General features: G+C 72.0%; 49 protein-coding genes and 1 riboswitch (1 of these 50 running past the window's edge). Of the genes, 28 read left to right on the top strand and 21 right to left on the bottom strand.

All coding sequences use genetic code 11. From position 1 onward, the window contains the following. A protein-coding gene (locus tag Q5425_RS25275; RefSeq protein WP_308674789.1) for a cation transporter crosses the window boundary here: on the top strand, positions 1-133 show its 3' portion. It extends 524 nt beyond the left edge of the window; the window shows 133 of its 657 coding nt (coding positions 525-657); its start codon lies off the left edge, out of view; the stop codon is at positions 131-133. A gap of 32 nt (positions 134-165) precedes the next feature. Here Q5425_RS25275 and Q5425_RS25270 read toward each other — a convergent pair whose 3' ends face one another. From Q5425_RS25270 to Q5425_RS25255, 4 genes are all read right to left on the bottom strand, one after another. Continuing rightward, positions 166-321 (bottom strand): hypothetical protein, encoded by a 156-nt coding sequence (locus tag Q5425_RS25270; protein ID WP_285996763.1) that lies wholly within the window; start codon positions 319-321, stop codon positions 166-168. A gap of 124 nt (positions 322-445) precedes the next feature. After that, positions 446-1,906: an adenosylhomocysteinase gene (ahcY, locus tag Q5425_RS25265; protein WP_308674788.1), complete on the bottom strand. Its 1,461-nt coding sequence runs from the start codon at positions 1,904-1,906 to the stop codon at positions 446-448. A gap of 81 nt (positions 1,907-1,987) precedes the next feature. Then, positions 1,988-2,066, bottom strand: a riboswitch (S-adenosyl-L-homocysteine riboswitch). Positions 2,067-2,097: 31 nt separating this feature from the next. Then, the gene (locus tag Q5425_RS25260) at positions 2,098-2,580 is read right to left on the bottom strand and encodes a GNAT family N-acetyltransferase (protein ID WP_308674787.1); all 483 of its coding nucleotides are present in this window, start codon (positions 2,578-2,580) and stop codon (positions 2,098-2,100) included. Positions 2,581-2,621: 41 nt separating this feature from the next. Then, the gene (locus tag Q5425_RS25255) at positions 2,622-3,512 is read right to left on the bottom strand and encodes a diiron oxygenase (RefSeq protein WP_308674786.1); all 891 of its coding nucleotides are present in this window, start codon (positions 3,510-3,512) and stop codon (positions 2,622-2,624) included. An 88-nt stretch (positions 3,513-3,600) separates the two neighbouring features. Between Q5425_RS25255 and Q5425_RS25250 the strand changes: the two genes are divergently transcribed. After that, positions 3,601-4,248, top strand: a complete 648-nt coding sequence (locus Q5425_RS25250; protein ID WP_308674785.1) for a TetR/AcrR family transcriptional regulator — start codon at positions 3,601-3,603, stop codon at positions 4,246-4,248. Here the strand turns inward: Q5425_RS25250 and Q5425_RS25245 are convergent. Both Q5425_RS25245 and Q5425_RS25240 read right to left on the bottom strand, forming a co-directional pair. Next, positions 4,245-5,270 (bottom strand): DNA polymerase IV, encoded by a 1,026-nt coding sequence (locus tag Q5425_RS25245; protein WP_308674784.1) that lies wholly within the window; start codon positions 5,268-5,270, stop codon positions 4,245-4,247. The genes Q5425_RS25250 and Q5425_RS25245 overlap by 4 nt on opposite strands. A 15-nt stretch (positions 5,271-5,285) precedes the next feature. Continuing rightward, positions 5,286-5,549, bottom strand: a complete 264-nt coding sequence (locus tag Q5425_RS25240; protein WP_308674783.1) for a DUF3040 domain-containing protein — start codon at positions 5,547-5,549, stop codon at positions 5,286-5,288. 265 nt (positions 5,550-5,814) lie between these two features. Between Q5425_RS25240 and Q5425_RS25235 the strand changes: the two genes are divergently transcribed. Next, positions 5,815-6,876, top strand: coding sequence for a cobalamin-independent methionine synthase II family protein (locus Q5425_RS25235; RefSeq protein ID WP_308674782.1), 1,062 nt, complete (start codon positions 5,815-5,817; stop codon positions 6,874-6,876). A 28-nt stretch (positions 6,877-6,904) separates the two neighbouring features. Here the strand turns inward: Q5425_RS25235 and Q5425_RS25230 are convergent, their stop codons facing one another. Next, positions 6,905-7,537, bottom strand: coding sequence for a LysE family translocator (locus tag Q5425_RS25230; RefSeq protein ID WP_308674781.1), 633 nt, complete (start codon positions 7,535-7,537; stop codon positions 6,905-6,907). A gap of 184 nt (positions 7,538-7,721) precedes the next feature. Between Q5425_RS25230 and Q5425_RS25225 the strand changes: the two genes are divergently transcribed. Further along, complete coding sequence (locus tag Q5425_RS25225) at positions 7,722-12,968, top strand: AAA domain-containing protein (protein ID WP_308674780.1); 5,247 nt, start codon at positions 7,722-7,724, stop codon at positions 12,966-12,968. 102 nt (positions 12,969-13,070) lie between these two features. Continuing rightward, positions 13,071-13,682 (top strand): GTP cyclohydrolase II, encoded by a 612-nt coding sequence (ribA, locus tag Q5425_RS25220; RefSeq protein WP_308674851.1) that lies wholly within the window; start codon positions 13,071-13,073, stop codon positions 13,680-13,682. On the opposite strand, the gene Q5425_RS25215 is transcribed toward ribA, so the two are convergent. Then, the gene (locus tag Q5425_RS25215) at positions 13,679-14,209 is read right to left on the bottom strand and encodes a MarR family transcriptional regulator (RefSeq protein ID WP_308674779.1); all 531 of its coding nucleotides are present in this window, start codon (positions 14,207-14,209) and stop codon (positions 13,679-13,681) included. The two genes, ribA and Q5425_RS25215, sit on opposite strands and share 4 nt — an antisense overlap. 100 nt (positions 14,210-14,309) lie before the next feature. Here Q5425_RS25215 and Q5425_RS25210 point away from each other — a divergent pair, with 100 nt between their 5' ends. Both Q5425_RS25210 and Q5425_RS25205 read left to right on the top strand, forming a co-directional pair. Next, a complete protein-coding gene (locus tag Q5425_RS25210; protein ID WP_308674778.1) occupies positions 14,310-15,272 on the top strand; it encodes an MBL fold metallo-hydrolase in 963 nt (320 codons plus the stop codon). Next, positions 15,269-16,768 (top strand): FAD-dependent monooxygenase, encoded by a 1,500-nt coding sequence (locus tag Q5425_RS25205; RefSeq protein WP_308674777.1) that lies wholly within the window; start codon positions 15,269-15,271, stop codon positions 16,766-16,768. Before Q5425_RS25210 ends, Q5425_RS25205 begins: the two co-directional genes overlap by 4 nt. A gap of 112 nt (positions 16,769-16,880) precedes the next feature. On the opposite strand, the gene Q5425_RS25200 is transcribed toward Q5425_RS25205, so the two are convergent. Next, a complete protein-coding gene (locus Q5425_RS25200; RefSeq protein WP_308674776.1) occupies positions 16,881-19,094 on the bottom strand; it encodes a discoidin domain-containing protein in 2,214 nt (737 codons plus the stop codon). A gap of 463 nt (positions 19,095-19,557) precedes the next feature. Between Q5425_RS25200 and Q5425_RS25195 the strand changes: the two genes are divergently transcribed. Beyond that, entirely contained in the window at positions 19,558-21,264 is a 1,707-nt protein-coding gene (locus Q5425_RS25195; protein ID WP_308674775.1) for a discoidin domain-containing protein, read from the top strand. On the opposite strand, the gene Q5425_RS25190 is transcribed toward Q5425_RS25195, so the two are convergent. After that, entirely contained in the window at positions 21,255-22,313 is a 1,059-nt protein-coding gene (locus Q5425_RS25190; protein WP_308674774.1) for a LacI family DNA-binding transcriptional regulator, read from the bottom strand. The two genes, Q5425_RS25195 and Q5425_RS25190, sit on opposite strands and share 10 nt — an antisense overlap. An 82-nt stretch (positions 22,314-22,395) precedes the next feature. Further along, on the bottom strand, positions 22,396-25,425 hold the full coding sequence (locus Q5425_RS25185) for a discoidin domain-containing protein (RefSeq protein WP_308674773.1): 3,030 nt from the start codon (positions 25,423-25,425) through the stop codon (positions 22,396-22,398). A 337-nt stretch (positions 25,426-25,762) separates the two neighbouring features. On the opposite strand from Q5425_RS25185, the gene Q5425_RS25180 reads away from it, so the two are divergent. The 14 genes from Q5425_RS25180 to Q5425_RS25115 all read left to right on the top strand — a co-directional run bounded on the left by Q5425_RS25180 (position 25,763) and on the right by Q5425_RS25115 (position 44,049). Next, positions 25,763-26,518: a sulfite exporter TauE/SafE family protein gene (locus tag Q5425_RS25180; protein ID WP_308674772.1), complete on the top strand. Its 756-nt coding sequence runs from the start codon at positions 25,763-25,765 to the stop codon at positions 26,516-26,518. A 30-nt stretch (positions 26,519-26,548) separates the two neighbouring features. Further along, positions 26,549-28,813, top strand: coding sequence for a xanthine dehydrogenase family protein molybdopterin-binding subunit (locus tag Q5425_RS25175; RefSeq protein ID WP_308674771.1), 2,265 nt, complete (start codon positions 26,549-26,551; stop codon positions 28,811-28,813). Beyond that, positions 28,810-29,280 (top strand): 2Fe-2S iron-sulfur cluster-binding protein, encoded by a 471-nt coding sequence (locus tag Q5425_RS25170; protein ID WP_308674770.1) that lies wholly within the window; start codon positions 28,810-28,812, stop codon positions 29,278-29,280. The genes Q5425_RS25175 and Q5425_RS25170 overlap by 4 nt, the downstream gene beginning before the upstream one ends. Continuing rightward, positions 29,277-30,092: a xanthine dehydrogenase family protein subunit M gene (locus Q5425_RS25165; RefSeq protein WP_308674769.1), complete on the top strand. Its 816-nt coding sequence runs from the start codon at positions 29,277-29,279 to the stop codon at positions 30,090-30,092. Before Q5425_RS25170 ends, Q5425_RS25165 begins: the two co-directional genes overlap by 4 nt. A gap of 151 nt (positions 30,093-30,243) precedes the next feature. Beyond that, on the top strand, positions 30,244-30,849 hold the full coding sequence (locus tag Q5425_RS25160) for a flavin reductase (RefSeq protein WP_308674850.1): 606 nt from the start codon (positions 30,244-30,246) through the stop codon (positions 30,847-30,849). Positions 30,850-30,944: 95 nt separating this feature from the next. Further along, on the top strand, positions 30,945-32,174 hold the full coding sequence (locus tag Q5425_RS25155) for a DUF222 domain-containing protein (RefSeq protein ID WP_308674768.1): 1,230 nt from the start codon (positions 30,945-30,947) through the stop codon (positions 32,172-32,174). A gap of 652 nt (positions 32,175-32,826) precedes the next feature. Then, the gene (locus tag Q5425_RS25150) at positions 32,827-33,669 is read left to right on the top strand and encodes an ESX secretion-associated protein EspG (protein ID WP_308674767.1); all 843 of its coding nucleotides are present in this window, start codon (positions 32,827-32,829) and stop codon (positions 33,667-33,669) included. 20 nt (positions 33,670-33,689) lie between these two features. Continuing rightward, positions 33,690-34,157, top strand: a complete 468-nt coding sequence (locus tag Q5425_RS25145) for a hypothetical protein (protein ID WP_308674766.1) — start codon at positions 33,690-33,692, stop codon at positions 34,155-34,157. Between the two features lie 8 nt (positions 34,158-34,165). Further along, positions 34,166-36,163, top strand: a complete 1,998-nt coding sequence (locus Q5425_RS25140) for a hypothetical protein (RefSeq protein ID WP_308674765.1) — start codon at positions 34,166-34,168, stop codon at positions 36,161-36,163. 4 nt (positions 36,164-36,167) lie between these two features. Beyond that, complete coding sequence (locus Q5425_RS25135) at positions 36,168-36,512, top strand: type VII secretion target (protein WP_308674764.1); 345 nt, start codon at positions 36,168-36,170, stop codon at positions 36,510-36,512. After that, positions 36,509-37,060, top strand: a complete 552-nt coding sequence (locus Q5425_RS25130) for a YbaB/EbfC family nucleoid-associated protein (RefSeq protein ID WP_308674763.1) — start codon at positions 36,509-36,511, stop codon at positions 37,058-37,060. Before Q5425_RS25135 ends, Q5425_RS25130 begins: the two co-directional genes overlap by 4 nt. Continuing rightward, positions 37,054-42,108 (top strand): RHS repeat-associated core domain-containing protein, encoded by a 5,055-nt coding sequence (locus Q5425_RS25125; protein ID WP_308674762.1) that lies wholly within the window; start codon positions 37,054-37,056, stop codon positions 42,106-42,108. The genes Q5425_RS25130 and Q5425_RS25125 overlap by 7 nt, the downstream gene beginning before the upstream one ends. 85 nt (positions 42,109-42,193) lie before the next feature. Further along, positions 42,194-42,745: a GNAT family protein gene (locus tag Q5425_RS25120; protein ID WP_308674761.1), complete on the top strand. Its 552-nt coding sequence runs from the start codon at positions 42,194-42,196 to the stop codon at positions 42,743-42,745. Beyond that, positions 42,742-44,049, top strand: coding sequence for an MFS transporter (locus tag Q5425_RS25115; RefSeq protein ID WP_308674760.1), 1,308 nt, complete (start codon positions 42,742-42,744; stop codon positions 44,047-44,049). Before Q5425_RS25120 ends, Q5425_RS25115 begins: the two co-directional genes overlap by 4 nt. On the opposite strand, the gene Q5425_RS25110 is transcribed toward Q5425_RS25115, so the two are convergent. Further along, the gene (locus Q5425_RS25110) at positions 44,007-45,242 is read right to left on the bottom strand and encodes an SGNH/GDSL hydrolase family protein (protein ID WP_308674759.1); all 1,236 of its coding nucleotides are present in this window, start codon (positions 45,240-45,242) and stop codon (positions 44,007-44,009) included. The genes Q5425_RS25115 and Q5425_RS25110 overlap by 43 nt on opposite strands. A gap of 337 nt (positions 45,243-45,579) precedes the next feature. Beyond that, entirely contained in the window at positions 45,580-45,846 is a 267-nt protein-coding gene (locus tag Q5425_RS25105; protein ID WP_308674758.1) for a hypothetical protein, read from the bottom strand. A gap of 238 nt (positions 45,847-46,084) precedes the next feature. On the opposite strand from Q5425_RS25105, the gene Q5425_RS25100 reads away from it, so the two are divergent. Then, entirely contained in the window at positions 46,085-48,433 is a 2,349-nt protein-coding gene (locus Q5425_RS25100; RefSeq protein ID WP_308674757.1) for an alpha-L-fucosidase, read from the top strand. Here the strand turns inward: Q5425_RS25100 and Q5425_RS25095 are convergent. From Q5425_RS25095 to Q5425_RS25085, 3 genes are read right to left on the bottom strand one after another with little or no spacing between them, the layout of a single operon-like run. Continuing rightward, on the bottom strand, positions 48,430-49,614 hold the full coding sequence (locus Q5425_RS25095) for a 4-hydroxybenzoate 3-monooxygenase (protein ID WP_308674756.1): 1,185 nt from the start codon (positions 49,612-49,614) through the stop codon (positions 48,430-48,432). The genes Q5425_RS25100 and Q5425_RS25095 overlap by 4 nt on opposite strands. 33 nt (positions 49,615-49,647) lie before the next feature. Then, positions 49,648-49,782: a hypothetical protein gene (locus tag Q5425_RS25090; protein WP_308674755.1), complete on the bottom strand. Its 135-nt coding sequence runs from the start codon at positions 49,780-49,782 to the stop codon at positions 49,648-49,650. A gap of 7 nt (positions 49,783-49,789) precedes the next feature. Further along, positions 49,790-51,118 (bottom strand): diaminopimelate decarboxylase, encoded by a 1,329-nt coding sequence (locus Q5425_RS25085; RefSeq protein WP_308674754.1) that lies wholly within the window; start codon positions 51,116-51,118, stop codon positions 49,790-49,792. 81 nt (positions 51,119-51,199) lie between these two features. Here Q5425_RS25085 and Q5425_RS25080 point away from each other — a divergent pair, with 81 nt between their 5' ends. Beyond that, complete coding sequence (locus Q5425_RS25080) at positions 51,200-52,078, top strand: LysR family transcriptional regulator (protein WP_308674753.1); 879 nt, start codon at positions 51,200-51,202, stop codon at positions 52,076-52,078. On the opposite strand, the gene Q5425_RS25075 is transcribed toward Q5425_RS25080, so the two are convergent. After that, entirely contained in the window at positions 52,075-52,629 is a 555-nt protein-coding gene (locus tag Q5425_RS25075) for a hypothetical protein (RefSeq protein ID WP_308674752.1), read from the bottom strand. The two genes, Q5425_RS25080 and Q5425_RS25075, sit on opposite strands and share 4 nt — an antisense overlap. Positions 52,630-52,640: 11 nt before the next feature. After that, entirely contained in the window at positions 52,641-53,930 is a 1,290-nt protein-coding gene (locus tag Q5425_RS25070) for an FAD-dependent oxidoreductase (RefSeq protein ID WP_308674751.1), read from the bottom strand. Positions 53,931-54,101: 171 nt separating this feature from the next. Between Q5425_RS25070 and Q5425_RS25065 the strand changes: the two genes are divergently transcribed. After that, positions 54,102-54,470: an STAS domain-containing protein gene (locus Q5425_RS25065; protein ID WP_308674750.1), complete on the top strand. Its 369-nt coding sequence runs from the start codon at positions 54,102-54,104 to the stop codon at positions 54,468-54,470. A 58-nt stretch (positions 54,471-54,528) separates the two neighbouring features. Here the strand turns inward: Q5425_RS25065 and Q5425_RS25060 are convergent, their stop codons facing one another. Genes Q5425_RS25060 through Q5425_RS25050 form a run of 3 tightly spaced genes read right to left on the bottom strand, consistent with a single transcriptional unit; the run spans position 54,529 to position 55,507 of the window. After that, entirely contained in the window at positions 54,529-54,795 is a 267-nt protein-coding gene (locus Q5425_RS25060) for a DUF4235 domain-containing protein (RefSeq protein WP_308674749.1), read from the bottom strand. Further along, positions 54,792-55,097, bottom strand: a complete 306-nt coding sequence (locus Q5425_RS25055) for a DUF3618 domain-containing protein (protein ID WP_308674748.1) — start codon at positions 55,095-55,097, stop codon at positions 54,792-54,794. Before Q5425_RS25055 ends, Q5425_RS25060 begins: the two co-directional genes overlap by 4 nt. Beyond that, complete coding sequence (locus Q5425_RS25050; RefSeq protein ID WP_308674747.1) at positions 55,094-55,507, bottom strand: phage holin family protein; 414 nt, start codon at positions 55,505-55,507, stop codon at positions 55,094-55,096. The genes Q5425_RS25055 and Q5425_RS25050 overlap by 4 nt, the downstream gene beginning before the upstream one ends. A 129-nt stretch (positions 55,508-55,636) precedes the next feature. On the opposite strand from Q5425_RS25050, the gene Q5425_RS25045 reads away from it, so the two are divergent. The 3 genes from Q5425_RS25045 to Q5425_RS25035 all read left to right on the top strand — a co-directional run bounded on the left by Q5425_RS25045 (position 55,637) and on the right by Q5425_RS25035 (position 57,572). Further along, the gene (locus Q5425_RS25045) at positions 55,637-56,098 is read left to right on the top strand and encodes an SRPBCC family protein (protein WP_308674746.1); all 462 of its coding nucleotides are present in this window, start codon (positions 55,637-55,639) and stop codon (positions 56,096-56,098) included. A gap of 97 nt (positions 56,099-56,195) precedes the next feature. Beyond that, positions 56,196-57,035 carry an aldo/keto reductase gene (locus Q5425_RS25040; RefSeq protein WP_308674745.1) on the top strand — a complete coding sequence of 280 codons (840 nt, stop codon included), beginning with the start codon at positions 56,196-56,198 and terminating at the stop codon, positions 57,033-57,035. 69 nt (positions 57,036-57,104) lie between these two features. Then, positions 57,105-57,572, top strand: a complete 468-nt coding sequence (locus Q5425_RS25035; protein WP_308674744.1) for a hypothetical protein — start codon at positions 57,105-57,107, stop codon at positions 57,570-57,572. The last annotated feature ends 99 nt before the right edge of the window (positions 57,573-57,671 follow it).

Raw genomic sequence — 57,671 nt, 5'->3', positions numbered from 1 at the left:
GGTGCTGCTGGCCGGATTGCTGCTCAACGCCCTGTTCGGCTGGTGGTGGGCCGACCCGGTCGTCGCGCTCGCGATCGCCGGGGTGGCGGTGCAGGAAGGCCGAACGGCCTGGCGCGGCCAGCATTGCTGCTGACGCGTGCCAGGCCGTTGGCGGGAGTTCCGGGATCAGTACCAGTGCGCCCGGCCACCGATCCGGCGGCCGGTGCCGCCCAGGATGGCCAGTGCCACACCGGCCACCGCGAGAATGATGCCGATGGTGTACAGCACCGGGATACCGACGATGAACCCGATGACCAGGAGAATCACACCGAGAACGATCACTTCACACACTCCTTCGCACGAGACCCGGCCCGGCTCCGTGCCGTCCGGGCGGATGCGCTTCTCTCGAGGGGAGGATGGCCAGTTTCGCGATAAACCAAACTACGGCGAATGGAGCAATCTTGGATCAGTACCGGTAGTGATCGAGCTTGTACGGCCCTTCGACGTCCACCCCGATGTACTCGGCCTGCTGCTTCGTCAGCTTGGTGAGTTTCACCCCGAGGGCGTCGAGGTGCAGGCGGGCCACCTTTTCGTCGAGGTGCTTCGGGAGCCGGTGGACGTCGGTGGTGTACTCGCCGGGCTTGGTGAACAGCTCGATCTGCGCGATCGCCTGGTTGGTGAACGAGTTCGACATCACGAAGGACGGGTGCCCGGTCGCGTTGCCCAGGTTCATCAGCCGGCCCTCGGACAGCACGATGACCGCGTGGCCGTCCGGGAACGTCCACTCGTGCACCTGCGGCTTGATCTCGTTCTTCACGACACCGGGGAGCTTCGCCAGCCCGGCCATGTCGATCTCGTTGTCGAAGTGGCCGACGTTGGCGACGATCGCGTTGTGCTTCATGCGGCTCATCTGGGCGGCGGAGACGATGCCGAAGTTCCCGGTGGTGGTGATGAAGATGTCGGCCTGCTCGACGACGTCGTCCAGTTCCACCACGTCGAGCCCGTCCATCGCCGCCTGCAGCGCGCAGATCGGGTCGATTTCGGTGACCGCGACGCGGGCGCCCTGGCCGCGCAGCGCTTCCACCGCGCCCTTGCCGACGTCGCCGTAGCCGCAGACGACCACGCGCTTGCCGCCGATCATGACGTCGGTGGCGCGGTTCAGGCCGTCCACAAGGGAGTGCCGGATGCCGTACTTGTTGTCGAACTTGGACTTGGTGACCGAGTCGTTGACGTTCATCGCGGGGAACAGCAGCTCGCCGTCCTTGGCCAGCTTGTAGAGCCGCTTGACACCGTTGGTGGTCTCCTCGGTGACGCCGCGGATCTCCTTGGCCATGCGGGTGAACCGGTCACAGTCGGCCGCCAGGCTCGCGCGGAGGGTCTCGAGGACGATCCGGTATTCCTCCGGGTCCTCTTCGGACGGCTGCGGCACCGCACCCGCCGCCTCGAACTCGACTCCCTTGTGGACGAGCAGGGTGGCGTCGCCGCCGTCGTCGAGGATCATGTTCGGCGCCTGCCCGCCGGGGAAGGCGAAGAGCCGGTCGGTGCACCACCAGTATTCGTCGAGCGTCTCGCCCTTCCACGCGAAGACCGAGGTGCCCGCCGGGGCCTCGACGGTGCCTTGCGCGCCGACGACGACCGCGGCGGCGGCTTCGTCCTGGGTGGAGAAGATGTTGCAGGACACCCAGCGCACCTGCGCGCCGAGTGCCACCAGGGTTTCGATGAGCACGGCGGTCTGCACCGTCATGTGCAGCGACCCGGCGATGCGCGCGCCCTTCAGCGGCTGCGTGGCGGCGTACTCGCGGCGGATCGCCATCAGGCCGGGCATCTCGTGCTCGGCCAGCCGCAGCTGGGTGCGGCCGGCGTCGGCCAGCGCGAGGTCGGCCACGGCGAAGTCGAGGCCATTGCGGGTCTGCAGTTTGTCACTCATGCTTCGGTGCACTCCGGAGTTCGTCGGGACGCTCGGGAGGCAGCGCGGAAGTCCTTGCGGACAAAGAAGAAGGCACCTCCCTCGCGGGAGGCGCCCTTGGAGTCGTGGTAACGGGCCGAGCGTGGCGGAAGGGATCTCCGTCGCAGCGCCTCTCGGCCCGCGACCAGGATGGCAAAGCCGCCGCGAGGCTGTCAAGCGAGCGAACGGGCCATGAGCACGTCGTCGACGTCGACGCCGTCGATGCGGAATTCGCCCCGCAGCACGCCTTCCACGACGAACCCGCACTGCTCGTAGATCCGGCGCGCGGCGGTGTTGTGACCCAGCACGCGCAGCGTCAGCTTGCGGGCGCCGCGCTTGCGCGCCACGGCCACCGCGGCGGCCACGAGCTGCCGCCCGATGCCGAGCCGCTGCCGGTCCGGGTCGACCGCGAGCCCGCCGATCACGAGCACGTGCCGGTGGGCGTCGATGTCGAACCCCGCGGTGAGGTGGACATACCCGGCGACCACGCCTTCGTGCTCCGCGACGAGGAAGTTCCCGGGCCGCGCGCCGTCGCCGAAGAAGGGCGTGCCGGGCGGCGGCGGGGGAGCGGGGGACACGGTGGAGGTCCAGGTCCGCCGGTCGATTTCGGCGAGCGCGGCTTCGTCGGCGGCGCGGGCCGTCCTGATCGTGATCACCGGGGCAATCCTGGCGGAATCCGGCACCCGGCGCGAAGGGTTTAGAGCAGGTGCGCCCGCCGCCAGATGCCTTCCGAGCGGCCGCCGATCAGCCCGGCCTCGCGCAGGAACGGCACGATCTTCTCCGCCATCCAGCGGCGTGTCTCCTGGAAGTGCAGGTTCGCCAGCGCCGCGGCGCGGCCTTCCCGCGGGGCGATCCCGACGCTGCGGTAGATCCGCGGGTCGACCATGCTGTCGATCACGCCGAACGCGACCAGTGCGGTCCGCAGCCGGTGGCGCTGCAGGGCCGCCTTCGACAGCTTCGGCGTCTCCCGCAGCACCTCTTCCTTGGCGAACCGGACGTGCCGGGCCTCCTCGACCACGTGGATGCGGTTGACCGAGCGGATCAGCGGCTGGATGCCGTCGTCGTCCATCATCGACCGCTGCAGCCGGTCGGTGGTCTCCTCGGCGACCAGCACGCTGGCGAACATCGACGGCCCGGCGGCGGTCGCGCCGAACACCTTGGCGGCGCGGTGCACGACCTTGGGGACGCCGTAGCGCGGGACGCCGAGCCGCTCGGCGGTGCGGGCGAACATCACCGAGTGCCGGGTCTCGTCGCCGATCTCGGTCATGGCGTACTGCGCGTGCTCGGTGCGCGCGTCCAGGTCGAAGACGTACCGGGCGAGCAGCTGCATCAGGACGATCTCGAACCACAGGCCGACGCTCATGATGCTGGCGATCTCGTGCTTGGACAGCTCGATCCGCTGCTCGGGCGTCAGCTTCGCCCAGAGGTCCGTGCCGTAGAGGGAGACGCGTTCGAGCGGCATGTACGCCTTGCCCTCGGCGAGCGGCGCGCCCCAGTCGATGTCGACATGCGGGTCGTAGGAGTTCTTCGCGGAGCTCTTGAGCAGGCGAGCCGCGGTGACGTCCCGGTCCTGGGCCTCGACGCCCATGGCGACCTCCGGAAAGTAGGGGGTACACGGTGTACTAGTTACTTCGGGGAGCGTACACCGCCCGGCGGTCCGTGAGTAGGCTTTTGCCGTGACCAAGGTCGACGGACGGGCAACGCGCTGGGCGGGCCAGCAGGAGCGGCGGCGCGCCGAGTTCGTCGACGCCGCGTTGGCCGCCATCGCCGAGTACGGCCCGGACGTCTCGACCGAGCAGATCGCCGAACGCGCCGGGGTCGCCCGCACCCGCCTGTACCGGCACTTCGACGGCGCGGCCGATCTCCGCCGGGCGATCGCGCAGCGGGCGGCCGAGCTGGTGACCGCCGATCTGGCCCCGCTCTGGCACCCCGAGGGCTCGCCGAACGAGATGATCTCCACGGTGATCTCGACGCACCTGCGCTGGCTGACCGAGCACGCCCACCTGCACCGCTACCTCGCCCGCGGCGTCCCCGACGGCCCCGACGTCCGCGGGGCGATCGCCCGCCACCTCAGCGGCCTGTTCACGGGCTACCTGACGGCGTTCGGGCTGGATCCCGCGCCGGCGGACACGATCGCGTTCGGCCTGGTGGGCTACGTCGAATCGGCGACGACCCGCTGGCTCGACCACCCGGGCACGCTCACCCTGCCCCAGCTGACCGGCCAGCTCACCGGCACGATCTGGGCGATGCTGGACCACACGCTGCGCGCCGGCGGCGTCGAACTCGACCCGGACCGCCCGCTACCGCTCCCGGAGGGGCTCTAGTCTTCGCGCGGGAATTCGGCCCGCACGCCCAGCAAGCGCACCGCCCGGGTCAGCTCGAACATCCCGAGCACCTCCTGGGCGGCGCGGTCGAGTTCGGCGGCGTCCGACGTCGGCTCCGGCAGCGTGATGCTGTGCGTGTGGGTCAGGAACGGGACGAACCGCACCTTGACCGCCACCCGCGCCGCCGGGCGGCCTTCCTCGAGGACGTCTTGGGCGACGCGCTTCGCCAGCGCCGAGACCTCCGCCGCCATCTCCGCCGGGTCCGTCAGATCGCGCTGGAACGTCGTCTCGCGGCTGCGCGAGCGGGCCACCCACGGCGTCGCGCTCACCTCGGCGTCGCTGATGCCGCCGCCGAGCAGCCGCAGCCACGGCCCGGTCTTCGGGCCGAACCGGGCCGCCAGCTCCGCCGGGTCGGCGCCGGCCAGGTCGAGGACCGTGTGGATGCCCAGCTCGGCGAGCTTCTTCGTCGTCTTGCCGCCGATGCCCCACAGCGCGTCGGTCGGGCGGGCCGCCATCACGTCCCACCAGTTCTCCTGCGTCAGCCGGTAGATCCCGCCCGGCTTGCCGAACCCGGTGGCCAGCTTGGCCCGCAGCTTGTTGTCCCCGATCCCGACCGCGCACGACAACCCCGTTTCGCGCGCGACCGCCTCCTTGATCGAGACGGCCAAGGCCTCCGGATCGGCGGTCTCCGCGCCGATGAAGGCCTCGTCCCAGCCCAGCACCTCGACCACCACCGGCAGCTCCCGCACCGCGGCCATCACACGCGCCGACACCTCGAGGTAAGCGTCGGGGTCACTGGGCAGGAAGACGGCGTCCGGGCAGCGCTTGGCGGCGATCCGCAGCGGCATGCCGGAGTGGACGCCGAACTCGCGGGCTTCGTACGACGCCGTCGCGACGACGGCGCGTTCGGCCGGGTCGCCGTGGCCGCCGACCACGACGGGCTTCCCGCGCAGCTCCGGGTGGCGGGCGATCTCGACCGCGGCGATGAACTGGTCGAGGTCGACGTGCAGGACCCACTTCACCCCGCCCAGTCTGCCTCAGATCCGGTGCCGCGCCACGTGGGTCCAGACGGTGGCGGTGAGCGCGAGGATCCCGCAGAGCGTCACCCCGGGGTCGGGCAGCACCAGGCCCAGGACCAGCAGCGTCACGGCGGTGATGTCGAAGACGATCAGGAGGGCGCCGCGGAGCGCGCGCGACTTCGGGCGCTTGCCGTCGCGAAGCGCCGCCGCCAGATCCGGGTCGCTGAGCTCGAGACTGCGCTCGATCTTCTCGAGCTCGGTGCGATCGTGGTGACTGAGCATCGGGCCTCCTTCGGCGCCGAACCCGCCGTATCGCCGTAGCGAATACCCAATCGTCCTCTTCGCTAACCGCCGAACGCCTTCCGATTTTGTGCTTTTCTCTGCTCCGACCGGGTGATCCGCGCTCCGTGACCGGGGACGGCCACGTTAAGTTGCCCCTTGAACGTGGCCGGTCACGGCCGGACGGCGGGTGGGGGCGGTCGGTGCGGCCACGTCCTGCCTTCGTGCCGGTGGCCGGTCAGTCGCCTTCCAGCAGCCGGAGGACTTGATGACCCTGCCCACCGAACCGATCGGCAGCATCCCGCGTCCCGCCTACCTCGTCGAAGGCCTCGGCGGGTTCGCGGCCGGCCGGATCGACGCCGCCGCGCTCGCCGAGCTGGAAAGCCGGGCGCTGGCCGACACGATCCGCCGGTTCGAGGAGACCGGCTCCCCGGTGCTGACCGACGGGGAACAGGGCAAGCCGAGCTTCGCGACGTACCCGCTGGCCGGGCTGGACGCACTGGCACCCGACGGCGTCGTCATCCCGTTCGCCGACGGGCACACCCGGCAGCTGCCGCGGCTCACCGCGGGCCCGTTCCGCTACGCGACCCACGCGGACTCGTACCTGACCCGTGCGAAAACGCTTACCGACCGGCCGGTCAAGCAGGCGGTGATCGCCGCGTCCGCGCTCTCGCTGATCTACCCGGGCGACGGCATCGAGGGCTACTCGCAGGAGCAGTTCGTCGCCGACTTGGTGAACGAGGCCGAGGCGGACATCCGGGGCAGTCTCGAGGCGGGCGCGGACAGCGTGCAAATCGACTTCACCGAGGGCCGCCTGTCGCTGAAGCTCGACCCCACCGGCGGGCTGCTGCGCCAGTTCGTCGAGCTGAACAACGCCGTGCTCGACCGGTTCACCGCCGAGGAGCGGGCGAAGATCGGCGTCCACACGTGCCCGGGCGGCGACCAGGACTCCGTGCACAGCCTCGACGTCGACTACGCGGGCCTGCTGCCGGCGTTGTTCGAGCTGAAGGCCGGCCGCTTCTTCGTCCAGCTGGCCAGCGAAGCCGACCCCGAGCGCGCGCTGCGGGTGATCGCCGACAACCTCCGGGCCGACCAGCGGATCTTCGTCGGCGTCATCGATCCGATCGACCCGCGGGTGGAGACCCCGGAAGAGGTGCGGGACCGGGTGCTCACCGCGGCGAAGTACGTACCGGCCGAGCGGCTCGGGACCTGCGACGACTGCGGGTTCTCCCCGTTCGCCGACGACACGTCGACTTCGCGCGACCTCGCGTTCGCGAAGATCAAGGCCCGCGTCGAGGGCACGCGGCTGGCGTCGGAGCAGCTCGGCTGAGCGGACGGCGTGAGCCCGCCCGGCGGGCTCACGCCGCTTCGGCGGCGACCTTCAGCCCCAGCGCGACGAGCACGGTACCCAGTACGGCGTCGAGGCCCCGGCGCACGCGGCCGGCGCTGAAGAACTTCTTCAGCGCCCCGACCACGACGGCGAGGGTGACGAACCACAAGACGGTGCCGGCGGTGGCGATGGCGGCCAGTTCGAGCGTCTGCAGGGTGGAGCCGTCCGCGGGGAGGAACTGGGGGAGCAGCGCCAGGAAGTAGACGGCCACCTTGGGGTTGAGCAGGTTGGTCACCAGCCCCTGGCGAAAGGCGGCCCCGGCCGCGAGCTGCCGGGGCCCGGCAGCGGCCGCGAGATCCCGGTACTCCCCACGGCGCACGGCGAGCCACGCCTTGACGCCGAGGACCACGAGGTAGGCCGCCCCGGCCAGCTTCACCACGGTGAACGCAACGGCGGACGCGGTGAGCACGGCGGCAACACCGAGCGCGATCGCGACCACCCAGGCGAACACCCCGAGCGCAATCCCGGCCCCGGCGGCCATCCCGGCCCGCCGCCCCCCGCTGAGCGCCGACCGCGTCACAACAACGAAGTCGGGCCCGGGCGACATCGCCCCGAGCACGACGACCAGCAGGAACGAGGCGGCGGTGGCACCGGGGATCATGGCCAGAGGATACGACCTGGGCGCCACCGGTTTTCCCGGCGATGCACGCCATCGCCATCGCCGGCGACGAATCCGCGGTTCACGATTTGGTAACTGTCGGTGACATTCCGACCGTGGCCGCGACTGTGCTCAAGCGTGGTGCTTTCGAATCCACGTACACGGCTTGGTGGACTGGGTAGGTGGAATGAGTACGTCGTTGGTGGACCGCGCGCGTCGGTTGTTCGAATTTCTCCGCGGGGCGCAGCAGCTGAAGGCCAACCCGGTCCGGTCGGTCGAGGTCTACCAGCGCGAAGGCGACGTGATCTGGCTGGCGGACCTTCCGGTCCACCCCGCCATCGCCCGGCTGCCGAGAGACGTCCCGGCCGGGGACGCGCCGCTGCTGTCGATCGCTCGGGTTCCGGTGGTCGCGCCGCCCGAAGCCGCCGCGGAACTCGGGCGATGGCTGACGGAACCGGTCGACGATCCCGAGCGGACGCCCGCGCTCCGGCAGCGGATCACCGAAGCGGCACCCGAGGCGGAGCCGGAGGCGACTGCCGACCGGACGCCCGTGTCCCTCACCTTGGATTGCTTCCCCGCGGTTCAGCGGCAGTACGACACGTGGCTGCCGCGTTGGCTCGAATGGGCGGAACAGGAACGGATCGATCGTCCTGCGCGAGACCTGTACGCGCGGCTCTACACGATCTACGTCTCGGCCACGGAAAGCCCCGAGGAGCTGGAGCTGGTCGCCGGAACCGGCTGCCTCGGCTGGCAACCCGTCAACGGGTATCGGATCAAGCGGCACCTGCTGACCAGCGCCGCATCGGTGGACTTCGACGATCGGACCGGCCGCCTGGTGGTGCGCGCCGTCGAGTCGGCCGAGCCGGTGCAGCTGGAACTCGACATGGTCGAGCCCGGGCTGGTCACCGCCCCGGACAAGCTCGACGAGATCCGAGCGGACGTCAAGGCGTACGAGGGGCCGGCTCTGGCTCCGGTCGTCACCGGTGACTTCGCACGCCGGCTCGTGCACAGCCTCGACTCCGATGGCGAGTACCGCGACCAGGACGAGCCCGCGGTGCCCGGCAAACACGCAGTAGTGGCCTTCGCGCCGGCCCTGATCCTGCGGAGGCGCAGCCAGCAGGGGCTGATCGAAATCTTCGACACGATCCTGCACCAGCTGGACGAAACCGGGGAAGTGCCGGACGGGCTGATCCCGTTGATCGATCCCGACCACGTGCCGGCAGCGCCGGCAGCAGCGGGTGACGGTGCGATCTTGCTGGTCGACGACGAGCCGTTCCTGCCCCTTCCGGTCAACGACCGCCAGCTCGACGTGATCAGGCGGGTCGACTCGGCGTCCCAGACCCTGGTGCAGGGCCCGCCGGGCACCGGCAAGACCCACACGGCCGCGGCGTTGATCTCGCACTTGCTCGCGCAGGGCAAGCGGGTTCTCGTCACCGCCCACACCGACCGGGCGTTGCGAGAGGTGCGGGACAAGCTCCCGGAGGAGATCAAACCTCTGGCGGTGGCGGTCGTCGGGTCTTCCCGGGAGGACATGGCCGACCTGAAACTGGCGGTCCAGGAGATCGCGGCTGCGGCGAGTGAACACGACGGCGAAGAGAACGCCCGGGCGATCCGGGAGCACTTCGAGACCGTCGACTGGCTCCGGCGCGAACGCTCAGCCGCACACAGCAAGCTCCTGCAGGCGCGTGAACGTGAGGTCCTGGAGTGGGAACACCGGGGCTATCGAGGCACCCTCTCGGGGATCGCCCGTCAGCTGACCGCCGAGCAGGGCCGGCTGGGGTGGCTGCTCGGCTCGGACGCGGTCGGCCCGGACCAGGAAGCGCCCCTGAGCAGTCGTGAGGCCCGGGAATGGCACGGCTACCTGCTCGACGAAAACCTGCGTGCCGATGAACCCCAATCCCGGCTGCGCCTGCCGGTGCTCTCCCAGCTGGTGGACGCCGATCGGTTCGCCCGGTTGGTCGCCGCCGAAAACGGGGCCACCGCGGCGGACCAGGAGAACGCGGTGCTCAAAGAGCACCCGGCCTTCTCCGCGGTCCGGCGGCTCGCGCCCGAACAGCGGAGCGAGCTCCAGAGCCGGTTGCACCGGCTCGCCGGTGAGGCGGACCACCTGCTCGGCCGCCGGGAGCAGTGGCTCGACGACGCGTTGCGGGATGTCCGGACCGGACGAGCCGGCCAGTGGCGGGCCCGGGGTGCAACCATCCACGGCCTGATCACCACGGGTACGGGCTGGGTGGGGCAACTCGGCCCGCTCACCGACGTCGTGGTGCGTGGCGGCGATCTCGGTGCGCTGGTTGCGCTCGCCGGCGAGCTCGTGCGGTTCCTCGCGGGAGGTGGCGTCGTCAAGACGATGGCCGACGGCAGTCCCAAGATCGGCGCCTTCGCTCCCAAGATCCTCAAACAGGCCCAGCCGCTGTTCGAGAACGTCCTGGTCGACGGCCTGGCGCCGACATCCGCGCCCCGGTTGCAGGCGTTCATCGCCTGGGCCGAGGGGAGCAAGGTACTGACCGCGCTCGACCGGGCTTGGCCGGAAAGCATGGTGATCCCGCCCGAGGACACCCTTCAGGAACGGCTTCAGTGGCACAGCACGGAACTCAGGCAACTGCACCGGGTCCTCGCCCTCGCCGATGAGCTGGCAGCGGAAGAGCAGCGCTTGCGCCGGCTCGAGCTGCCCTCCCCGGACTGGAACGACCTCGGGGGCGTCCGGCGGTACGCGAGCTTGACGGACGCCGCGGCGGCGGAAGAGGCGAAGGCGGCGGCGGCCGCGCCGCTGGTCGCGCTCGAGCGGTTCGTCGGGGAAACCGCCCAGTGGTCCGACTCCGCCCAGTGCGTCGCCGACCTGCTGGATGCCGTCAAGAACCGGGACAGCGAGCGCTTCGCCGTCGCTCGCCGGACGCTCACGCGTCTTTGGGAGGTACGCGGTCAGGCCGGTCGCCGTGATCAGCTCGGCGGCGTCCTCCGGGCCGCCGCGCCACGCCTGTACGAGGGAGTCGTTTCCGACCCGGGCCACCCGGACTGGGCCGAACGCCTCGCGACCTTCTCGGAAGCGTGGAACTGGAGCGCGGCTCGGGCGTGGATCACGCAGCAGGAGTCGATCGACGTGAACGACCTCCAGTCGGACATCACGAGGATCGAACAAGCCATCCGGCACGAAGCCGAAACGATCGCCGCGGGGCGTGCTTGGGATCATGCTGCGTCGCCGGAGCGCCTCAGTGGCGCCGCGCGCGCCGACCTGACCCAGTACGCCCAGCTCGTCCAGCGGGCGGGAAAGAACACCGGGATCTACCGCAACCAGCGCCGCGCCGAGATCCGCAAGGCGATGGACCGCTGCCGTCCGTCGGTGCCCGTGTGGATCATGCCGATTTACCGGATTGCCGAGCAGCTCCGCGTGCGGCCGGACATGTTCGACGTCGTCGTGGTGGACGAGGCCTCGCAGGCCGGGACGGAAGCGGTCTTCCTGCAGTACCTGGCCAAGAAGATCGTGGTCATCGGGGACGACCGGCAGGTTTCGCCCTCGGCGGTCGGCGTCGACCAGCAGCAGCTGCGGGACCTCGCGCGGCAGTACCTGGCGGGAGACCGGTACCGCGACACCTGGCACGATCCGCGTCGCAGTCTCTTCGACGAAGCCAAGATGCGGTACGGGAAGCTGATCACGTTGATCGAGCACCGTCGGTGCGTCCCGGAAATCATCGGGTTCTCCAACCGGATCGCCTACGAGCCGGACGGTATCCGGCTCGTCCCGGTCCGCCAGTACGGCGCCGACCGCCTCGAGCCGATCAAGGCGGTCTACCTGGAGGACGGTTACGAGCGGGGCGTCACGAACAAGAGCAACCCCGTCGAAGCCGAAGCGATCGTCGAGCAGATCGAGAAGTGCCTCGCCGACCCGGCCTACGACGGCAAGACCTTCGGTGTCGTCTCGCTCCTCGGTCCGACCCAGGCGAAGGAGATCCAGAACAAGCTCTTGGGGCGCATCTCGAAGGAGGACTGGACGAGCCGCGACTTCCGGTGCGGGGATGCCGCGGACTTCCAGGGCTCGGAGCGGGACGTGGTGTTCCTTTCCATGGTGGCGGCTCCGGCACCCGACAAGCGGATGGTGGCGCTGACGCAGGAGCAGTACGTCCAGCGCTACAACGTCGCGGTTTCGCGCGCGAAGGACCAGGTCTGGATCTTCCACTCGGTGCGCCCGGACGAGTTGCCGAACCGGGAGTGCATGCGGTTCCAGCTGCTCGATTACAGCTACGGGGTGATCGCGCGAGGCCGGAACGCCGAAGCCGGGGCATCCAGCGAAGCGGTGCCGGAGGACCGCCGGGTCGAGCCGTTCGACTCACTCTTCGAGCAGCGCGTGTACAACCGCATCGTCGACCGCGGGTACACCGTGCTTGCGCAGTACCCGTCGCTGGGCTATCGGATCGACCTCGTGGTGGTGGGTGCCCACGGACGTCTGGCGGTCGAGTGCGACGGCGACCAGTGGCACGGCCCCGAGGCGTACGAACGGGATCTCGCACGGCAACGTGACCTCGAACGGTGTGGCTGGCGTTTCTTCCGGATCGCCGGGTCGGCGTTCGACGTGGACCGGACGGAAGCGCTCGCCGGGCTGTGGGAGCTGCTCCAGGAGGAAGACATCCATCCCTCGGGCTGGTCACCTGCCGCCGAGGCGGCGGAATCGCCCGAAGCCGTCGAGCTGCTGCCGGCGGTGATCGAGGAGGTCGAGCCGGAGCCGGCGATCGCCTCGCCTGCGCCGGCCCCGCCGGCCGAACAAGACTGGGAGTGGCCGGCGGAAGACGCCGTCGACGAGGGTGCGGTGCCGGTGGAGCCGGCCGCCTCGTCCGGGGAGCGCTCGGCTGTCCGAACGCAGGTCGCCGGCGTCGAACAGCCGGCAGTTGACCGTGCGCAGCCGGCGCTGGAGGCCTACGGGGTCTTCTCCGGCCGGCTGACGCCGGCGTCCGACGCCACGCGCGACGAGCTGATCGAGGGTATCCAGGCCATCGTGGCCGCCGAGGGGCCCGTGTCGGGTGACCGGATCCACCGCCTCTATGTGCAGTCCTCCGGTGGGCTCAGGGTCGGCTCCCAGCTGGCACGGCTGTTGAACTCCGCGGTGAGTCTCGCGGTCCGCCGAGGCGTGCTTCTCGCCGACGATCCGCTCGGGCGGTCGGGCGTCCGGCCCCGCACCTACCGGCTGCCGGACCAGCCGCTGGTCCGGGTGCGTGAGCTGGGGCCTCGTGACCTGGGTGACGTTCCTCCGCGGGAGCTGGCCACAGTCATGCGGGAACTGGCCGATCGGCACGGCTGGGACGACGAAGAAGCGCTGTTCCGGGCCGTTCTCGCGCAGCTCGGGCTCAAGAAGCTGACGAAGAACGTGAGCCAGCTCCTCTCGACGGTCCTCGGGCTGGCGCGGACCCTCGAATCGGGCGGGCAACCCCCTCGAGCCGAGGCCTGAGCAGTGCCGGTCTTCGTGGGTGAGGGACCTGCGAAGACCAGCGATGTTCGAATTTGAACCTCGTGTAGGGTCGATCTTGTGGGCGACTCCAGGGGCAACGGCATGACGGCTGAGGTGCGGACACGGGTGCGGATCCCGCTGCGGCTCGACGGCGGAATTGCGGTCGACGCCGAAGCCGTCACCTTCCGGGGGCTGGGCGACGGGGGTGAGCACCTGGCGTTCGTCCTCGGCACTCCCGGCGAGGTGCCGCTGGTGCGGCCGCACTCGGAGTGCCTCACCGGGGACGTCTTCGGGTCGGCGCGCTGCGATTGCGGCCCGCAGCTGGCCGAGGCCGTCACGCGGATCTCCGAGGCCGGTGGGTACCTGCTCTACCTGCGGCAGGAAGGCCGGGGGATCGGGCTGTACAACAAGCTCGACGCCTACGCCCTGCAGGACGGCGGCCTCGACACCTACGCCGCGAACGCCGCGCTCGGGCTGCCCGAAGACGCCCGCGACTACACCGTCGCCGCGCAGATGCTGGGTGCGCTCGGCGTGGCGCGGGTCGACCTGCTGTCGAACAACCCGGACAAGGCGGCGCAGCTGCGGGCGGCCGGGATCGCCGTGCGCGACCAGGTGCCGACCGGGGTGTTCGCCACCGAGAACAACGTGCGGTACCTGCGGGCGAAGGCCGAGCAGACCGGGCACACGCTCAGCCTGCCCGGGATCGCCAGCTAGGCCAGGCGCTGGGCCGCCGCGGCCGCGGGGCCCGTGGTCAGTTTCTCCAGCAGGCCGATCAGGACCGTCCGTTCCGACGGCGTGAGCGACGCCGCCCAGGCCTGCTCGCGCGTGTTGTGCTCCTGGTAGGCGTCGGTCACCGCCGTGTGGCCCGCTTCGGTGAGGGCCAGCTGCACCGCGCGGCGGTCGCGGGGGACCGGGGTGCGCGTCACCAGCCCGTCCCGCTCCAGGGTCTTGACCAGCGCCGACACCGCCGCGCGGCTCATCCCGGCCAGCCGGGCCGTGTGGCGGGACTCCAGCGGGCCCGTCAGCCACAGGACGAACAGCACCCGGAAGCCGCCCCAGCTCCAGCCGCGCGGGCGGTGGACCGTCGACTCCCAGTCGTAGACCAGCGCGCCGGCCAGGCGGTGCAGTGTCAGGCCGAGGCGCATCGCCACCGGGTCGGTCGCGGGCAGCTCGGCCTGCGTCTTCCCGATCGCGTAGTCGACGAACGAGAGGTAGTCGAGGTCGGCCGGTCGGTCGGTCATGCGGCTCAGGCTAGGCGAGGCGAGGGTTCCCCGCGGTCGTCCGGCGGGCTAGCCTGACCCGGCAGATGGTCAATCCTTTGACGATCAAGGAGCGCTCGCGGTGACGAAGAAAGCCTTCGCCTCTTCGGCCGACCTGGCGGAGAAAGCGCAGACCCTCGAAGTGCTCGCGGAGGGCGTCTACGCGCTGACCGCCGAGGGCGACCCGAACATCGGCGCGATCGAAGGCGAGGACTTCCTCGTCTGCTTCGAAGCGCTGGCAACGCCCGTCGCGGCCGGCGAATGGCTCGCGAAACTGCGGGAGCACACCGACAAACCGGTGCGGTACCTGGTGCTGAGCCACTACCACGCCGTGCGCGTGCTCGGCGCGTCCGCGTTCGGCGCCGACGTGATCGTCGCGCACGAAAACACCCGCGCCCTGGTCGCCGAGCGCGGCAAGGAGGACTGGGCGAGCGAGTTCGGCCGGATGCCGCGGCTGGCCAAGGGCGCGGACTCGGTGCCCGGGCTGACCTGGCCGACGCTGACCTTCTCCGACCGGCTCACGATCGACCTCGGCGGTGACCGCGGCGACCTCGTCCTGCAGTACTGCGGGCGCGGCCACACCGAGGGCGACATCGTCGCCTGGCTGCCCCGCGAGAAGATCCTCTACGCCGGCGACCTCGTGGAAGCCGAAGCCGCGCTGTACACCGGTGACGCGTTCCACCGCGACTGGGCGTCGTCCACTTTGGACCGCGTCGCCGCCTTCGGGGCCGAAACCCTGATCGGCGGCCGTGGCGGGGTGAGCCGCGGGAGGAAAGCGGTCGACGCCGCCGTCGCGCAGACCCGGCACTTCCTGGACACGATGATCCGCGAGGTCGGCGCGGTCCGCGACGCCGGCGGCACGCTCAAGGAGGCCTTCGAGCGCACGCACGCCGCGCTGGACGACCAGTACGGGCACTGGCCGATCTTCGAGCACTGCCTGCCCTTCGACGTCTCGCGGCTGTGGGACGAGCTGTCCGGCATCGAGCGGCCGGTGGTCTGGACCGCCGAGCGCGACCGCGAAGTCTGGGACCAGCTCCAAGGATGACGGTCGCGGTCCTCGGCAGCGGCCCGGTCGGCCAGACGGCCGCGCTGCTGCTCGCGCGCCGGGGCGTGCCGGTGGTGCTCGTCGACGAGCACGAGCGGCGCGATCCCGTGGGGTCCAAGGCCATCTGCCACCAGCGGGACACCTTGGACGTCTGGGCGTCGCTCGGCGCCGGGTGCCTCGCCGAGGAGGGCCTGACCTGGACGACCGCCCGGACGTTCCACCGGGACCGGGAACTGTTCTCCTACCGGCTGCCCGGCGCGGGGTCCGCGCTGCCGCCGTTCGTCAACCTCTCGCAGGCCCGCGTCGAGGAGGTCTTGGACGAGCTGATCGCGCGGCAACCGCTGATCGACGTCCGCCGCGGCCACCGCGTCACCGGCCTGACCCAGCCGGGCTGCGTCGAGGTCCGCTGCGAAACCCGGGACGGGCCGCGCCGGATCGAAGCGGACTACGCGATCGCCTGCACCGGCGCGCGCGGCGACGCGGTGCGGCGCGGGGTGGGGGAGCAGCTGGCCGGCGTCTCGTTCGACGACCTCTTCCTCATCTGCGACATCCGCGCCGACCTCGCCGGCTGGGCGGCCGAGCGGCGGTTCTACTTCGACCCGCCGTGGAACCCCGGCCGTCAGGTGCTGATCCACCCGTGCCCCGGCTCGCGGTTCCGGATCGACTGGCAGGTGCCCGAGGACTACGACCTCGCCGCCGAGGAGACCGGCGGCGCCCTGGACCGCCGGATCCGCGCGATCATCGGCGACCGGCCGTACGAGGTCGCGTGGCGGTCGGTCTACCGCTTCCACACCCGGCTCGTCCGCCGGATGCGCGCCGGCCGCGTGCTGCTGGCCGGCGACTGCGCGCACCTGGTCGCGCCGTTCGGGGCGCGCGGGCTGAACTCCGGCGTCGCGGACGCGGAGAACGCCGCGTGGAAGCTCGCGTGCGTGCTGCGCGGCGAAGCCGGCGACGGCCTGCTGGACAGCTACCACGCCGAGCGGCACGCGGCGGCCGTCGAGAACGCCGAGGTGACCACGGCGACGATGGACTTCCTGGTCCCGCAGGACGACAAGCAGCGGCGGCACCGGGCCGAGGTGCTGGCCCGGGCCGCCCACGACCCGGCCGCCCACCCGGAGGTCGACTCGGGCCGGCTGGCCGAGCCGTTCTGGTACACCGGGTCCCCGCTGACCACCCCGGACCCGGACCGCCCGTTCGCCGGGCGGCCGCCGCGCGGGACGTTGCCGCCACCCGGCCCCGGGATCCTGCTGCCGGACGTCACCGTCGCGGGCCGGCGGCTGCGCGAGCAGGCCCGTCAGGGGTTCCTGCTGCTGACGACGCCGGGAGTGGTGGCGCCCGCCGGCGTGCGATCGGCGGAGATCCCGGTGGGCGGGGCACTGGGTGCGCGCCCGGGCGAAGCCTGGCTGGTCCGCCCGGACGCGTACGTCGCCGCCGTGCTCCGCAACCCGCCGGAGCTCGCCCCAGCCCTCCAGCGCGCACTTTCCCTACGAAAGTGACGTCCCGAGGCCCGAGCTTTCACGTGAAAGCTCGGGCCTGGAGCGCGTCACTTTCCCTACGAAAGTGATCCGGAGATGGTGACTCCGGATAGCTTTCACGTGAAAGCTGCGGTTACGGGTAGTTGAGGAGGGGGCTTACCTGGTGGGTTGTGTTGGCCGGGTCGCCTGTGTCGTTGACCACGTGGGCGATCGTGCCGACTCCGCCGAGCGACACCGAGACCAGGTTGTGGAGCCGGACGCCGCCGTTGTTCGGGACCTCGAACGAGTGACTGGCCACAATGGACGGATTCGTGTTGAAGAAGCAGTAGCTGCCCAGCCCCCAGCCTTCGTGGCTGGTCACCGAGTCGGCCACCTTGTACGCCGCCCAGCCCTGCCGTCCGCCGCCGCTGGACCAGGACGCCTGGTCCGGCGGGTCGTACGGCATTTCGTTCTGGAAGAAGTACGTCCGCCCGCCGTTGCCGTTCCACAGCACTTCGTACTGCTGGTAGTGCTCGACGAACAGGCCGTACATCGTCACGTTCGCGCCGTTGACGACGAGTCCGTTCGCCGCGGTGTTGACGTTCCAGCCGACCCCGTAGGAGTGGTCGCCGCGCCACAGCCACATGTGGTCGCCGATGACGTTGTTCGAGTTGACCACCAGCGTCTGGGTCGCCCGCCCGACCGCCGCGCCGCCGATCCGGAAGAACACGTCGTGCAGCGACGTCGGGTTACCGGCGTGGTTCGCGTTCGACCCCGGCTGGCCGACCTGCAGCAGCACCGGCGAGTTCACCGCGCCCGCGTCGATCAGCAGCCCGGCGATCTTCACACCGTCCACATCGGACGTCGTGATCGCCGCGGTCCCGTTGGTGGGCATCAGCGTCGCCAGGCCGAGCCCGAGCACCACGGTGTCCGGGCGCGTGATGTTCAGTGACTGGTCGAGGTGGTACACGCCCGGCGTGACCAGGAGGTTCTTGCCCGCGGCCAGTGCGGCGTTGAGCGTCGCGGCCGAGTCGGACGGCTTGGCGACGTAGAACTCGCTGAGCGAGATCGACTGCCCGGCCGGCGCTCCGTGGCCCCAGCTGGTGCCCGTGGAATTCTGCCGCAAGGCCGGGACGAACACGTTGTAGCTGCCGGAGCCGTCGACGTAGAGGAACGGCTTCTCGCGGATCACCGGGGTCTGGCCGACCACGGTCTCCGGCGGGTTCGGGAACGACGCCGGCGGGGTGCCGGTCGAGCCGACGAACACCATGTTCCACACGCCGCCCTGCCAGCCGCCGAGCTCGCTGTTGCGGGTGAGGAACTGCTGCTGCGAACCGGACACGGCGACGCCGTCGATCTTGCTGTCGGCGATCAGGCCGCCGCTGGCCCAGCCGTCGCCGCCGTTCCACAGCTGGATCTGGCTGCCGCGCAGGTGCATCCGGCGGTAGGGCGCGGCCTGCGCGACGGCCCACCGCTCGACCTGCCCGGCCGGCAGGGTCACCGAGAGGTTCTCGGCCGACCGCCAGAAGTTCTGCGTCGCGTTGCCCTTGTTGTTCGGGTTGTCGCCCTGCTGCAGCCAGTCCGCTTCGACGCGGACGTGGCCGTTGAGGTTGACGTCGTCGGGGGAGAGGCCGAGCCCGGCGACCTGCTCGTAGAAGCCGAGGTTGACGTCGGCGTTGTAGGTGCCCGGCTTGAACAGCACGGCGTAGCGCTCATTGCCGAACTGGTTGGTGTGCTGCTGGCCGGCGAGCTGCGTCAGCCGGTTCTGGATCGTCGCGGCCGGGGTCGAGGGGTCGAACACCGACACGTTCGGCCCGAGGTCCGGGTTGCGCGGGTCGGTCGGCGGGATGGTCGTCCCGCCGCCGGTGCCGTGCACGGCCACTTCCCAGAGCGAGTAGCCGTAGCCGGTCGCCCGCTGGGTGCCGTGGACCCGCAGGTAGCGCGCGGTGCCGGTGAGGGCCAGCGACTGTGTGCCGCCGGTGCCGGTGGTGGTCGAGTACGCCGTGCTCCAGCTGTTCGCGTCGGCGGACAGCTGCACGCTGAACGCCGTGGCGTACGCGGCTTCCCAGCTGAGCACCACGTCGCAGAGCTGCTGCGCGGAACCGAGGTCCACCTGCAGCCACTGCGGGTCGCCGAACGCGCTGGACCAGCGCGTCCCGGTGTTGCCGTCGACCGCGGCGGAGGCGGGTGTCCCGCCGTTTTCGGTCGACGACGCGGTCGCGGGACGGCCCTGCGCGAGGTTGGTGCTGCCGCACGCGGCGGCTTGGGCCGGTGCGGAGCCGACCACCGCCGCGGTGGTGACCGCGGTGACGAAGGTGGTGGCGATGACGAGGAGGCGGTGTACGGGGGAGAACGTCGTTGATCTCATCGGCCTGCCTGCTGCTCGAGGGGGAGGACGTGCAAAACGGACCGGGCGAGCCCCACAGCTCGCGCCGGCGTCGGGTGGTGCGGCGGGTTCGCGTCCGGGCACCCGCCCGGCGCCGTGAGCCGGAGGAGCGGTACCGGGTGGTGCGAGGAGCGCGAACCAGTCAGCCCGAAGGGTGTGTGTCGCGGCGGAACTGTCCCGGTGGCGGTCACGGAACCGGTTCCGTCGGTGAGATCGCAGTTAACAGTGCCGGGTTCGGCGGAGTCAAGGATCCGGCGCGGATTCTCCTCGCCCGGACCAGTCCGCGACCGTCCGGCGCAGGGCCGTTGACATTTTACGGCTCTTTATTTATATCCTGAAGTAAGAGCGTGCCGCCGGCCGGGACCCACACCCGCGCCGACGACCACGTGAGCCGATCAGCGCCGGGGCAAGGCCGCCCCGGTGCCGGTTCGCCGTGGAGGTGCCCATGCAACGCCGCATGCCGAGAACCCGGGTTCTCGCCGTCCTCGCCCTGACCCTGGCCGCCCTGCTCCCCGCACCGGTCGCCCAAGCCGCACCCGTCCTGCTCTCCCAAGGCCGCCCGGTGACGGCGTCCTCGGCCGAATCCGCCGCCTTCCCGGCGTCGGCGGCCGTCGACGGCGACGCCGGCACACGCTGGTCCAGCGCCTTCGGCGACCCCCAGACCCTGCAGGTGGACCTGGGCTCGGCCCAGCAGCTCTCGCAAGTCGTCCTGACCTGGGAAGCCGCCTACGCCAAGGCCTTCACGATCCAGGCGTCCGCGGACGGCGCCACGTGGAGCACGCTGTACTCGACCACCACCGCGACCGGCGGCACCCAGACGCTGAACGTCACCGGCAGCGGCCGGTACGTCCGGCTGACCGGCACCCAGCGCGCCACGCAGTACGGCTACTCGCTCTGGGAGTTCCAGGTCTACGGCGGGGGCGGCACGACCCAGCCCGGCGACGTCCTGCTTTCGTACGGCAAGCCCGGCACGGCGTCCTCCTCCCAGGACGACGGCGCCTGCCCCGGCTGCCTCCCGGCCAAGGCGTTCGACCATGACCCGGCCACGCGCTGGGCGACCAGCGCGACCACCGGCTGGGTCGACCCGGGCTGGCTCACCGTCGACCTCGGCGCGCCCGCCGCGGTCCACCGGGTCATCCTGCAGTGGGACCCGGCCTACGCCGTCGCCTACCAGCTCCAGGTGTCGAACGACAACACGAACTGGACGACGCTCTACTCGACCACCACGGGCAAGGGCTTCAAGGAGACGCTGACCGTCAACGGCTCGGGCCGGTACGTCCGGATGTACGGCACCGCCCGCTCCAACGGCTACGGCTACTCGCTGTGGGGCTTCGACGTCTACGGCACCGGCGGCAACCCGACGCCGCCGCCGCCCGCACCGCCGGCCCCGCACTTCCCGGGCACGCTGGTCTGGAGCGACGAGTTCAACGGCGCCGCGGGCGCCAACCCGGACGCGAGCAAGTGGACCGCCGAGACCGGTCCCGGCGTCAACAACGAGCTCGAGTACTACACGAACAACAACAACGCCAAGCAGGACGGCCGCGGCAACCTCGTCATCCAGGTCCGCCGCGAAGCGACCCCGGGCAGCGCGTGCCCGGTCGACCCGATCAGCGGCAGCGGCACCTGCCAGTACACCTCCGGCCGGATCAACACCGCGGGCAAGTTCAGCTTCACCTACGGCCACGTCGAGGCGAACATCAAGGTGTCCGGCACACAGGGGCTGTGGCCCGCGTTCTGGCTGCTGGGCGCCAACTTCTTCAGCGGCACGCCGTGGCCGAACTGCGGCGAGATCGACATCATGGAGCACGTCGGCAAGGCGCCGAACCTCGCCTACTCGACGCTCCACGCCCCGGCCTACAACGGTGCGGGCGGCGTCGGCGGCCCCTACGACCTCGGCCAGGACGTCTCCGCGGGCTTCCACCGCTTCGGCCTCGACTGGGACGCGAACCACATGACGTTCTCCGTGGACGGCACCGCGTTCCAGACGATCAACCGCGACACCGTCGAGAGCACGCGCGGGCCGTGGGTCTACGACCACCCGTTCTTCCTGATCCTCAACAACGCCATCGGCGGCGACTTCCCCGGTCCGCCGGGCGCGGGGACCGTCCTGCCGCAGGACATGGTGATCGACTACGTGCGGGTCTACCAGTGAGGCGGCGCCGTTGACGGCTCGCGCACCGTCCCGCTCTCGGGGGTGCTGACGGTGGCCTGAGTCGATTCCCGGACCACCAGCGCCGTCGGGACGATCAGCGGGCCCTCCGGGGACGGCGCGCCGGCCAGCCGGTCGAGCAGCAGCCCGGCCGCCGTCTCGCCCATCTGCCGCAGCGGCTGGCGGATCGTGGTGAGCGGCGGCTGGGTGTGCGCGGCCAGGGGGATGTCGTCGAAGCCGACCACGGCGACGTCCCCCGGCACCGCCCGGCCGGACTTGCGCAGCCCGGCCAGCACACCCGCCGCCGTCAGGTCGTTGTGCGCGAAGACCGCGTCGAACTCCGGACCGGTTTCGAGCAGCTGCAGGATCGCCGCTTCGCCGCTTTCGCTCGTGAAGTCGCCTTCGATGATCAGTCGCGGGTCGAGGGTCCGGCCCGCGTCGAGGACGACCTCGTTGAAGCCGTTGAGGCGGTCGGCGGTGCAGCCGAAGTCGCGGGGCCCGGTGACGGTGGCGAGCCGCGTGCGGCCGGTGTCCAGGAGGTGGCGGGCCGCGGCCGCGCCACCCTGCCGGTTGTCCGTGCCGACCGACGGGAACGCCGGACGGCGGCCGCGGTCGTCGATCACCACCACCGGCAGGCCCGAGTCGTGCAGCACGCGCAGGTGCCGCACCGCGTCCGGCGGTTCCACCAGCAGCAGGCCGTCGAACGCCTTCGCCGACACCTGCCGGGAGAACTCGCCGAGCGAATCGGCGCCGCGGTTGGCGGTGGACAGCAGCAGGCCGTACCCCTTCGACTCCACGACGTCGGCGACGCCCTGCAGCACCTCGCCCATCCACGGCCAGGTCAGCCCGGGCACCAGCATCCCGACCGTCCGCGTCACGCCGCGGGCCAGCCCGACCGCGCCGGCGCTGGGGATGTACCCGGTCGCGGCGATCACCTCGCGCACCCGGATCGCGGTCGCCGCATCAACGTCGGCCTTGTTGTTGAGCACCCTCGACACGGTCGTCTTGCTCACCCGCGCCCGGCGGGCGACCTCGGCGATCGTGACGCGCATCCGTCCTCCCGATCGGGGGGTGGCAAGCCCTGTGGTGCCAAGGTACTCGCCCGCGGGCCCGTCGTGGCCGGTGCGAGATCGATCAAGTGCGGACGGACAGTCGCGTGAGGCTCGCGTCACCGGGCCGCCAGTCCGTGCGGACGGCGACGTACCGGGCCGGCCCGGTGTCCGCCGTCGTGTAGGTGACGCCGTCGAGGCTGGTTTCGACGGTGGCGACGGGGACGCGTCCGCGGGTCCAGGCCAGTTCGACCGCGGAAACCTCGGTCACCGCGCCGAGATCGACGACCATCCGGCCGTCCGGGCCCGGCCGCCACGCCGTCGCCGGGTCGTCGTCGACGGCCGCGGCCGGGCTGGACATGCCCGGTGGCCGGGGCTCGGTGGGGAAAGTGGTTCCGCCGAGGGCGCGGTCGGTCAGCGGGTACGGGCGGAGTTCGCCGAAGACGACCGGTACGGTCCGCCGCGGCGGCAGCAGCACAGGCCGCGCGCGGCCACCGGTCGGCGTCACGGTGGCGAGCACCGGCAGCCACCCGGCCGGGGCGGTGAGCTCCACCCGGCTCGCGTCGCGGACGACGGCTTTCATCCCGGCCGGCCCCCGCACGGTGAACCGCGGCGGTTCGATGCGGCCTTCCGCCGGAGCCAGCGCGTAGGAGAGTTCCGTGCCGGTCCGGGTGACGATCTGCTCACCGCGGTACAGCCGGGTTTCTCCCGGCAGGGTCACGGTGCCGTGCACCGTGGCGTCGCTGAGGTTGACCAGCACCAGGAAGCCGTCGGTGACGCTCGCCTGCACCGCGGGCGCGGTGGTGGTGAGGCGCCCGGACGGCCGCGCGCCGGCCGGCCTGGGGTACAGCTCGGCGAGCAGCGGTGCGGCCGGGCCGTCCGAGAGTGTGACGCGGTCGCCGGCGACCGTGATCGGATTCGGCCCGGAGACGACGATCCCGGCGCGCCCGTCGACGTCCAGCCGGCCGCCGGTGGTCCGCAGGGCGGGCACCGGGTAGGTCGCCACCGGTGTCCAGGTCAGGCCGTCGGGCGAGGTTTCGATCCGGTACTTCCGGCCGGCGGCCGCCTCCCAGCTCAGCCGCACGCGGTCGAACGTCCTGGGCGCGCCGAGGTCGGCCGCCAGCCGGCTGTCCGCCCGGGTCCGGTCCGATGTGGACACTGCCCACCTGGTCGTCGCGTCGCCGTCGATGGCGTACTTCGCCTCCCTGCCCGGCGACGCCGAAGAAGCCGACGCGGTCCCGGCCCGCGCGAGGTCCGGTCCGTCGCCGTCGCGGACCTCGAACGCCCAGAGCGAGTAGCCGTACTGCGGGTCCGGCTCGACGCCGAGCATGCGGACGTGCCGCGCGGTGACCGGGGCGAAGGTCAGCTCGTCGGTCCGGGCGCCGGTCGGTGCGGTGCCCGCTTTCACCGTCACGGTCCCTTCGGCGGCGGTGTAGGTGCGGTCGCCGTCGAGGCCGGGCACGCCGGGCATCGTGAGGTTGTGGACGTTCAGCACGCCTTCGCCCGCGGCGACGCCGCTGCTCGCGTAGACAGCGGCACCGGTGGGCAGGGTGGCGAGCGCGGCGTAGCCGGTGTCGAAGCGCAGGACGCCGACCGTGCCGTCGAAGCCGTCGCGGACCTTCGTGCAGGTACTGGCGTGCCGTTCCAGCACCGCGAAGTTCGTGGTGGGGAGCAGCATCGGGTTGGCGCCGCCGAGCACGAAGAGCCAGTCGTCGTGCTGCGGCTGCCAGGCGAACTTGACGAAGCCGGGCTTGCTGACCGTGCCGGCCCAGGCGGCGGGGGAGCGGTGGGCGAGCAGGCCCGGGCCGGGGCCGAAGTCGGCGACCCCGGCGGCGTGGGCGTCGAACTCGCGCCCGGTCACCGGGACGACCGGGCCGCCGTGCGCGGCGCGCCACTCGTGCAGCAGGTAGCTGATGGCGAGTTCGGCGCGGGCCTCCGGCTCGTACTTCGGTTCGCCGGAGAACTTCGTGATCCGGTCGGCCGGCGCGTAGGCCTGGTAGGGCTCGAGGCGGGCGGCGAGGTCGGCCTCGGCGCGGGCGGCGTGGCGGTCGCCGAGCACCTGGGCGCGGAAGGCCAGCGGGATGACGTCGCGGCCGTAGAGGTGCTCGCGGTCGGCGACCATCGGCATCAGCGGCTCGCCGGCGTCGCTGGTCATCAGCACCATGGTGCGCCAGAGCAGTTCGCCGTTCGGCTGCGCGGTGAGCACCTCCGGCAGCGGCGTGCCGGCGGCGAGGAAGTGCATCGCGTTGCGGCCGGAGGTGCGCCAGAGCTCTTCCTGGTAGTGCGGGCCGAACGAGCCGTGGTTCTCGACGAGGAAGGTGTCGTAGAGGTTCGTGGCGGTGTTCGCGCTGATCGGACGGCCGTCGACGAGCCGCGGGTTGGCCAGGTCGGCGGCGGGCAGTCCGGCCTCGTTGCGGCTCCACGCGCCGAAGGCCGCCCGCCACTCGCCCGCCCGCGGGTCGGCGGGGGCCCACGCGAGCGCGGGCGCGAGAGATTGGGCGTAGACGCCCATCTCCTCGAGCTTGGTGTCGCCGACGTGGCCGCCGAGCAGGCCGTGCGGGGTCCAGCTGCCCGAGTCCGGGTCGTCGCCGGTGCCGAGCGACGTGGTGTGGGCGGCCTGCCCGGCGGTGATGCGCTCGACGTTCTGCCGGGTCGGCTCGTCGAGGTCCGTCCACAAGAGACGCGCGGCGAGCACGAAGTAGGACTGGAAGGTGGTGTCGAAGAACAGCTTCCGGCCCCACTCGGTCCCGCCGGCCAGCCGGTTCGACGCGGCGAAGCGCCGGATCGTGGCTAAGGTGTGCGCGCGGAGGGTCTCGCGGCCGACGCCGGCGATCGTGGCGTCGTAACCGTCGCGGGTGAGCAGGACGGCGTTGCCGAGCACAACGGCGAAGGTGAAGTCCCGGGCCGGGTAGGTCCCGGCGGCCGGGTCGAACTGCTGCTCGGCCCAGCGCGTGTGCCGCAGCAGGACACGCAGGTACGTCGCGGCGACCGGATCGGGCGGGGCGCCGCCTGCCGCCGCTCGGGCCGGGCCCGGCAGCAGGCCGGAGGCCAGTGCGGCCGCCGCCCCGCCCGCGCCCAGCAGGCGGAGCGCTCGCCGCCGGTCCAGCTCGCCCATGCCCGGCCTCCGTTCGCTGACAACCTTGTCAGCGCGGATTCTGGGACGCCGTCCTCCCTCCGGGCAAGCCCGGCGCCGGATCCCGTCCGGTTTTGGACAACCCCGGAAGTGATTCGTATAACACCCTATACCCGGCGGTCACGATCGACCAATCCGGCGGCGTGCGGGTCCCCGCACCGGCGACGCACTGCCGATGACCGGCGGGGCCATGACGTCGTCCTGGTAGCGGATGCCCCCAGTCGCCGCCGGTGCCCTTCCGTTCCGGGTGGGTGTCACCTCCTCATCCGAACCGCGCCGCCCCGGATCGGCACCCGCGGTGCCGTGGTGGGATGACCCGGTGATCACCGACCCGTGGGTGCTGCTCCTGCTCGTGCTGGCCGGGGTCGGTGCCGGCCTGACCGGGGCGACCGCCGGGCTCGCGTCGCTGGTGTCCTACCCCGCGCTGCTCGCCGCGGGCCTGCCGCCGGTGACCGCCAACGTCACCAACACCGTCGCCATGCTGGGCACCACCGCGGGTGCCGCCGCCGGTGCCCGGCCCGAACTGGCGGGGCAGTGGCGCCGGCTCGTCCCGCTCTGCCTCGTCACCACCGTCGGCGGCGCGTGCGGCGGCTTCGTGCTGCTGGTGACGCCGTCCGGCGCCTTCACCGTCATCGTGCCGTGGCTGATCGGCGGGGCGTCGCTGGTGCTGCTGGCCGGTCCCCGCCTGCGCCGGCTGGGCGAAGGCGCGGAGCACCAAGGTCTCCGCCCGGCGACCGGGGCGGTCGCGTTCCTGATCGGCGTCTACGGCGGCTACTTCGGCGCCGCCGCGGGCGTGCTGATGCTCGCGCTGCTGGTCACGGTGTGGAGCCAGCCGCTGGCGCGGACGAACGCGGCGAAGAACCTGGTCACCGGCTCGGCGAACCTGCTCGCCGCGATCGTCTTTTCGGTCACCGGCAAGGTGGTGTGGCCGGCCGCGGCCGCCGTCTGCCTCGGCTCGCTCGGCGGCTCGTGGCTCGGATCCGTCCTCGTGCGCCGGTTGCCGGCGACGCCGTTGCGGATCGGGATCGGCATCGGCGGACTGGCCCTGGCGGTCGTCCTCGGCCTGAGGGCATGATCGGCGGGGTATCGGCGAGCAGGAGACCAGATGAGCATTGTCGGGACCAGGGTGGTCCGCCAAGAGGATCGCAACCTGATCACCGCGGGCGGCACCTACGTGGACGACCTGCGGGCGGAAGCGCTTTCCGGGGCCGCGCACGCGGTGTTCGTGCGCAGTCCGATCGCGCACGCGCGGATCAGCGGCATCGACGTGAGCGCGGCGAAGGAGGCGCCGGGGGTGCTCGGCGTGTTCACCGCCGCGGACCTCGGGCTGCCACCGCACCCGTCGGGGCCGGTGCCGGAACCGTGGCTGGCCGGCGAGGTGGTGCGCTACGTCGGCGAGCCCGTCGCGCTCGTCGTCACCGAGGAGCGCTACCAGCTGGCCGACGCGGCCGAGCTGGTCGACGTCGACTACGAGCCGCTGGCGGCCGTCGCGACGGTCGACGCGGCCCTGGCGGGCGAGACGCTGCTGTTCCCGGAGCACGGCAGCAACGTCGTGCAGGTCAACGGCGCGGCGGAGTTCGACGACGCCATCTTCGAAGACTGCGACGTCGTCGTCACCCAGGCCATCCTCAACCAGCGCGTCGCGCCCGCGCCCCTCGAAGTGCGCGGCGCCGCCTGCGTCTGGGGCGAGGACGGGCGGCTGACGGCCTGGCTGTCGACGCAGAACGCCCAGATGGCCCGCGGGCAGCTGGCCGCGAGCCTCGGGGTCGGCGAGGAATCGGTGCGGGTGATCGCGCCCGACGTCGGCGGCGGGTTCGGCGCGAAGATCGGCGGGGACCCCGAGGCGATCGTGCTCGGCTGGGCCGCCCGGCGGCTCGGGCGGGGCGTGCGCTGGGTCGAGTCGCGCAGCGAGAACCTCACGGCGATGACGCACGGCCGCGCGCAGCAGAACACCGTGACCATCGGCGGGAAGCGCGACGGGACCGTTCTCGCGTACCGCCTCGACGTCGTGCAGGATTCCGGCGCGTACCCGCGGATGCTGCTGCTGCCGACGCTGACCGAGCTGATGGCCGTCGGCGTCTACCGGTTCCCCCGGGTCGAGACGCGCAGCCGCGCCGTCGTCACCACCACCACGCCGGTCGGCGCCTACCGCGGGGCCGGCCGCCCGGAGGCGACGGCCGCCGTCGAACGGGCGATGGACCGCTTCGCCGCGGAGATCGGGATGGACCCGGCCGAGGTCCGCCGGGCCAACTTCATCCGGCCCGACGAATTCCCGTACCAGACACCGACCGGCGCGTCCTACGACACGGGGGAGTACGCGGCGGCGCTGGACAAGGCCCTGGACACCGCCGGGTACGCGGAACTGCGGGCCGAACAGCGGCGGCGGCGCGAGGCAGGCGACCCGGTCGAACTCGGCCTCGGGATCGCCGCCTACGTCGAGATCACCGGCGGCGACGGCAGCGGTGAAAGCGGCCGCGTCGACGTCCACCCCGACGGCTCGGTCGTCGCCTGGACCGGCAGCTCGCCGCACGGGCAGGGGCTCGGCACGACGCTGGCCATGCTCCTGTCCGACCGGCTCGGCGTGCCGCTGGAGAAGATCACCGTCCGCCACGGCGACACCGACGAGGTGCCGCAGGCGGTCGGCACGTTCGGCTCCCGGTCGCTGCAGCTGGGCGGCTCGGCGATCCGGCAGGCGGCCGACGAAGTGGTCGCGCAGGCCCGTGAGCTGGCGGCGGAGCTGCTGGAAGCGGCGCCGGACGACCTCGAACTCGACGCCGGACGCGGGGTCTGGCAGGTCCGCGGCGCGCCGTCGAGCACCGTGCTCAGCTGGGCGCAGGTCGCCGAGCGGGCCGGCGGCGGCAAGATCTCCGCCGACGTCTGGTTCGGCGGCGGCAAGCCGACGTTCCCGTTCGGCGCGCACCTCGCGGTGGTCGAGGTCGACACCGAGACCGGCAAGGTCGAGCTGCGCCGGATCGTCGCCGTGGACGACGCCGGCCCGATCGTCAACCCGCTGACCTTCCGCGGGCAGCGCCACGGCGGGCTCGGCCAGGGCGCCGCCCAGGCCCTGATGGAGGTCGTGACCTACGACGACGACGGCAACCCGACGACCGCGACGCTGGCGGACTACTCCTTCGTCACCGCCGTCGAGCTGCCGGACTTCGAGCTGGTCGACATGACCACCCCGACCGACCGGAACCTGCTGGGGGTCAAGGGGATCGGCGAGGCGGCGACGATCGGCTCGACCCCGGCGGTCCACAACGCCGTGGTCGACGCGCTGGCCGAGCGCGGCGTCAAGCACCTGGACATGCCCACGACCCCGATCCGGGTCTGGGCCGCACTGGAAGAAGCTCGGAAGGGAAGCGCGCAGTGAAGGTCTCGATCGAGGTCAACGGACGGCCGGTGACCGAGGAGGTGCCGGACCGGACGCTGCTGGTGCACTTCCTGCGCGACACCGCCGGGCTCACCGCCACGAACATCGGCTGCGACACGACGTCCTGCGGCGCCTGCACGGTGCTGCTCGACGGCGAGTCCGTGAAGTCGTGCACGGTGCTGGCCGCCCAGGCCGACGGCCACGCCGTCACCACCGTCGAAGGACTGTCCTCTCCGGACGGTTCGCTGCACCCGGTGCAGCGGGCGTTCCGGGAGCAGCACGGCCTGCAGTGCGGGTTCTGCACCCCGGGGATGATCATGGCGTCGGTGTCGCTGCTGGCCGACAACCCGAAGCCGACCCGCGACGAGGTCCGCGCCGGGCTCGAAGGCAACCTGTGCCGCTGCACGGGCTACCACAACATCGTCAGCGCCGTGATCGACGCGTCGGGACAGGAGGTGGACCGGTGATCCCCGCTTCCTTCCGGTACGAGCGTGCGTCCACAGTGGACGAGGCGCTGGCCTTGCTCGCCTCGCACGGTGACGACGCGAAGGTGCTCGCGGGCGGGCATTCGCTGCTGCCGCTGATGAAGCTGCGGCTCGCCGCGCCGGAGTACCTGATCGACATCGGGCCGGTCGACGAGCTGCGGTACGTCCGCCTGGACGGTGACGAGGTCGTCATCGGCGCGCTGTCCCGGTACAGCGCGCTGGTGCGGGACCCGGTGCTGCTGGAGCACGCGCCGCTGCTGGCGCACGTGTCCGGCGAGGTGGGCGACCGCCAGGTCCGCCACCGCGGCACGATCGGCGGATCACTGGCGCACGCGGATTCCGCGGCGGACCTGCCCGCGGCGATCCTCGCGTCGGACGCGGTCCTGGTGGCCCGCGGCCCGGCGGGGGAGCGCCGGATCCCGGCGGCGGAGTTCTTCCTCGGGCCGTTCACCACCCCGCTGGAGCCGGACGAGCTGCTGATCGAGGTCCGCCTCCCCCGCCAGAGCGGCGCCGGCTGGGGCTTCGAGAAGTTCACCCGCCGCGCGATCGACTGGGCGATGGTCGGGGTGACGGTCGCCGGCGGCCGCGTCGGCCTGGTGAACATGGGCGGCGTCCCCCTCCGGGCCACGGCCACGGAGCAGGCCCTGGCCGCGGGAGCGTCGATCGAGGACGCGGCGGCCCTGGCGGCGGAGGGCACGAACCCCCCGGACGAGCCCCACGCAACGGCGGAGTACCGCCGCCACCTGGCCCGGGTGCTGACCCGGCGGGCGTTGACGCAGGCGGCGCGGACCTGACCGGACGGGGCGGCACCCGCCCGGTGCCGCCCCGTGATCACCATGACCGATTCCCGCCAGCGGGCAGTCCCGTGTGGACGGCAGGATCGGTGGCGTGAAAACCGCTGCGCACACGGCCATCGAGCCGGGTATCCTGTATTTCGGTACCCCGGTGGTCCTGATTTCCACGACCAACGAAGACGATTCGGCCAACCTGGCCCCGATGTCCTCCGCATTCTGGCTCGGGTGGCGCGCTGTGCTCGGGCTCGGGGTGCGGTCGAAGACCGCGCAGAACTTGATGCGCACGCGCGAAGGTGTCTTGAACCTGCCCTCGGATGCGTTGGCTCCGGCCGTCGACCGGCTGGCGCTGACGACGGGCTCCGACCCGGTGCCGGTGGGGAAGCAGGAGCGTGGGTATTTCCATGTTGCGGACAAGTTCGCGCGGGCCGGGTTCACGGCGGTGGCGTCGGAGACGGTGGGGCCGCCGCGGGTGGGGGAGTGCCCGGTGGCGATGGAGGTTGTCGTCGAGGCCGTGCATCCGGTGGGGGATGATGGAGGTGTTGTCGCCTTCGAGGTGCGGGTGCAGCGGGTTTTTGTGCATGAATCCATCCGGTTGGCGGGGAGTGACGATCGGATCGATCCCGATGCCTGGCGGCCGCTTATCATGAGTTTTCAGAAGTTTTATGGATTGGGTTCGCAGGTTTGTTCTTCTACTTTGTCTAGAATTCCTGAGCGGCTTTACCGGGGGGCGGATATTGACCGGGCTCGGCGGGTTTGACTGTTGTTGCTTCGTGTCTCTGCTGTTCTGGGGTGCGGACACTTACTGCCTGATCGTGTGATTCGGTTCTTCTTGTTTGTTGATATTCTTGGTTTATGTCGAGTGACGCGATCCAGCACCCCGATGCGGTGGCTTTGGCCGACCGTGTCGGTGAGTTGCTTGCGTGTATGCGGTCGGCTGAGGCTTCGCTCGGTGCTCTGCTGGTGGAGATCGAGCAGCGGGGTGTCATGGAACTCTTCGGTTACCGGTCGGCTGCTCGTTTGCTGGAGCATCTTGGGGATGTGCCGAAGCAGGCTGCGGAACGCACGGTGAAACGGGCCCGTGCCCTTAATGCTGGTCGGACCCTTGATGGCAGTTCCATTCCTGCCGTGGCTCCCGCGACCGGTGCTGCCGCCCGTGCGGGCCGGTTGAGCAATCCGATGATCGACACGATCGTTGATGTCCTGACCCGCGTTCCCGTCGAGCACCGGGACAGTGCCGAGGAGAACTTGCTGGCCTTTGCCGAGGAGGCTGGGCATAAGCAGGTCGCGGCCCTTGGTGCCCGGATCCTGGCTCACTTGGATCCTGATGGTCGGGAACCCGACGCCGTCGAACCGGTCGTTCCGGCTCGTGAGCTGTTTCTGCGCCGTAAGAGAACCGGTATGTGGGAGTTGAACGGGACGTTCGACGACGAAACCGGCACCCGCGCCAGCGCCCTGCTCGACGCCCTCGCCGAGTGCCGCACCGCCGACGAGGGCCCCGACTTCCGTACGTTGCCCCAGCGTTATGGGGATGCCTTCTCCGATGCTCTCGACCTGGCGCTGAACTCTTCGGACCTGCCGATTCAGGCCGGTGAACGCGCTCACGTGATGGTCGCGGTGTCGTTGGAGGACCTGCGGTCGGGTGTTGGCCGCGCGACCCTGGGCGATACCGGGGAGATGACGGCCGCTGAGGCTCGGGTGCATGCCTGCGACAGCATGATCATCCCGGCTGTGTTGGGGGAGAAGAGCGAGCCCCTCAACCTCGGCCGCCTGCGCCGCCTGATTTCCGCCGGTCTGCGCCGGGCTCTCTTCCTCCGTGACCGTGGCTGCACCTTCCCCGGCTGCCACCGCCCACCCCGGCACTGCCAGGGGCACCACATCCGGCACTGGGCCGACGGCGGCCCCACCGACCTGAACAACCTGGTCCTGCTCTGCGCCCACCACCACCGGCTGATGCACCGCTCCGGCTGGGAAGTCCGCATCGCCCCCGACGGCCTCCCCGAGTTCCTCCCACCAACCTTCATCGACAAACGACGAAAACCCCGACGCAACAACCTCCACGAACCACTCCCATTCGCAGCCTGAACACGGGAACGGCCCGCAGCCACACGGCTACGGGCCTACACCCACGCCACCAGGCGCAGGGCCCGCCGGCTTGGCGGGCTGCTTCCAAGCCACCGTCGCGGACACGCCACCGCTACTGTCATCGCGATCGCCATCGGCGCCACGGTTCACAACAGCCGCTACCTCTGCGGCTTCTGCCGCGCCACCATCGCTGTGCCAGGGTGCTGCTGCTACCCGCAGCCGCAGCGACCGCCGGCGCGCGTTGTCCTCGCCATCCCGCTGCCGCAATTGCGCCGTCCTACCCACGCCAGCGCACTGCGCCGCCACGCCGCAGCCGTCGCAGTCGCCGGGATCGCGCGGTCGCAACCTCGGCCGCGGAATCCGGCGCAACCCCTCCGCCACCCCAACCGAGCGAGTGGCGGCCAACCTCAAGCTCCGACAAACCGCCCGCACCCGAACCCACCCCCCATCGCCCAGTGTGGCCAACCACACGGGCGTCGATCACTCGACCAGGTGAGAAGGCGCCCCAACGAGGGAGTTTGCCCCTGCGGTGCAGGGGGTCGTGGTCTTTCGGGCATCCGGGAGGCGGTGCCGACGCCCCTCCCCGCGGCACTGCTAATGTTCATCAGGGAACTTGCTTGAAGGTTTGACGAAAAGGATCCGGCGAGGGGAAATGGCGGAGCGGTTCGAGTTCGTCCTCGAGGTCTTCGAAGCGCTCGTCGTCGGGCGGGCTACCGGGGGCGATGTCCGGCGGTACCCCTTGCGGGCCGGGAACCTGCCTGCCGATCCCGTCCGGTTCGTGCGGGTTGCGCGGCAGGTCTACGACGCGCTTGAGGAACGGCGGCTCTCGGTCGCCGGTGAGCTGCACCCCGGGGTGCGGGCCGCCTTCGAGCTGCTGGCCGAACCTCGGGTCTCCGTTGCCGTCAGCGGGATCGATGGGCTCGGGGCCGATGTTGCCGTTCTCGTCGTCAGCGACGGGGCTCAAGCTCTCGGCGTCACCCAGGCGCCGGACAGCGATGAACTGCTGTTCTCGCTGTTCGCGGACGAGGAGCTCGTCGAGGTCGTCACCGGTGTCCTGCCGCCGGCTCCCGCCGCCACCACCGGCAGGCACGTCGTGCACCGCGCCGCCGGGCGGGAAGTCTCCGCCATGACCGCGAAACGGATCGCCGATGCCGAATTCGACGAAGAAGAGACCGACGCCTTCGGGATGATCGAGGTCAAAGCCGTCGTGCGGCCCGGGCGGCGGCCGCCCGCGCCCAAACCCTCGGATGTCGCCGTGCTCGAACGGGTGCTGGCCGAACCGCGGCTCGGGGGCGGGCACATCGCCGTCAGCGCACAGGGGCGGCGGGGGGAACGGCTCGCCGGGGAACCGCTGAGCTGGCTCGACACCGCCGACGGGCGCTACCTGGTGCACACCAGGACCGGGGAGTCCGGCGAGCTGACGGCGGAATACGTGCCGGCCGGCCGCGCCGACCTCGCCCGCGCGATCCGCGACGCGATCGCCGCCGTCTACTGACCGGGAAGGAAACACTCCTGATGACCGACGACGCGGCGGTGGCCGCCGAGGCCCTCCAGGCGGCGTCGCAGGCGCAGACCGCGACCGAGCCCGCGCAGAAGGCGCTGGCCGCGGTCCGGGTCGGCCTCGCGGGCGCCCAGCTGAAGCGGCTCGCCCAGAGCGGCGGCTTCGCGGTGGACGACACCACGGGCAACCAGCTGATCGAGGCGCTCGAAGGCGTCCTCGAGTCCCTCGAAGCGCGGTGGGCCACCCTGCAGCGGCTGCACGACGCGCCGGCGATGAGCCGGACCGCCACCGGCCAGTGGGTCTCCGCGCACATGGTCAGCACCGCCGCCGACGACCAGGGCCTGCTCACGCAGCTGCAGGCCGCGCGGCAGGAGTTCCCGACCTACATCGAGGCCATCAAGCTGGCGAAGAAGAACTACAAGTCCCGGGAAGAGGACACGCGCGCGACGCTGACCTCGCTCCCGGCCGCCGACCAGAGCTGAGGGAGACCGTGGCACCCACCGCCGAGTCCGTCTCGGACCCGTCGTCCCCGGACTACGACCCGCGCAGTCCGCTCTACGACGTGACCGCCGATTCGTCGTCCAAGTACTACGTCGGGCCGCTGACCACGGACAAGTCGCCCTCGGGCGACCAGATCCGGGAGATGGCCGCCCGGCAGGTCGACGACGAGATCCGGCGCGGCTGGCTCGGCCCGGTCGTCGACCCGGTACTGCGCGACCGGAAGATCCAGGACCTCTACGAGCAGCACCTCGCCGACGCCAAGCACGGCCTCGACGAGGGCCTCGCCATGCGCGAGACCGGCGGGGCGCCGCGCACGTTGTGGGCCAACGCCAGCCACGAGCAGATGAACGAAGCCATCACGCAGGACGCCAACTCGGCGACCGTCGCGGAAACTTCGGAAGAGTGGGTGCGCGTCGGCAACGAGCTGGGCACACACCAGAAGGCCGTCGCCGGCGCGATCAGCGCGAGCACCGCCAACTGGGAGGGCGACGCCGGTGACGCCGTCCGCGAGCACCTCGCCGGCGTCGGCAAGTGGCTCGGCGCGACCGCGCAGGGCGCGACGCTCGCCGGGCGGCAGCAGGAGATCCACTCCCAGGCGCTCAACGAGACCCAGCGGCAGATGGCCGCGAACCCGCCGGTGCAGTTCGACCTGCAGTCGACCAACCAGCGCCTGATGTCGATGACCGACCCGGTGCAGTACGCGGCGGCCGCGGGCGAAGCCATGCAGACCTACCGGGCCCAGCAGGCCGCGCGGGAGCACGCCGCGCAGATCATGACCCAGTACGACGAGACCATCGGCGGCGCGGTCGCCACCCCGCGGTTCCCGGCCCCGCCGAAGCTGCCGACCGCCACGGCGACCAGGCAGAACGTGGTCGCGCGAGGCGGCGCCGGGGCGGGTGGAGACGCGCAGCCGCTGATGGCGCGGACCGCGATGGACGGCGTGACCCCGCAGACCCCGGTCGACGCCAACGCCGCGGCCCTGGGCGGCGCCGGCGCCGGTGGTGCGGGCGGTCCCGGCATCTCCGGCGACGGCTCGGGCGCCGGCGGCTCCGGCTTTTCCGGCAGCGGCAGCCCCGGCAGCGGCAGTGGCATCCCCGGCAGTGGTGGCCCGGGCAGTGGTATCCCGGGCAGTGGTATCCCGGGCAGTGGCTTCTCCGGTAGCGGCATCCCCGGCAGCGGCGGTGCGGGCGCGGGCGGCGCGGGCTTCACCCCGCCGAGCTTCGACGTCCCCGACACGCCGGCCGGCGGCAACTTCAGCGGGGCCGGCATCCCCGGCTCGTCGATGCCGCACTTCGACGACTCGACGACGTCCTCCGGCTTCTCACCGTCCGGCATCCCGGGCGGCGGGGCCCCCGGCGGCAGCGGCTACACGCCGCCGAACATCCCCATCCCGGACATCCCGAACAGCGGGGGCGGCGGCCGCGGCGGCAGCCCGATCCCCGGGTTCACCCCGCCCGGTATCGACCCGATCACCGGGCTGCCCACCGGCACCGGCGGGCTCAACACCCCCGGCGGCGCGAAGCTGCCGACCATCGGCCGCGGCGGCGGGATCAACGGCGAGAGCATCGCCAGCCGGCTCGGCGGCATCCCCGGCGGCGGTGGCGGTGGCGGCGGTTCCCTGGGCGGGATCGGCGGCTCCGGTGTCGGCGGCTCCGGTGCCGGTGGTGCCGGTGCCGGTGGTGCCGGCGCGGGCGGCGCGGGCCTGCGCGGCGCGGGCAACCTGAGCGGCGGGGCCGCCTCCGGCGCGGCCGCGGAAGCCGAAGCGGCGGCCGCGCGCAACGCGATGTCGGGCCGGGGCACGGCCGGTGCCGCGGGGACACCGGGCATGGGCGGCATGGGCGCCGGTGCCCGCGGCGGCAAGAAGGAAGACGACAAGGAACACAAGGCGGCCGACTACCTCGAGAGCGACGACCCGAACTTCTTCGCGGGTGAACAGGCGGTCGCGCCCCCGGTGATCGGCGACTGGAAGAACCAGGATTGGAAGTGAAGGCATGACGGCCGCCGGCTTCGAGGTCGAACCGGACGACCTGGTCGCGCACGCGAGCCACGTCGAAAGCCTGGTGGACCGGCTCTCCACGGCGAGCTCGGCGGCCGATTCGGCGATGTCGGACCACGCCTACGGGCTGCTGTGCGCGTTCCTCCCCCCGATCATCCGCCCGACCGGCGAAAAGGCGAAGGAAGCGCTGACGGCGTCGGCCGAAGGCGTGCGCGGGCTGGCCGACAACGTCCGGACGGCCGCGCAGTCCTACCGCGACGGTGAAGAGGGCAACGCGCAGCCGTTCGAGCGTCAGCTCACGGCTTCGCCGCGCTCGGTGGAAGCGAGGACGACGGCATGACGGGTCCGAACGGGCTGGGGGACCTGATGCGGGACCCCGACGAGACGATCCGCCGGATGGACGACTGGGCGGCCGGGTTCGCGGCGAAGGCGCAGCGGTACCAGGCCGCGCAGGAGCAGACCGAACGGCTGCGGCTGACCGCGACCAGCTCCGACGGCGCGGTCAGCGTGACCGTCGGCGCCGACGGCACCGTCACCGACCTGACGTTTTCGAACAAGGTCAAGTCGTTCCCCCTCGACGAGCTGTCGCGGCAGATCCTGACGACGATGCGCCGGGCGCAGTCCGGCATCGCCGACCGGGTCGCCGGGGTGATGGCCGAGCAGCTGGGCGACGAGGACCGCGAGACCCGCGGCGCGCTGCTCGACTCCCTGCGCGGCCGGTTCCCCGACCCGGACGAACCGGACGAGCAGCCGCCCGCCCCGCCGGGTCCGGTGCCGCCGTCCCCGGCCGGGGGCGCGGCGGTCCCGCCCGCCCCCTCGGCCCCCCAGGCCTCGCCGCCCCCGCGGCGGCCCGCCACCCCCGACGATGAGGACAACAACCCGTGGTGAATCCGCTGGTCGCGGAGACGAAGGATTCCACAAAGGCGTATTCGGGGATTTCGCTGCTGGAGTCGGCGAACGATCTGAAGTCGGCGATCGAGAGCGGGGATTGGGCTTCGGTCGCGCTCGGCGCGGTCGGGACCGCGTTGGACGCTCTTTCGATGGCGATGGACCCCTTCGGGGCGATCCTGGCGGCCGGGGTCGGCTGGCTGATCGAGCACGTCGGCCCGCTGAAAGAGGCGCTCAACGGGTTGACCGGCAACGCGGATGAGATCGCGGCGCAGTCGGAGACGTGGAAGAACGTCGCGACGGAACTGGGCAGCATCGGCCAAGACCTGACCGGAATGGTCAAAGCCGACACCGCGTCCTGGACCGGCGTCGCCGCGGACACTTACCGTCAGCGGGCGCAGGACACCGTCACACTGCTGGAAACCGCGCAGAAGGGCTGTGAAGGCGCCTCGAGCGGGGTGAAAACCGCGGGTGAGGTTGTCGCGGCGGTGCGGGCGTTGGTGCGGGACATCATCGCGGAGCTGGTCGGGCATTTGATCAGCTGGGCGTTGCAGGTGGTGTTCACCCTCGGGATCGGGTTGACGTGGGTGGTGCCGCAGGTGATCGCCGCGGTGGCGAAGACGGCGTCGAAGATCGCGGATCTGGTCAAGCGGCTCGTCACCGCGCTCAAGGCGCTGGTGCCGTTGCTGAAGCGGGCGGGTGATCTGTTCGCGGACGCGGCGAAGGCGTTGAAGAACATCAAGCCGGGCAAGGCCGCGCCGCCGCCGAAGCACACCGACATCAAGGGCAACCCCAAGGACATCGGCGGCCCGAAGGGCAAGGGCGGTCCGGACGCACCCCCGCCGAAGACCGACCCGCCGCCGAAGGGCGGCGACGGCAACACGACCCCGTCGGGCGCGCACGGCGACGGCAACACCACGCCCTCCGGGGCCAAGGGCGGCCCGGACACGCCGCCGAAGGCGGACCCGCCACCCGCCTCGAAGGGGCCGGACGAGACCCCGAAGTCCCCGGACCCGACGCCGCCTCCGGCGTCGAGGGGCCCGGACGGCGGCACCAAGCCGTCCGGGGCGGGCAAGGGGCCGGACACCCCGCCGAAGCTCAAGGACAGCAACCCCAAACCGGACGAGCACACGACCCCCGCCGCCGACCGGTCGCTGTGCGGCGACCCGATCGACGTCGCCACCGGCGCCGTGCTGCTCGAGCAGACGGACATCGAGCTGCCCGGTGCGCTGCCGCTGGAGTTCGGCCGGACGCACCTGTCGAGCTACCGCGCGGGCCGCAGCTTCGGTCCCACTTGGACGTCCACAGTGGACGAACGGATCGAGGTGGAGCCGGACGGCCTGCACCTCGCCCTGGCCGACGGGACGATCCTGCGCTACCCGGTGCCCCGCGGCATCGAGCCGGTGCTGCCCGAGCACGGCCCGTACCTGGCGCTGCGCCGGGTGCGCCACGGCTTCGTCGTCGGTGCCCCGCAGCACGACCGGATGCGCTACTTCGCCGCCAAGCCGGGGGAGACCACCCTGCCGCTGCGGGCGCTCGTCGACGGCGCGGGCAACCGGATCGTCGTCCGGCACCGCGACGGCGTGCCCGTGGCGATCGAGCACTCCGGCGGGTACCACCTCGAGCTCGACTCGGCCGGCGGGCTGATCACCGCCGTGCGCGTGGCGGGGGAGCCCGTGCCGCTGGCCGAATACCGCTACGACGAGCGCCGGCGGCTGGTCGAGGTCACCGACGCGGCCGGGACCCCGCAACGGTTCCGGTACGACGCCGACGGCCGGATCGTCCGCTGGGAGGACGTCAACGGCCGCTGGTACGGCTACTCCTACGACTCCGAAGGCCGGTGCGTGCAGGCCCGTGGCGCCGAGGGCTACCTCGACGCCACCCTGTCCTACGAGCCCGGGCTGACCACGGTCACCGACTCGCTGGGCGCCGTCACCCGCTACCGCCTCGACGAGCGGCTGCGGGTGATCGGCCGGACCGACGCGCTCGGCGGCACCACCAGCACCGAACTGGACCGCTTCGGCCGGGAGATCGCGCGCACCGACGAGCTCGGGAACGTCACCCGCTGGGAGCGCGACGGGGCGGGCAACGTGACCACGGTGGTCCGCGCCGACGGCACCCGGATGGTCACCGAGTACGACGAGGGTGGCCGCCCCGCCTCGGTCACCGGGCCCGACGGCGCCGTCTGGCGCTACGAGCACGACGAGCGCGGCCGCCTGGTCCGCGACATCGACCCGACCGGCGCCGCGACGAGCTACACCTACGACGAGGCCACCGGCGCGATGGCCACGGTGACCGACGCCCTCGGCGGCGTCACCCGGTTCGAGGCGAACGCGGCCGGGCTGCCGGTCGCGATCACCGCGCCGGACGGTGCGGTGACCCGCTACACCTACGACTCCCTCGGCCGGCTCGCGAGCGTCACCGATCCCACCGGCGCGACGACGCGCACCGTCCACAACGCGGCCGGTGACCTGGTCGAGCAGGTGGACCCGGACGGCGCCGTGCACCGCTTCGGTTCGACGGCGGTGGGCCACACCGACGAGCGGACCGACCCGCGCGGCGGCGTCAGCCGGATCGCCTACGCCCAGTTCGACCTGCCGGTCAGCGAGCAGCGCCCGGACGGCGGCGTCCTGCGCTACGGCTACGACACCGAGCTGCGGCTGACGTCGGTCACCAACGAGGCCGGGCTGGTCTGGCGCTACGAGTACGACCCGGCGGGCCGGCTCGTCCGCGAGGTCGACTACAACGGCCGGTCCCTGGACTACGCCTACGACGCCGCGGGCCGGCTGGTCCTGCGCGGCAACGGCGCGGGGCAGTCGATCGCGCTCGAGCGGGACGCCCTCGGGCGGGTGGTCCGGCGCCGCAGCGGCGACGAGGTCGCCGAATTCGCCTACGACGCGGCCGACCGCGTCGTCCTGGCCCGCAACGCGCACAGCGAGCTCCGGTTCGCCTACGACGCGCTGGGCCGGGTGGTCAGCGAGTCGGTGAACGGCCGGGCCGTGCTGTCGGCCTACGACGCGCTCGGCCGCCGGACCCACCGGCGCACCCCGACCGGCGCGGAAGCGGTGTTCGCCTACGACGCCCGCGGCCGCGCCACGTCCCTGGCCACCGGCGGGCGCACGCTGCAGTTCGGCTACGACGCCGCCGGCCACGAGACCGCGCGCCGGCTGGTCACCCGGTACGGCGTGGCCGCCGAGCTCCACCAGGCGTGGACACCGGCCGGCCAGCTCGCGGTCCAGACCGTGCGGCGGGGCGAGGCCACCGTGCAGCGCCGCGAATACGGCTACCTGCCCGACGGGTACCTGGCCACGGTCACCGACCTGATCTCCGGGCCCCGCAGCCTCGAGGTCGGTCCGGCCGGCCGGGTGCTGGCCGTCCGCGGCGCCCGCTGGCAGGAGAGCTACGGCTACGACCCGGCGGGCGCGATCACCACGGCCGACTGGCCGGGCGCGCCGGAGGCGAGCGGCCCGCGCAGCTACCGGGGCACGCTGCTCACCGCGGCCGGCGCGACCCGCTACACCCACGACGCCGAAGGCCGCGTCGTGTCGCGGGAGCGGGGCGGCCGGCGCTGGGAGTACCGCTGGAGCGCGGAAAACCGGCTCACCGCCGTCCGCACGCCCGAGGGGGTGATCTGGCAGTACCGGTACGACGCCGTGGGCCGCCGGATCGCCAAGCAGCGGCTGGACGCGGCCGGCGTCGTCGCCGAGCAGGTCGAGTTCTCCTGGGACGGCACCCTGCTCGCCGAACAGGTCCACGGCGTTCCCGGCGGGCCGCTCGTGGCCACCGTCTGGGACTGGGCGCCGGACGCCGAGCGCCCGCTCGCGCAGACCGAACGCGTGCTCGGCGACGGCACCGACCGGTTCCACGCCGTGCTGACCGACCTCGTCGGCTCGCCGGCGGAACTGCTGGACGAAACCGGCGCCCTGGCCGGGCACCAGCACACGGCCCTGTGGGGCGCGCTGGTCTCCGCAGGCGGCCACGCGGGCACGCCGCTGCGGTTCCCCGGCCAGTACCACGACGCGGAGACCGGGCTGCACTACAACCTGCACCGCTACTACGACCCCGAGACCGGGCGGTTCGTCTCGCACGACCCGCTCGGGCTGGCCCCGGACCCGGACTCGCTGGCCTACGTCGGCAACCCGACGGCGTCGATCGACCCGCTCGGCCTGGGGAAGGTGACCCCGTGCGCCGCGTCGGGCTCGGGCGGCGGTGGCGGCGGCGGCAAGAAGCCGGACCGCTTCCACCCGTACAGCAAGCCGAACTCGGCCCCGAACAAGGGCAAGCGCCGGGCGCACAAGTACCCGGAAGGCACCTACGGCGACAAGGACTTCGAGCGCAAGCGGCTCGAGGACAAGTTCGGTTCCAAGATCGACGGCAACAAGACCCACCAGTCCGAGCACACCGCGGGCTTCGACGTGCTGAACGACAACGGCGCCCCCGGCAAGGTGCCCCGCAAGGAGGGCCGGGACCTCGAGAACAACGCGTGGGCGTACTACGAGGAACACGGTGCCCACCGCAACCACCCGGGCACCGGCACCAGCCACGCCACCCACGATTCGGGCTGGAACGCGCCGACCTACCGGCGTGACCAGCGGGCCGCGATCGAGAACAACGACCCCAACACCGCGGTGCAGCTCAACCAGCTCGGGTACGCGCACCAGCCGGGCTTCCAGGGCAACCACGCCGATCCGGTGATCCGGAACCGGATGGACATGGCCGACGACTCGTACCACCGGATGGTGAACGACGTCCACGCCGGCGGCGAAGGGATGCGGTACAACCCGCCGCCGGGCGCGGCCGTGCCGGACGGGGGCGCGGCGGTACCGGGAACCGGGCACGTGACGACCCGCCCGCTGTCCGACGCCGACGCCTTCGAACTGCACGAAGCCCGCAACGCGGCGCGCACCGGCAACTGGCCCGGCGACGACGCCTGGCAGCGGTACTACCCGGACCCCACGCCGGAAGACTGGGCGCGGCTGGAACGAGGCGACTTCGATCCGCCGCAGCTGCCCCCGATCAAGCCGGGCAGCCCGATGAACCTCGACTGACCACCTCGGATTGCCCGCGTCGCGACCCCCGAGCAGTCCGTTCGGGGTCTCGACAGCGGGCGCCCGGGCGGGCGACACTGAGCCGATGACCGGCCTGATCACCGGAAGCCGTGTCCGGCTGCGGCCTGCCGCCGCCCCGGACGCCGCCCGGTTCGAGGAGATCCTGTCGCACCCCGAAGTCGCCCGCTGGTGGGCCGACGCCGAGGAGCCGGTGGCCGCCCAGGTGTCCTACCTGCTGGACCCCGACGAAGGCACCACGACCTACGCCATCGAGCTCGACGACGGCACGAACACCGTCATCGGCATCGAACTCGCCTTCGAGGAGGCGGATCCGCAGTACCGCCACGCCGGGATCGACATCGCGGTGCACCCCGACCACCAGGGCCACGGCCTCGGCTCGGACGCCATCCGCGCGCTGGCCGGGCACCTGTTCACCGAGCGCGGGCACCACCGGCTGGTGATCGACCCCGCGGCGGGCAACGAGGCGGCGATCCGGCTCTACCGGTCGCTCGGCTTCCGGCCGGTCGGCACGATGCGCTCCTACGAGCGGGGCCCGGACGGCAGCTGGCACGACGGGCTGCTGATGGACCTGCTCGTGGACGACCTGGTCCCGGCAGCCGCACTAGCCGGCTCGTGAGCACCCCCGCGGTCGCGGCCCGGCCGTTGCGGCGGGTCGCCGTGGCGAGCGCGGTGGGGACCACCATCGAGTGGTACGACTACTTCATCTACAGCACGGCGACGGCGCTGGTGTTCAACAAGGTGTTCTTCACGCCGCTGTCGCCCGCTTCCGGGACCCTCGCCGCGTTCGCGACGCTCGGGGTCGGGTTCCTGGCCCGGCCGGTCGGCGGGATCCTCTGGGGCCACTTCGGCGACCGCGTCGGCCGCAAGGCGATGCTGGTGCTGTCCCTGTTGCTGATGGGCTTCGCCACCGTGGGCGTCGGGCTGCTGCCGACGTACTCCGCGATCGGCGTCTGGGCGCCGATCCTGCTGCTGGTCCTGCGGTTGCTGCAGGGGCTGAGCGCGGGCGGCGAATGGGGCGGGGCGGCGCTGATGGCGGTCGAGCACGCGCCCGAGGACCGCCGCGGCCGGTACGGCGCGTTCTCGCAGATCGGCGTGCCCGCCGGGCTGATCCTGGCGCAGCTGATGTTCTTCGTCCTCGGCCGCACGCTGACCGACGCGCAGTTCGCCGCCTGGGGCTGGCGGGTGCCGTTCCTGGCGAGCATCGTGCTCGTCGGCGTCGGCCTGGTGATCCGGCTGCGGATCGAGGAAAGCCCGGTGTTCACGCGGTTGCGGGAGGCGGAGGAGCGCAGCAGCCGTCCGATGGTCGACGTGCTGCGCGAGCGGCCCCGTGCGCTGCTGGTGGCGGCCGGCAGCTTCATCGCCAACACCGCCATCGGGTACATCTTCCTGGCCTACCTGCTGTCCTACGGCACTTCGGTGCTCAAGATCAACCGCACCACGCTGCTGGTCGTCGTGATCGTCGGCAGCGTGACGTGGCTGGTGAGCATCCTCGTCGCGGCCGCGTGGTCCGACCGCGTGGGCCGCAAACCGGTGTACCTGGCCGGATCGGTGCTCCTGGTGCTCTGGCCGATCCCGTTCTTCCTGCTCGTGGACACGCGGGCGACGGCGTGGCTGCTCGTGGCGGTGATCGTGCTGAACATCGGTCTCGGCGCCACCTACGGGCCGCAGTCGGCGTTGTTCGCGGAGCTGTTCGAGCCGCGTTACCGCTACAGCGGCGCTTCGTTCTCCTACGCCGTGGGCGCGGTGCTGGGCGGCGGCTTCGCGCCGTTGATCGCGACCGCGTTGCAGACCGCCACGGGCACTTCGCTTTCGGTGTCGCTCTACCTGGTGGCGGTGGCGCTGCTGAGCCTGGTCGCGGTGCTGTTCATCCCGCGCGATCAGAGCCGGTCGAGCCGGACGGCAGCGGCCATCCGCTCGTAGCCCGCGTCGCCCGGGTGGAGGTGGTCGCCGGAGTCGTAGGCCAGGAGCATCCGGAGCGGGTCGGCCGGGTCGCGCACCGCCGCGTCGAAGTCGACGACGCCGTCGAAGACTCCGCTGGTGCGGATGAAGCTGTTCACCGCCTGGCGGGTCGCTTCGAGGGTGTCGTCGTAGACCCGCCAGCCCTTGAACGGGGTGAGCGTGCCGCCGAGGACCCGGATGCCGCGCGCGTGCGCCTGCGCCACGAGCTGGCGGTACGCCGAGGTGATCGCGGCCGGGTCGGTCTGGTGCGGGTCCTGCTGGATGTCGTTGATGCCCTCCAGCACGATCAGCGTCCGCACGCCGCCGACGCTCAGCACGTCGCGGTCGAAGCGGGAAAGCGCGTTCTGGCCGGCGCCGGACCCGGGCACGTCGAGCAGCAGCCGGTTGGCGCTGATGCCGGCGTTGAGCACGCCGTAGCGGCCGTGCAGCCGGTCTGCGAGGTAGTCCGGCCAGCGGTGGTTGGCGCCGGCGGCCGAGCCGACGCCGTCGGTGATCGAGTCGCCGAGGGTGACGATCGAAGCGTCGGCGCCGCCCTGGACGTCGACGCCGGAGACGTAGTGCCACACGGACGTCTGCTCGGTGTACGGGGCACCGGATTCGCTGGCGGCGAAGTCGCCGTCCCGCGTGAAGTACGACGTCTGCGCCGCGGCCGGGTGGTAGGTCACCGGCCCGGACTTCGCCGGCACGTAGGTCGTCACGAGCAGGTTCGTGTCGGCGGGGATCCGCAGGTTGACCGGATCGCTCAGCGCTTCGGCTCCGGCGGGCACGACGACACCCGGCGCACCGCCGAAGGTCAGCGACCGCAGGGTGCCCGCCGCGGCGTCCGGGCCGGTGCCCTGGACGGCGACGGTGACGTGCCCGAAGGTCAGGGGAGCGGCGCCGAAGGCGTTCGACAGGTGGACGCGGGCGCGGCCGCCGCCGGCGCTGGTGTGCACGACGTTGCGGATCGAGTAGCCCGGATAGCCGTCCGGGGTGTTCGGCACGGCGGCCGCGGGTGCCGCGGCCCACGTGCCGACCCAGCCGCCGACGGCGTGCTGGGCGAGGACCGGGACAGCACTTCCTGAATTCGCGCTGTCCGGGTTCGCGCTGCCCGGCGTGGTGAGGAGACCGATGCCCGCCAGGACGGCCGCGCTCACGGCCACGAAACGTCGCATGCTCCCACCGTCGCGCGTGAGTCCGCGCGGCGGCGACCGCTGATCAGGTGAGGCAGCGGACAAGATCCGCGACAGTGTCCCCCCGGCAGTGTTTCCGGAAGAAAGGGGCGGGCCCGTCCGGGATTCTGGGGATGCCGGACGGGCCCGCGCGAGGTGGCCGTTGCCGCGACGGCCGCTCGCCGGGGTACCCGGTCCCGATCGGGCGGAGGCTGGCCCGGATCGTTGCTTCGTGGCGACCCCGGAGGGCGTGTGCGAGACGCCCTCACCCCCAAGCACGGCCGCCGGAGCCGGGCGGTTCAGCCCGGCGCCCGGGTTTCTCGCCCCCGGTGCGGGAGGCTCAGGCTGCGGCGGCGGGAATTCCGGTCAGGGCGCGGTGCCCGGCGTCGGTCAGTTCGGCGGGCGCCCACTGGCCGGGGGCGACGAGCCGGGTGGCTCGGACCAGCCCGGCGTGGGCGAGGTCGTGGGCGGTGCTCTGGTCGCAGCACGACAGCCCGTCCACGCGGAGGTCGGGTTCACAGCTGCAGCGGAGCTCGGCGCGTCCGTCGGCGATCGCCCTGAGCATGGCGATCGCGCGGCGGCTCAGCGCGTTCGGGGTGGTGGACATCGGTCTGGCCTTTCGGTGCGGCGGGGTTCCGGCGGCGAGAGCTGCAGCTCGTTACCCAGTGATACGCGGCGAACACGAGGCCGGTTCACTTCGATCGGTCCGGTTGGCCCCTTGACACGGCGAAGGTCAACGAGCAGGGTCAGTCATCGGATGAATCAGCTCTGCCAGCAACAAATGCGCCTTCCCTGGGCAACATCTGTTGTCTTTCTGCCGTAGTCATCCGATCCCTGGAGGTTCCGTGCCGACCTTCCCCCGCCGTCAAGCTCTCGGCATCGCCCTGGGAGGTGCCGTCGCGCTCGGCGCGGCCGGCCGCATCCCCGCCGGCGCCGCCGTGCCCCTCGACGCCGCCGACACCCCGGACACCCCGATCGTCCCGCCCCCGCCGCCCGTCCCCGTCGCGCTCGGCCCCTGGTTCACGAACGACGGCATCGACAGCGCGTCGGCCACCGGCGGCGACTTCGACGGGTCCGGCTACACCTTCCCGGCCGAGCACCTGCCCGCCGGGCGGACCGTCACCGCCGGCGGCGTCCCGTTCACCCTGGGGTCCGCGGCCGCGGGCGCGAAGAACAACATCGCCGCCACCGGCCAGCGGCTCGACCTGCCGGAGGGCCGCTACTTCGTCGCCTACTTCCTGGTCGCCGCCAGCTACGGCGCGACCGGCGGGCCGGCGACCGTGCACTACGCCGACGGCAGCACCAGCACCGGGTCCCTCTCCGGTCCCGACTGGTACACCGGCAGCGGCGCCCTCGTCTCGCCGTTCCGCTACGCACCCGGCGGTGCCGTCGACGACAACCCGGTTTCCCTGGCCGTCGGCCAGGTGTGGGTCGACCCGGCTCGCGAGGCCGTCGCGCTGACCCTGCCCACGACGGCGAACCCGGCGCCGAACGTCTCGAGCCTGCACGTCTTCGCGCTCACCCTCCAGCCGGTGGCGGTGGGCCGCTCGGCCCTGATCCTCGACGGCCGCTCGACGGCCAACCTGCTGACCGACGGCGGCCCGCAGGCCGCGGAAGCGACCGTGGTCAACGCCGGGACCGTGTGGCTCGGCGCGCGCGACCGGGTGACCGTCACCGTCGACGTCCCCGGCGGCCGGACGACCGTGCCCGCGGCCATCCGCGCGCTGGCCCCCGGTGAGCAGGCGACCGTGCGGCTCGGGCTGGCGCCGAACGCGTCCGTGCCGCCCGGCACCACCACGAACGGCCAGTTCCGCGTCACCGCCGGCCGCGGCACCCTCGCCACCCAGCAGGTGCCGGTCACCCTCGGGATCCCCGATTTCCGGCCCACCGACGGGTCGCTCTCGACGCACCGCGCGCCCTATTGGTTCACCGACGCCAAGTTCGGCATCTTCATCCACTGGGGCGTCTACGCCGTGCCCGCGTGGGCGCCGGTGGGGCAGCAGTACGCCGAGTGGTACTGGCAGAACCAGCAGGACCCGAACGGGGCGACCTACGCCTACCACAAGCAGAAGTACGGCGAGAACTTCGCCTACGACGACTTCATCCCGCTCTTCACCGCGGCGAAGTTCGACCCGCGCAGCTGGCTGAAGCTGATCGCGGACGCGGGCGCGGAGTACTACGTCCTGACGTCCAAGCACCACGACGGCTTCGCGTTGTGGGACACGAAGGTCAGCGACCGCAACTCCGTCAAGCTCGGCCCGAAGCGCAACATCGTCAAGGAGCTCTTCGCGGCGTCGCGGAAGTACACCCCGCAGCTGCGCAACGGCCTGTACTTCTCGCTGCCGGAGTGGTTCAACCCGGACAACCCGTGGATGGGCCACGCGCCGCGCAACCCCTACACCGGCGCGCCGCTGCCCTACACCGGCTACACCGCGGGGAAGGACTTCGTCCGCGACTACCAGGCGCCGCAGGTCCTCGAGCTGGTCTCGGGGTTCGACCCCGACGTCCTGTGGTTCGACATCGGCGGTGTCAACGACAGCCGGGCCGTGCTCACCGAGTACTTCAACCGCGCGAAGAACCGCAAGCGCCCCAAGGACGTCACCTACAACGACCGCGGCGGCATCCCGGACCACGACTTCACCACACCCGAGTACACGACGTACCCGAACACCGTGGTGGCGAAGTGGGAGGCGAGCCGCGGCCTCGACCCGTTCTCCTACGGCTACAACCGCGCGACCCCCGACGACCGCTACATGACGGCGGAAGAGGTCGTCCGGACGCTCGTGGACATCGTGTCCAAGAACGGCAACTTCCTGCTCGACATCGGCCCGGACTTCGACGGCTCGATCCCGGACGTCATGCAGCGGCACCTGCGCGACGCGGGCGCGTGGCTGACGGTCAACGGCGAAGCCATCTACGACACGACGTACTGGTCGCGGATGGCCCAGCTCGGCGACCTGCGGTTCACGGTCAAGCAGAACGAGGCGTTCTACGTGCACTCGCTGACGGCGCCGGGCAGCCGCGTGGTGGTGGACGCCCCGGTGCCGATCCGCGGCGGTGACCGCGTGACCATGCTCGGCTACCGGGGCAACCTGCACTGGACCGTGGAGAACGGCGCGCTGGTGATCGACGTCCCGGCCGCCGCCCGGCAGGCGGGCCGCTACACCTGGGTGTTCAAGATCGCCTGGAGCTAGAGGTCGGCGTTCTTGCCGATGTACAGCTCCGCGAACGCCGCCGCGGCCGCGGGCGAACCGAGCAGGCGGCGCATCCGGGCCTCCGCGATGCGCGCCGCGAACGGGTTCTCGCCCGCGGCCGCGGTGTGGTGGAAGATGTCGGACAACCACAGCGAAAACTCCTGGTACTGCCACACGAGCGGCAGGCACGCGGCGGAGTAGCCGGCCAGCGGCGCGGGGTCGCCCGCGTAGTACGCCGCCAGCGCGTCGGTGAGCAGGAAAGCGTCGTGCAGGGCGAGGTTCATGCCCTTGGCCGCGATCGGCGCGACCAGGTGCGCCGACTCGCCCGCGAGGTGCAGCCGGCCGTGCGACATCGGCTCCACGACGTAGTTGTGCATGTCGAGGATCCGCTTCTCGAACAGCCTGCCCTCGACGATCTCGCCGCCGGGCACGGTGAGCCGCGCGTGCAGCTCCCGCCACACGCGCTCGTCCGGCCAGTCCGCCTCGGACTCGCCCGGCGCGGTCTGCAGGTAGAACCGCGTCACCGCAGGCGTGCGGGCCATGTGTGCGGCGAACCCGCGAGGGTGGATGCCGAACAGCACACCGTCGGCGGACGGCGGTGCTTCCGCGAGCAGGGCCAGCCAGCCGATTCCGTAGTCGTGGTGGGCTTTCACCGTCGATTCCGGCGGCAAGTAGCCCTGGGAGACCCCGCGGGCGCCGTCGCAGCCCGCGATGAAGTCGCAGTCGATCCGGTGCTCCCCGCCGTCGGCCCGGAACGTGACGGCGGGGGAGCCCGACGTCAGGTCGTGCAGCTCGACGTCCGAGACCTCGAAGACCGCTTCGCCGCCCGCGTCGGTGTACTGCGCGACCAGGTCGGTCACCAGGAGCTGTTGCGGGTACACAAAATGCCGCTGCCCGGTGACGTCGCCGTAGCGGAAGACGTGCCGTTGCCCGCCGAACCGGAACTCGAACTTCTCGTGCTGCGGCGCTTTCGCGACGAGCTGCTCGCCGAGGCCCCGCCGTTCGAACCCGCGGACCGCCCACTCCTCGATGAACCCGGCCCGCGGCCGCTGTTCGATGAACGCCCGGCTCTGCGCTTCCAGCAGCACGCAGCCGATCCCCGCGCGCTGCAGGAGGTTCGCCACCGTCAACCCGGCCGGGCCCGCCCCCACCACGGCCACCGCCGTGCGCCTCGCCACCATGCGCCCGAGGGTAGCGCGAACCGGGCGAACCGCTCAGTGATGATGCCGCAGCCGGGGCCACGCCGGCGAAAGCACGACGCCGTCCTCGTTGTTGTCGACGCCTTCGGCGGTGTGGTGCTTGGCGACCGGACGGCACCCGGTGATCAGCCGGGCCGGGGGCTCCGCCACCCGGTGATCACGCCGCCGGGCGCGCTCCGAGGAATTCGCCGCCGGCGTCGGCGACCAGCTCGGCCAGTGTCTGCGCGCGGCGGAGCGGGGTGAACTCCACGTCACCGCGCGAGGACACGGTGAAGCCGTACACGGCCGGGCGCGGCAGCGTGTTGTACGCGTAGTGCGCGCCGAAGTAGTACGCCCCGGTGTCGTGGGCGACGACGAGGTCGCCCGGTTCCAGCAGCGGCAGCGGCCGTTCCCGGGCGAGGAGGTCACCGGCGAAACACAGGGGCCCGGCGATGTCCTGCGGCACCTCGGGCCCGGTCTTCGGCGTGCCCGCCGCGTCGAACGCGCCGATCCGCAGCGGCCAGTGCTCCGGCTGGAGCACCGTGCGGGCCGCCACCTGCGCACCCGCGTGCGTCACGGCGATGTGCCGTCCGCCGGCGACCTTCGTGTACTCCACCGTGCTGACCAGGAAGCCGCTCTTCGCCAGCAAGGAGCGGCCGAACTCGGTGACGAACGCGTAGCGCCCGTCGGCCAGCGCCGGCACCCGGGCCAGCAGCGTCGCGACGTAGCCGGCGTAGGTCGGGCCCGGGGCGTCGGAGGTGAAGTCCACCGGCAGCCCGCCGCCGAGGTCGAGGCTGGTGACCTGCCGGTAGCCGGCTTCGGCGTTGATCTCCTCGGCGAGTTCGTGCACCGCGGCGACCCCCTCGGCCATCAGCTCCGGCGGACAGCCCTGCGAGCCGACGTGGACGTGCAGCCGGGTCAGCCACGGCCGGTGCGCGAAGGACTCGAGCAGCAGTCCCCGGTTTCCGTGGTCCCGCAACGGGATGCCGAACTTGGACGCCGCGGTGGCGGTGCTGGTGTCGCCGATCCGGCCCGCGCCGACCTGCGGGTTGACCCGCAGGCCCAGCACCGACCGCGGCGGCGCCGCGCCGACCAGCCGGTCGAGCCGGGCGAGCTCCTGGAAGTTGTCGGCGTTGACCGCCGTGCCCTCGGCCAGTGCGTGCGCCAGCTCGGCGATCGTCTTGGCGGGGGAGTCGAGCACCAGCCGCGGCCCGCGCAGGCCCGCGGCTTCGGCGACCGCCGTCTCGCCCGGGCTCGCCACCTCGGCGTCGACCCCGAGGTCGCCGAGGAACCGCAGGAGCGGAGCGAGACCGCACGCCTTGGCGGCGACCGTGTGCTGGACGCGCCCGAGCGGTGCGAAGGCCTTCGTCAGGTCTTCGACGGCTTCGCGGACGCCGGCCAGGTCGACGAATCCGGCCATCGGGTCGGCGAGCCGCCGCTCCGCCGCGGCGGCGAGGGCGAGCAGCCTGCGGCCGGTGCGGGTCTGGGGTGCGCTGGTCGTGGTCACCGTCCCAGGACAGCAGCGGACCGGCCCGCCGGTCCAAGACTTCGTCCCGATCAAATCATAGGCTCGCCCTATAATAGCTGGGTGGACCTGCGCCGATGGCACTACTTCGCCGTGCTCGCCGAAGAAATGCACTTCACGAAGGCGGCCGCTCGCCTGTTCGTCTCCCAGCCGTCGCTGAGCCAGCAGATCCGCGCCTTCGAGGCCGACCTCGGTGTCACGCTGCTCGACCGCACGGGTCCGCGCTTCGCCTTGACGGAGGCCGGCCGCGTCGCCGCCGCCGAGGCGCGTGAACTGCTCGACCGGCTGGAGCGGGCCCGGGGCGCCGTCACCGCCGCCGGCCGGGGCGACGCCGGGCGGCTGCGGATCGCCTACACGCGTTCGGCGCCGGGCCCGCTGGCCGGTGACCTGGTCGCGGCGTACCGCGAACGGCACCCGGGTGTCGAACTCGCCCTGGAGACGGGCTGGACGAGCCTGAACGTGGCCCGGCTCGCGGCGGGGGAGATCGACGTCGGCTTCGTGCGCCCGCCGGTCACCGCGCCGGGGATCGAGGTGGCGGTGGTCGGCTCGGAGGAGGTCCTGCTGGCGCTGCCCGCGGGTCACCCGCTCGCCCGCCGGCGCGGCCGGGTGCGGCGGGCCGCGATCGCCGCCGAGCCGGTGGTGTTCTGGCCGCGGGAGAACGGTCCCGGCCAGTACGACGCCATCAGCGGCCAGGTCTGGCCGGGCGGAGTGCCGCCGATCGTCCGCGAGGAGCCCGAGGACGAACAGCTCATGCGCGCGGTCGCCGAAGGCGCGGGGCTCGCCGCGATCCCGGAACACCGGGCACGCGCGCTGCGGCGCCGCGGTGTGGTGCTGCGAAGGCTCGAAGACCCGACCCCGAGGATCGACCTGGGCCTGGCCTGGCGGGCCGGCTCGGCGTCCCCGGTGGTACGGGCCTTCGTGGACCTCGCGGCCGTCAGCTAGTTCTCGCCGAGCACCGACCGGACCGCCGCGACGACGGCGGGGTGGCCGAGCGGCAGCGGCGGCGGCACGCGGTCCTCCGGGCTCTCGCTGCTTGACGCGACCACCCGGACGTCGGTGCCCGCCTCGCGCAGCTTGGCGACGACGTCGTCGCGTTCGGCCAGCCAGGCCTCGTTGGCCTGCGCGGCGTCGCCGGACGCGAGGAACGCGTCCGAAGCCGGATCGACCAGCAGCAGGTGCGTGGCCGCGCCCGCGTGCCGCTCGACGAGCTGGAGGGCTTCCGCCGCGAAGGGGCCGCTCGCCACGACGGCGATTTCGGGGTCGCCCGGGCCGGCGTCGCCGAGCAGGTCGTCGGCTTCGGAGAGGGCGCCGCCGGCGGGCACCCGGCACCAGAAGACGGCCCGTTTCTCCGCCAGCGGCCGCCAGGTGGCGGGCAGTTCGTCGTGCTTGCCCGCGCCTGCGGGGTCGAGCACGATCACCTTGGGGCCCGACGGGTCGCCGGCGGTCACGACGGACGGGCCCTCGGAGCGGACGGGTTCGGGTTCGGCGGGCATGCGCGTTCCTTTCAGCGACGGGGGAGTTCCGGGGTGTCCGTGTCGAGCGGCACGGCACCGGAGCGGACGAGTCCCAATTGGACGGTCTGGCGGCCGATCAGCGCCTCCAGGACCCAGTCGGCGGCCGTGCGCACGCGGTTGCCCGGCATCGCCATGAGGTGGTAGCCGCGCGTCACGGCCTTTGCCGGCCGTCCGGACAGCGGCACGTGCAACGGGTTCGCCGCGGCGGCGCCGGCCCCGAGGTCGACGACAAAGCCGAGGTCGTGGTGCCGGTAGGTGCCGGGACGGCCGTACCCGAGCGACGCCGCCACGTTGCGCCCGGCCAGTTTTCCCTGGCGCTGCGCGTGCTGCGCGGTCATCGCGGTGTACTGGCCGGGGCGGGTGAGGTCGGGCACCGCGGCGGCGTCGCCGCAGGCGAACACGTCGTCGCGGCCCGGCACGTTCAGCTGCTCGGTGACCACGAGCCTGCCCTTGGCGGTCTCGAGCCCGAGCTCGGCCACCAGCGGGTCCGGCCGCACGCCGACGCACCACACGAGGGTGCGGGCCGGCACGGTGTCGCCGTTCGTCAGCGTGACGCCCTTGTCGTCGGCGTGGTCCACCGAAGTCTTCATCAGCACTTCGACCCCGCGCGAGCGCAGCACCTCGTCGGCGGTCCGGCCGAGCCGTCCGGCGAGCTCGGGGAGCACGCGCTCGGCGACGTCGAGCAGCAGCCAGCGGATCTGCCGGCCGGCCAGCTCGGGGTGGCGCGCGGCGAGCGCCGCGGTGAACGCGGGGCCCTGCGCGGCGACCTCGGTGCCGGTGTAGCCGGCGCCGACCACCACGAACGTGCAGCGGGCGGTGCGCTCGGCCGGGTCTTCGGCCGCGGCGGCCAGTTCGATCTGCCGCGTGATGTGGTCGCGCAGGTACAGCGCTTCCGGCACGCCGCGGAACCCGTGCGCGTACTCCGGGACACCCGGGATCGGCAGCAGCTTGTTGACACTGCCCGCGGCGAGCACCAGCCGGTCGTACCCGATCCGGTGTTCGCGGTCCTCGGGATCGGTGTAGGTGACGTGGCGGGAATCGAAGTCCACCCCGGTGGCCACCCCGAGCGCCAGCCGGATGCCCGGCAGCGTCTCCGGGAGGGAAACCGTGACCCGCCGCGGGTCGAGGATCCCGGCCGCCACTTCGGGCAGCAACGGCAGGTAGAGGAAGTAATCCGTCGGGTTCAGCACGACGACCTCGACCTCTTCGCCGGCCACCTTCCGCAGGTTCTTCGCCGCGTGGTACCCGGCGAAACCGCCGCCGACGATCACGACACGCATGGATCTCCTTCCGGGGCCGGATATCCGTCCCGAACGGATTACCCGAGGTCGGAGCCGGGAAACCCGCGGGGTTGACCTCACCCCCCAGGGGCGTACGGTCAGGGGGTTGGCTGTTGTTCAGACACGTGCTCCGGTCAGCGCCCCTGCAACGCTGAATTTCTAGGGAGCGCCGTGAACGACTGTTTCCGCACGATCTACGAACCGTCCGGCCTGACCGTCACCACAACCGAGCGACCGGGCGGGATCCGCGTCCTGACCCTGGTCGGCGACATCGACGCCGCCACCGTCGGCATCCTCGACGAAGCCCTCGCCACCGGCGACCGGCTGGTCGCCGACCTGAGCCGGGTCGCCTTCCTGAGCTGCGCCGGTGTCCGGTCGCTGCTGCAGGCGAACGCCCGCACCGAACTCGCCGTCGTGCTCGGGAGCCACGCGGTCGCCCGGTCGTTGGAAGCCACCGGCGCCGACGTGGTGCTGAAGATCCACCCCCGGGTGCCGGCCGCGCTCGCCGGCCTGGCCCACGATCGGGGCGGGCAGGCGTGACCGCCCGGCGAGCACGCCTCCGCCCCGTCCGTCCCATGTGGCCGGTCGGAACCGGGGGTCAGTCGTCACCCGGCCAGTCGCCGGTCGCCTTGCGGTAACCGACCGCACCGGCCCGCTCGGTGGCCGCCTTGACGGCACCGAAGATCGCGCCCTGGACCGCCGCCGCGAGGACCACCTGCCGCCAGGTGTAGTCGCGGTCGGTGGCGTCCGGGGCGTCCTCTTCGCCGGCCACGCGCGTCCACACCTGCTTGAACACCTGGCCGGCCAGGATGCCGCCCAGCGCACCGACCACCCAGCTCAGCGGCTTGTAGAGCGTTTTGTTCACGAATTCCTCCGGCGCAGGATCAGACGGATCAGGATCAGCAGGCCCAGCACCCCGGCGAAGACCGGCACCGGGTTGGCGCGGACGGCGTCGGCGCCCTGGCGGAACTTGACCGCGGTGGGCTCGTTCGTCACGTCGGCGACCTTCGCGGTCGCCTGGTCGAGTTTCTCGTCGACGCTTTCGGAAACCCTGGTCTTGACGTCGAGCTTGTGCCCGAGCGCCTCGAGGGTTTCGGCGAGCTCCTCCCGGGTGGTGTCCCGGTCGAGGCGCGCCTCCTCGGCGTTCTTCGGGAAGTCCCCGCTCATGTCCGCACTCCCTGCTTCACGACGTCCACGTCGGCACGGACGCCGCTGATGGCCTCTTCGGGCACCGGCGGCACCCCCTGCGTCACTTCCTTCTTGCCGACGAGCGCCGCGATCCCGGCCACGACGAACAGCGCGACCGCGACGATCACCGCCGCCAGCCAGCCCGGCACGGCCTGCGCGAGCGCCAGCACGGCGGCCGCGACGAGCGTGCCGGCCCCGAGGAACGCGAACAGGCCCGCCGCGCCGAACAACCCGGCGCCGAGGCCCATCTTCTTGCCCTTGCGCTGCAGTTCGAAGACCGCGAGCCGCATCTCGTCCCGGACCAGCCGCTTGACCTCGTCGGTCAGGTCGGTCACCAGTTCGCCGACCGAGCGCTCGGCCGCCGGTTTCTTGTTCACCTCTTCGATCACGGAACACCTCCTTGCCTGGCCGCCGTGTACCCGGCTCCGGCGGGGGTCAACCGCGCCGGGTTTGACCGCCGTGGCACCGGGTAGCCGATTCATGCCGATCATCGACGACCATCGACGAGGAGGAGTGCAGTGAGCACGATCACCGAAATCGTGGACGTGGAAGTCCCCGTTTCGACCGCTTACAACCAGTGGACGCAGTTCGAGGAATTCCCGAAGTTCATGGAGGGCGTCGAACAGATCCGCCAGGTGGACGCCACCCACACCCACTGGGTGACGAAGTTCGGTGGCGTGACGCGCGAATTCGACGCGACGATCACCGAGCAGCACCCCGACGAGCGGGTCGCCTGGACGTCGGACTCCGGTCCGGACCACGCCGGCGTCATCACCTTCCACCGGCTGGACGACTCGCACACCCGGGTGACCGCGCAGATGGACATCGACCCGGAGGGCTTCGCCGAGAACGTCGCCGACAAGCTCGGCTTGCTCGACCGCCGCGTGAAGGGCGATCTCAAGCGGTTCAAGGAGTTCATCGAGCAGCGCGGCCGGGAGACCGGCAGCTGGCGCGGTGACGTGGACCGCCCCGGGAAGTAACCCCGCGATCACCCGTTCGGGGTGAGTTGCCGCGGCGGGGCGGGTGATCCCGCCCCGCCGCGTTTCGCGTCCGGGGAAGGTCGGGTAGGACGGAACAATGACGACCACCACAGCCGGCGTTCCCACCCCGGAACTGAACAACGGCGTGCGGATCCCCCAATTCGGTTTCGGCGTGTTCGACATCCCGCCGGAGGAGACGGCCCAGGCCGTGCGGACCGCCCTGGAGACGGGGTACCGCCACATCGACACCGCTCAGCTGTACGGCAACGAGGCCGGGGTCGGCGCCGGGATCGCGGATTCCGGCCTGGCCCGGGAAGACGTGTTCGTCACCACAAAACTGGCGAACGACGCGCACGGGCACGACAACGCGATCACCGCGCTGGAAGGCAGCCTGCGCCGGCTCGGCTTCGACTACGTCGACCTCTACCTCATCCACTGGCCGTTGCCGGCCCGGGACAACTACGTCCGGACGTGGCGGGGCTTCGAAGACATCCTGCGAGCGGGCAAGGCCCGCGCCATCGGCGTCTCGAACTTCCAGCCCGCCCACCTCGACCGGCTCGCCGAGGAGTCCGGCACCCGGCCCGCCGTCAACCAGATCGAGCTCCACCCGGCGTTGCAGCAGCCCGAGCTGCGCGAATACCACCAGGCGCACGGCATCGCCACCCAGGCGTGGAGCCCGCTCGCGCGGGCCGACGTCCTCGGCGACCCGGTGCTCACCGGCCTGGCGGAGAAGCACGGGCGGACGGCCGCGCAGGTGGTGCTGCGCTGGCACATCCAGCTCGGGAACATCGTGTTCCCGAAGTCCGCTTCACCCGACCGGATGCGCCAGAACATCGACGTGTTCGGCTTCGAACTCGACGACGAGGACATGGCGGAGATCGGCCGGCTCGACGAGGGCCGCCGGACCGGACCGGACCCGGACACCTTCAACGCGTGACCGCGGCGTTTCCCTGCGCGACCTGCCGGGTATCCCCCCGGCAAGGTCCCCCAGGAAGGAGCGTCCGGCATGACCACGAACGCGTACCTGTCGTTCCTCGCGATCGGCGTTGCGCTGGTCCTGATAGACGGGCAGATCATCTACCGCAGCGGCCGCCGGTACCTGGAGAACTCCTACGGCGACCCGGCGGCGGGCGCTTCGATGACCCGCCTGGTCACGGTGTTGTTCCACCTCGCCACGTTGGGGGTGCTGGCGCTGATCTCGACCATCAACATGGGCGGCAGCGACCTGCCCGCCGTGGTCGGGCGGATCGGTGTGCTGCTGCTGATCCTCGCGCTGGCCCACGCGATCACCCTCGGCGTCCTGTCCCGCATCCGCGGTGAGCAGGAGGTGGAGGCGGTCGTCCAGCGCGGCCCGCGGCCGCGGGTGGAGCCGGAGCAGCAGGGCACGACGGTCGCCCCGGTGCCGGGTCAGGACGGCCGGTACCCGACCGCCGGCCCGTCGCTGGAGAACCGGTCGCCGTACTCCGCTCAGTAACGAGCCGCACCAGCAGGAGTCTCAGAGCAACCGGTGGCGGCACTCTCCCGGGAGAGTGCCGCCCCCGGCCGGGTCGCGGGCACGCCTCCCCCGCCGGCC

The organism is Amycolatopsis sp. A133 (assembly GCF_031082405.1).
Taxonomy (GTDB): Bacteria; Actinomycetota; Actinomycetes; order Mycobacteriales; family Pseudonocardiaceae; genus Amycolatopsis.
The sequence above is the reverse complement of the archived record's forward strand: the minus strand, read 5'-3'. Positions and strand labels throughout refer to the sequence as shown.

Excerpts from the sequence above, each read along its gene's own strand:
- ahcY (WP_308674788.1), bottom strand. The coding sequence starts at position 1,906 with ATGAGTGACAAACTGCAGACCCGCAATGGCCTCGACTTCGCCGTGGCC.
- Q5425_RS25255 (WP_308674786.1), bottom strand. The coding sequence starts at position 3,512 with ATGGGCGTCGAGGCCCAGGACCGGGACGTCACCGCGGCTCGCCTGCTC.
- Q5425_RS25240 (WP_308674783.1), bottom strand. The coding sequence starts at position 5,549 with ATGCTCAGTCACCACGATCGCACCGAGCTCGAGAAGATCGAGCGCAGT.
- Q5425_RS25235 (WP_308674782.1), top strand. The coding sequence starts at position 5,815 with ATGACCCTGCCCACCGAACCGATCGGCAGCATCCCGCGTCCCGCCTAC.
- Q5425_RS25230 (WP_308674781.1), bottom strand. The coding sequence starts at position 7,537 with ATGATCCCCGGTGCCACCGCCGCCTCGTTCCTGCTGGTCGTCGTGCTC.
- Q5425_RS25225 (WP_308674780.1), top strand. The coding sequence starts at position 7,722 with ATGAGTACGTCGTTGGTGGACCGCGCGCGTCGGTTGTTCGAATTTCTC.
- ribA (WP_308674851.1), top strand. The coding sequence starts at position 13,071 with ATGACGGCTGAGGTGCGGACACGGGTGCGGATCCCGCTGCGGCTCGAC.
- Q5425_RS25215 (WP_308674779.1), bottom strand. The coding sequence starts at position 14,209 with ATGACCGACCGACCGGCCGACCTCGACTACCTCTCGTTCGTCGACTAC.
- Q5425_RS25205 (WP_308674777.1), top strand. The coding sequence starts at position 15,269 with ATGACGGTCGCGGTCCTCGGCAGCGGCCCGGTCGGCCAGACGGCCGCG.
- Q5425_RS25200 (WP_308674776.1), bottom strand. The coding sequence starts at position 19,094 with ATGAGATCAACGACGTTCTCCCCCGTACACCGCCTCCTCGTCATCGCC.
- Q5425_RS25195 (WP_308674775.1), top strand. The coding sequence starts at position 19,558 with ATGCAACGCCGCATGCCGAGAACCCGGGTTCTCGCCGTCCTCGCCCTG.
- Q5425_RS25190 (WP_308674774.1), bottom strand. The coding sequence starts at position 22,313 with ATGCGCGTCACGATCGCCGAGGTCGCCCGCCGGGCGCGGGTGAGCAAG.
- Q5425_RS25185 (WP_308674773.1), bottom strand. The coding sequence starts at position 25,425 with ATGGGCGAGCTGGACCGGCGGCGAGCGCTCCGCCTGCTGGGCGCGGGC.
- Q5425_RS25175 (WP_308674771.1), top strand. The coding sequence starts at position 26,549 with ATGAGCATTGTCGGGACCAGGGTGGTCCGCCAAGAGGATCGCAACCTG.
- Q5425_RS25155 (WP_308674768.1), top strand. The coding sequence starts at position 30,945 with ATGTCGAGTGACGCGATCCAGCACCCCGATGCGGTGGCTTTGGCCGAC.
- Q5425_RS25150 (WP_308674767.1), top strand. The coding sequence starts at position 32,827 with ATGGCGGAGCGGTTCGAGTTCGTCCTCGAGGTCTTCGAAGCGCTCGTC.
- Q5425_RS25145 (WP_308674766.1), top strand. The coding sequence starts at position 33,690 with ATGACCGACGACGCGGCGGTGGCCGCCGAGGCCCTCCAGGCGGCGTCG.
- Q5425_RS25135 (WP_308674764.1), top strand. The coding sequence starts at position 36,168 with ATGACGGCCGCCGGCTTCGAGGTCGAACCGGACGACCTGGTCGCGCAC.
- Q5425_RS25130 (WP_308674763.1), top strand. The coding sequence starts at position 36,509 with ATGACGGGTCCGAACGGGCTGGGGGACCTGATGCGGGACCCCGACGAG.
- Q5425_RS25120 (WP_308674761.1), top strand. The coding sequence starts at position 42,194 with ATGACCGGCCTGATCACCGGAAGCCGTGTCCGGCTGCGGCCTGCCGCC.
- Q5425_RS25110 (WP_308674759.1), bottom strand. The coding sequence starts at position 45,242 with ATGCGACGTTTCGTGGCCGTGAGCGCGGCCGTCCTGGCGGGCATCGGT.
- Q5425_RS25105 (WP_308674758.1), bottom strand. The coding sequence starts at position 45,846 with ATGTCCACCACCCCGAACGCGCTGAGCCGCCGCGCGATCGCCATGCTC.
- Q5425_RS25095 (WP_308674756.1), bottom strand. The coding sequence starts at position 49,614 with ATGGTGGCGAGGCGCACGGCGGTGGCCGTGGTGGGGGCGGGCCCGGCC.
- Q5425_RS25075 (WP_308674752.1), bottom strand. The coding sequence starts at position 52,629 with ATGCCCGCCGAACCCGAACCCGTCCGCTCCGAGGGCCCGTCCGTCGTG.
- Q5425_RS25070 (WP_308674751.1), bottom strand. The coding sequence starts at position 53,930 with ATGCGTGTCGTGATCGTCGGCGGCGGTTTCGCCGGGTACCACGCGGCG.
- Q5425_RS25055 (WP_308674748.1), bottom strand. The coding sequence starts at position 55,097 with ATGAGCGGGGACTTCCCGAAGAACGCCGAGGAGGCGCGCCTCGACCGG.
- Q5425_RS25040 (WP_308674745.1), top strand. The coding sequence starts at position 56,196 with ATGACGACCACCACAGCCGGCGTTCCCACCCCGGAACTGAACAACGGC.
- Q5425_RS25035 (WP_308674744.1), top strand. The coding sequence starts at position 57,105 with ATGACCACGAACGCGTACCTGTCGTTCCTCGCGATCGGCGTTGCGCTG.